The following is a 54,913-nucleotide window of genomic DNA, read 5'->3' as shown; positions in this document are numbered from 1 at the left end:
CTCGGTGAGCGCGTCCTTGTGCGCCACGAGGCGGTCACGGGCGGCGGCGAGCCGACTGTGGAGGGCGACGTCCTCCGGGCCCGTGTCCTCCTCCGGCCGCTCGAGGGCGGCCTTCAGCTGCTCGGCCACCAGACGCCGCGAGCCGTCCGCGGCGAACAGGTCCAGCAGCAGGTGGGAGAGCCCCACGTGGTCCAGGCGGTCCAGGACGGCGGTGATGGCGGCGCGCTTCTGCGCCACGAACAGCACGTGCTTCCCCGAGGCGATCAGGGCGGCGATCAGGTTGGCGATCGTCTGGCTCTTGCCCGTGCCGGGAGGGCCCTGCACCACCAGGTTCCGCCCGGCGAGGGCCGCGTTGACCACGTACGACTGGCTGGCGTCCGCGTCCAGCACGAGGTACTCGGAGTCCACGGGCGCGTAGTCCGGGGACGAGGGCTCCACGGGCACGCCCGTGGCGGCCGTGCGGGCGCCGCGCATGGCGTCCGGCTCGCCGGCGAGGGCCCGGACCAGCTCGGAGCCGGCCAGGGCGTCCAGGTCCGTGACGTCCGCGACCATGGGCTGCTTCTGGTACGAGAAGGCGGCGAGGACGGCCTCCTGCATCACGGCGAAGCCCTCGACGTCCGCGGCCAGCGCGTCCAGCCGGGCGAGGCTCACGCGCATCCCCTGCTCGGGGCCGAGGTCCTCGAGCGGGGCGAGGAGGTCCTCCTCGGCGATCTCGGCGCCCGCGTGCGCGAGCACGTGCAGCAGCACGGTGTTGACCTGCACGTCGTCCGTGAGGGTGAGCGTCCAGCCCTCCCCGGCGCCGCGAGTGCGCTCGATCTGCAGCGGGCGCAGCAGCACGGGCGCGTGGGGCCGGGGGGCGGCGTCGGACTCGCCGAGCCAGGTGGCGAAGCCGACCGCGAGGTGCGTGACCGGGACGCCGTACTCCTCCACGGCCTCGCGCTGCCGGCGGTGCAGCTGGGTGCAGGCGCGGTGCGCGGCGGCGTGGGCGTCCGCTCCCGGGAAGAGCTGGGAGAGGCGGACGGCGCCGCCCGCGAGCAGGGCCGTGTAGGCGTCCGGCGCGGCCTGGGCCAGGTCCACCGTGGCGGCCGTGCTGCGGAAGTGCAGCAGGCGGTTGGTGCCGCCGACGTCGATCAGCGCGTCACGCCACTCGTCCGCGGCGCGCTGCAGCAGCTCCCGGTCCGCCGGGGCGTGGGGGTCGCGCGTGTCCATGTCCATCCAGGCAGGCTACTGACGGGCCGGACACGTTAAGGCCCTGACGCGGCCGGGAGCTTCCCAGGTCAGACGGTGGATGTGATGACGAGCACAGGAAGCGGCGGTGTGCGCGAGGCAGCTGATCGGAGCCTGTGCGGCACCCCGGCTGTCGAATGGATATCCCTGGAGGGATCGGCTTGAATGCGAGATGTCGCCCCCGCCACACGACGGCATGAGGGACGGCACCCGCCACGATCTCGGAGGAATCCCGATGAAGAAGCTCGCCACCGGCGTCACCCTGACCGCCGCCCTCGGTGTGTCCCTGTTCGCCGCCGCCCCGGCCACGGCTGCGCCGTCCTATGCGAACTGCCAGGAGGTCTACGCCGCGAACCTCTCCCACATCACTCCGGACACCCCCGGCTTCCGCAAGGGCCTTGACGGCGACGGGGACAAGGTCGCGTGCGTGAACCCTCCCAAGGGATCCAGCACCCACAAGTGGACCCCTGCGACGAAGCCGTCCGCCAAGCCCGTTCCTGCCCCCACCGCCTCGCACGACCCGCGCGACCAGGCGAAGCCGGACGCCGCGTACACCTACGCCGACTGCGAGGACGCGTGGGCCGCCGGCAAGGGCAACATCAAGGAGTCCTCGGACCTCTACCACGACGACCTGGACTCCGATCAGGACGGCATCGGCTGCGAGATCGACGTGGCGAGCGGCATCAAGGTCGAGGGCCGAGAGAGGGCCGCCGCCGAGGAGATCGCCGCGATCAAGGCGTCCGCCGCCAAGGAGGCCGAGCCCACGAAGGAGGCCGAGGAGAAGCAGGTCACCAAGGTGCCCGTCGGCGCCGCAGACACCGGCATCGCCCCGGAGTCCGATCCCGCCGCCGCCCTGGCCGTGGGCGCGCTGGGCCTGGCCGCCGTCGTCGGCGCCGGTGTGGCGACCCGCCGTCGTGCGCAGGCCTGACACCGGCACCCCTCCCGGCGGATCCCCTACGCTTCGCGCATGACCGGATCCCCTGACCGCCGCCGCGGGCGCCTGTGGGCGTCCGCGGCGGCCGTGTCTCTCCTCGTCACGGGCTGCTCGACGCCGTCGGCCACGCCGACCCAGCCCGTGCCGGCGACGAGCGCACCCAGCCCGTCCACCTCGTCGTCCTCCCCGCACTTCGCCGACGTCCGTGAGAGCGCGTATCGCCGTTCCCTCTCGTCCTCCGGCGACGCGCCGTCCCCGAGCGCGACGCCCGTGTCCACCCCGCCTGCCTCGGCCTCGGCGAGCTCCCCCGCGTCGGCACCCAGCGCGTCCGCCTCGACTGGCTCCGCGCCGCCGCCGACGGCCGCCGCGGAGGAGGGCGCACCCGACGTGCTGCCCGCGTCCGAGCCCGTCTCCGTCTCCGCCCCCGAGATCGGCCTGGACTCAGAGCTGCTGCATCTCGGCCTGCGCGACGACGGCGCCCTCGAGGTCCCCTCCGGCGACCCGGGGACGCCCGCCGCGTGGTACATCCATTCGCCCACGCCCGGAGAGCGCGGTCCGGCCGTGCTGCTCGGCCACGTGAGCGCGTACGGCAACAACGACGGCGTGTTCCGCCGCCTCTCGGAGCTCGAGCCGGGGGGCGTCGTCTCGGTGGAGCGCGAGGACGGCACCACGGCCGTCTTCGAGGTGGACCGCGTCGAGGAGTACGGCAAGGATGACTTCCCCACGGACGAGGTCTACGGGAACACCGAGCGCCCGGAGCTGCGCATGATCACGTGCGACGGCTACAACCCGTGGACACGGACGTTCGAGGACAACCGCGTGGTCTATGCCCACCTGGTCGAGGCGCGCTGACCATGGCTGCCCCGACGACGCTGGGCGACGTCCACGTGCTCCTCTGGCGGGGCATCAACGTGGGCGCCCACCGCCGCATCCCCAAGGTGGACCTCATCCGCTGGGCCGAGCAGGCCGGCGGCACGGACGTCCGCACGGTCCAGGCCAGCGGCAACGTGATCCTGACGCTCCCCGCCGGCGCGGACCCAGCCGCCGTCGCCGCCTCCGTGGCCGCCGCGGCGCGGGCTGAGCGGGACATCGACGTGCCGGTGATGGCGACGTCGCCGGCCGAGCTCCGGGAGGCCCTCGCCGTGCTCGAGGCGCAGGGCTGGCCGGAGCAGGAGCCGAAGGCGGTGCAGCTCACCCTGCTGGACGCGGTCCCGGACCCGAGCCGGGCGGTGGCCCTCGCGGCCTTGGACCCGGGGGAGGACCGCGCGGTGCTCGTGGGCCGGTTCCTCTGGATCCGCCACGCCACGACCGTGCGAGACTCGCCGCTCACGCTGACTCGGATCGAGCGGACCCTCGGCGTCGTGGGCACGGCCCGGAACCTGGCGACGGTGCGGATGCTGGCGTCCTGACGCCGCGGTGTCATACGCTCTCTTCCTCCACCGTCAGCACTGCAAGGAGAGACTGGCATGGCACATGAGACCCCCGAGGCCCTGGCCGCCGGAGAGACCTACCTGCTCCACGTCCTGGAGACGTCCACGCCCCCCGGCAACCCGGAGGAGTACAGCGTCACGGACGCGGTCGAGGACCACTACAAGGCGACCGGCTCCTATGATCTTGAGGCCGCCGGCCTGGAGAAGGCCAAGGAGCTGCTCCAGCGCCACGCCAAGTGAGCTGACTCCATGGGTGAGCCCCCGCCGTTGAGGTGGGGGCTCACCCATGTCCTTCCGAGGGCCGTCCCCGCCGATCTTCTCCGTCACCCGCCGGGACGCCGTGTTCTCCGGGTGGATGTCCGCGACGAGCTCGGCACTGCGCTGCGCGTTCCGCGCGGGGTCCCGGCGGGCTGCCGCGGCCTCGGCCGCGCAGCCGCGCCCCTGGAGGTCGGCCCGCACGTGAGAGCCGACCTCGAGCCGCTGTCTCCCGTCGACCTCCTGCCAGGTCAGGTCGCTCGTCGAGACTCGCCCAGGATCCGGGGACCCTCCGCGGGTCGCCCCGGCGGGGTCACGGTCAACGCAGGTGTGCGAGCGCCTCGGCGGCCTCCCCGTGGGTCGGCGAGGATGCCGGTCAGGTCCACGCCGGTGCGGTCTCGGACGAGGGCGACGGCGTCGCCACGGGTCAGCATGCGCTCCGGGTGCGCCACGGGGGTCGGCTCGACGGGGGCCGGATCCACGGGCGTCGTGGTCTCCGCGCGGGAGGTGAGCCACTGGTTCTGGGCGAGCGGGCGGTCCACCATGCGGGTCTCGCCGAGGCAGCCGAGGAAGCCGGACTGACGCTGGCCGTCGTAGGAGCCGGCGCCGAACACCCAGCGCTGCGCCTCGTCGTGGGCGATGCCCACGGTCTCCGTGGCGTTGCGCTGCACCGGCACACCGTCCACGTACATGGTGGTGGTCTTCGTGGTCGGGTCGTTCACGGCGGCCAGGTGGTGCCACTGCCCGCTGCCCACGGTCTCGCTGGACCAGGCGGACGTCTCCGTGGCGACCGGGGCCTGGGAGTCCACCACGGAGAGCTGGACCTCGCGGAGGTTGGAGAAGGCCCAGGCGAAGGGGGGCTCATCGCCCTCGGTGTCCACATAGCCGGGGAGGTTCTCCCGCTGCCCGTCGCGTGTCAGCCACCGCATCCAGGCGTTCTCCTCGGGCGTGAAGTCCGGGTCGATCTTGATGAACGCCTCGAGGGTGAAGCCGTTCGGGAAGGTCTCGTCGTCCACGTCCGCGCCGTCGGCGGTGGTGAAGTAGCTGGCCGTGTTGCCGGTGCGGCCGGCGTCGTCGAAGCACACCTGCTCGGTGGCACCGTGGTGATGGCCGTTGAGGGTCAGGAACACCTGGTCGTTGGGCGCGATGACGTCGTTCCACAGGCGCTCGCCGTACGCCGAGGACAGCTGCTCGCCGGTGGCCTCGTCCACGTTGAGGATCTGGTGACTCGTCAGGATCGTGGGGACGCCCGGGTGGGCGGCGATCACGCGGTTCGCCCAGTCCAGAGTCTCCTGCTGGGACTGCCACGAGATGGCCAGCACCAGGAAGGTCGTCCCGTCCTGCGCCACCAGGTGAGCCTCCGAGGCGCCTGAGGGGTCGCGCTCCAGGAAGGTGGACTGCTGCGCCGCGCGCTCGGCGGAGAAGTGCGAGACGTAGGTCTCGTCGGAGACGGCGTCAGTGTCCGAGGCGCCGGCGCCGACGTCGTGATTGCCGGCCAGCACCGAGTACGGGGCGCCGGCCTGCTCCAGCACGGACATGGCCTCGTCCGCCACCGCCCACTCCTCGGGCGGGTTCGCGCGGTCCACCACGTCACCGAGGTGCATCGTGAAGGCGACGTCGTAGGCCTGGTCGTTGTCGGCGATCCACTGCGTCTGGGCCAGGAAGGGCTCCGAGCCGTAGTGGGTCATGTACGGGTCTCCGGTCCCGGCGGTGGCATAGCGCGAGTAGAACTGCGGGTCGGGGAGGACGCTGAACGAGATGCGATCGGCGGGCGACGCCAGCGAGGAGTCGGTCGTGGCGGGCGCGTCGACGCGTCCCGAGTGGTCACGACACGCCATCTGCGGGAACGGGATGCGGCGTGTCGTGACCACCCTGAGGGCTGGGCTGGGCTGGGCTGGGCTGGGCGGGGGCGGGGGTCAGCGGGTGAGGAACGCCTCGAGGCCCGCCAGACGCCCGGGGAAGCGGCCGTGCACGCCGCCAGGGCCCCGTTCGCTCTCGGGTTCTGGGCGCCGTGCTCACCGGTCACACGGTGGTGGGCGAGTCGCTCGTCGAGACTCGCCCAGAATCCGGAGGAGACTTCTGCCCATGGGACTCGACGCCGGCACGCTCACCATGGCCCTCGTCGTGCTGCTGGCCATCACGGTCGGCGGCGCGCTGCAGCGGATCAGCGGCATGGGCGTGGGCATGATCGCCGCGCCGACCCTCTCGATCCTGCTCGGCCCCGTGGCCGGCGTGACGATCTCCAACGTGGCGGCCGTGATGTCCGCGGCCATCCTCTTCGCACTCCTCCACAGGCACGTGGACTGGGCGCGCTTCGTCCGCCTGGCCCCCCTGCTGGTCTGCGGCTCGTTCCTCGGTGCCTGGGCGGTGCGCTCCCTCGAGCCGCACGCCCTGGAGATCCTGCTGGGTGCGTCCGTGCTGGTCGCGATCGCCGCCGCCCTCGGCCTCCAGAAGCGTTTCACCCTCACCGGCAACGGCGCGGTCTTCGCGTCGGGGGCGGTGGCCGGCTTCATGAACACGACGGCGGGCGTCGCCGGTCCCGCGCTCGCGGTCTACGCGGTGGCGGCCAAGTGGGATCAGAAGTCCTGGGCGGCCACCCTGCAGCCGATCTTCCTGCTGGCCAACCTCACCTCCCTCGCCACGAAGTCGCTGTTCGGCACGGCGGTACCCCCCGACGTCGACGTGCCCGGACTCGTCTGGGCGGTCGCTGTCGTCGCCGGTCCCGTGGGGATCCTCCTCGGCTCCCGCGTCGCGCGGAGCGTGGACGCCTCGAAGGCGCGGACCCTGGCCGTCTGCCTGGCCGGCGTCGGGGGCACGGTGGCTCTGGTGCGGGGCCTTTCAGGGATCTGATCGGCGGCGCCGACGGTCGCCGCCGCTCCCACCTCCGGCTCGTTCCAGGGCCCGCTCCGCGCGTCAGGGCGAAGCGGTCGACGACGGTGCGGCCGACGTCGGGCCCTCCCCGGGGGCGACGGCGCTGCCGGCGCCGAACGCGAGGAGCGCGCTGACCAGGATCACGAGCGCGAGCATGGCGCCGAGGGCGGCCAGTGCAGCGGCCGCCGGGGAGGGCCGGCGCACGGACGAGGGGCTCACGCCGTCAGTGTGGCATGAGCCCCTCGGCCCGGGGGCCTGCAGGGTCAGCGCACGGTGGCGAAGCCGCCGGTCCAGCCGATCCTCTCGGCGGCGGCGAGTGTGAGCTGCAGGAAGCCGACGGCCTCGAGCTCGCGGGCGCGCTTCAGGGCGCCCGCGTCGATCGCGTTCAGGCCGCCCGAGGTCACGACGTCGGCCAGCGCGGACTTGGCGTCCGCGTCGTCACCGGCGATCAGCACGGTGGTGGTCTGGTCGCCGATCCTCCCGGAGGAGAGGGCGGCGGCGAAGGTGGTGTTGAAGGCCTTGAGGACGCGTGCGTTCGGCAGGGCGTCGGCCACCTCGGCGGCGGCGGAGGAGTCCGCGGGCACCTGCAGGGAGTCGAAGGTGTCGAAGTCCAGCGGGTTGGTGATGTCCACGACGACCTTGCCCTCGAGGGCGGGGGCGTACGTCGTGATGACGTCGGAGAGGGCCGGGTAGGGCAGGGCCAGCACGACGATCTCGCCGGTGATGTCCGCGGCGGTGCCGTCGCGGCCGATGAGGGTGACGTCGTGACCGCCGCGGCGGGCGACCTCCGCGATCGCGGTGCCCATGGTGCCGTCGCCGATGATGCTCAGGGTGGTCATGAGGGGGTACCTCTTCCTTTCGGGGGGGGTGAAGCGCTCCGGGTCAGTCGACCTGGAACGAGCGGATGTGGTTGCTGAACACGAACCGGTCGAACACGGTCCGGGCGCTCGAGGGGTCGTTCGCGGCGCCCATGGTGAGCAGCAGCGGCACGTAGTGGTCCGCCGTCGGGTGGGCGATGCGGGCGCCGGGCGCCTTGTCCAGGTAGCCCATGAGCGCGTCGACGTCGCCGGCGTGGGTCATCTCGGCGGCCCACGTGTCGAAGGCGTCCACGTGGCCGAAGAGGCGCGGGTCGCGCATGGCGGCGAACGAGTGCGTCATGAAGCCCGAGCCGATCACGAGCACGCCCTCCTCGCGCAGCCCCCTGAGCCTCTCGCCGAGCTGCAGCAGGGCCTTCGGGTCCTGCGAGGGCATGGACACCTGCACCACGGGCACGTCCGCGGCCGGGTACATGGCCATGAGCGGGATGTACGCGCCGTGGTCCAGGCCGCGGCCGGTCTGGTGCACGGAGCCGGGGCGGCCCTGGCCGAGCACGCCGGCCACGCGGGCGGCCACATCCGTGGCGTCCGGGGTGGCGTACCGCAGCTCGTAGTAGCGCGGGTGGAAGCCGCCGAAGTCGTAGACCAGCGGGGTGCCTGCCGTCGCCGAGGAGATCGCCACGGGTGCGTCCTCCCAGTGGGCGGAGACGATCACCACGGCCCGCGGCTTGGGCATGGACTGTGCCCAGTCGAACAGGTCCGCGAGCCACTGCGGCTCGTCGAGGGTGGGCGGCGCACCGTGGCTGACGAACAGCGTGGGCATGCGCCCGTCGCTGGGCTCCCAACGCCGCTGGGCGCGGGTCATCGGCAGGGCGCGGGCGAGCAGGTCGTCGTAGGCGCCGGCGGGGGTGGGCTGGGCCCAGGGATCCTGGATGGTGGCGGTCATGGTTACCTCCTGGACGACGACGGGGCGTGGTGCTTCATCCGTTAATGAACTGTAGGCCGCAGGCACTTCATAGTGCAAGTGATTGGTCCGTCGGCCGCGGGTACGATGGGCTGCATGGCGGATGACACGACACCCTGGCTGGACGACGAGGAACGGCGCGCGTTCCTCGCCCTGATGAGCGTGGTGCTGCGCCTGGACCCCACGCTGGACGCGCAGCTGCGCCGCGACGCCGGCCTCAGCCACTTCGAGTACTCGGTGCTCTCCCACCTCTCCGAGGCGCCCGAGGGGACACGGCGCATGGGGGAGCTGGCGCACCTCTCCGCCGGCTCCCTCCCACGGCTCTCCCAGGTGGTGACGCGTCTCGAGAAGCGCGGCCTCGTGCGCCGCAGCCCCGACCCTCGGGACGGGCGCGTCACGCTGGCGACCCTCACCGCCGAGGGGCGCGAGGTGGTGGTCGGCGCGGCGCCCGGCCACGTGGCGGAGGTCCGCCGCACCGTGCTGGACCCGCTCACCCGTGCGCAGGTGCGTCAGCTCGCCGTGATCGGGCGTCGCATCATGGGCGCGATCGACCCCGAGGACCGCTGCCTCGAGGAATGAGCCCGGCGTCTCGCCAGGGCCTCAGCCCAGCGCCTCGGGTACCGTCCCCCGCATGACCGCCGACCCCGATCCGACGCCCGAGCCGACCGTCCGCGCGTCCCCCGCTCCCGTGACCGTCCGCCCGGCCGTCCCCGGCGACGCCGCGGCCGTCGCGCGCGTGGCCGCCGCGACGTTCCCGGACGCGTGCCCGCCGACCACCACGCGGGAGGCGATGGAGGAGCACATCGCCGCGCAGCTGAACGCGGACGTGATCGGTGGCTGGATCGCCTCGGCCGACCACGCGGTGGCCGTGGCCGAGGACACGGCCGGCCGCGTCGTGGGCTACGTGATGACGGAGCTCGCCCCGGCCGCCGAGCCGGCCGTGGCCGCCGTCGTCGGGGACGCGCCCGTCGGCTGCCTCTCCAAGCTGTACGTGCTCGCGGAGGCACGCGGCACGGGCGCGGCGGGCGCCCTCATGGCCGCCGGGCTGGACGCGATGCGGGCCCGCGGCCTGGCCTACGGCTGGCTCGGCACGAACGTGCACAACCACCGGGCCAACGCGTTCTACGAACGGATCGGCTTCCGGATCGTGGGGGAGCGCACCTTCCGCGTGGCCGGCCACGCCGAGACGGACTTCACCCGGCTCATCGCGCTCTGACCCGCTCCCGACGCCGCCTCCCCGACGTCGACCCACGACGTCCCGTCCCCGTCGCCCGCGCCGGGACGCGCGCCCGGGGTCCCGGGCGCGCGCCTCTCACTTCTCGAGCGCGGGGTGCAGGTCCTTCATGCGGAACCGCTGGCGTCTCCGGATCACGAGCACGTCCAGCACGACCAGCACCGCGCCGAGGGCCAGGAGCACGGCCATCGGGCCCCAGTAGTGGGAGTCCAGGCCGCCGGAGATCGCGTGCCGGAACGCCTCGATCGAGTAGCTCATCGGCATGAACGGGTGCAGCCAGCGGAAGAACCCGGGCAGCACCTGGGCCGGGTACGTGCCGCCCGTGGAGGCCAGCTGCAGGACCAGCAGGACCAGCAGGACCGCGGAACCGGGCGTGCCGAGGGCGGTCTGCACGAGGTGGGCGAACAGCGAGAACACCACCGCCACCACCGTGACCAGCAGGACCAGCCGCCACGGATGCACCGGGGCCATGCCCATCGGCAGAGTCGCCAGCAGCATGATCATCCCGCCCGCGGTGGCCACCAGCCCCACCGGCAGCCAGGCCGAGAGGGCGAGGGCGAGGGGATTGCGGCGGCCCGCGAGCATGCGTCCGCTGATGGGGCGCATGATGTTGAAGGCCGCGATGCCGAAGACCCAGAGGGCGATCGAGAAGAACATCGGCGCCATGCCGCGGCCGTAGACGTCGGCCGGGTTCTGCACGTCCATCGTCACGTCCACGGGGCGGGACATGACCAGGGCGGCGTCCTCGCCCTCGTCCTCGGAGAGCGCCGGGACCCGGTCTGCGCCGTCCTGGAGCTCCGTGGCGAGCGTGTGCGCGCCGTCGTCGAGGGATCCCAGGCCGTCCCGCAGCTGGCTCGAGCCGTCCTTGAGCTGGCCCAGGCCGGCGTCCAGGTCGCTGGCTCCGGTTCCGAGCTGGCCCAGTCCGTCGTCGAGGCTGCCGGCCCCGTCGGCCAGCTGGCCGACGCCGTCCGCGAGGCTCGCGGCACCCGGGCTCAGCTGCGCCAGGCCGTCGTGCAGCGCGGTGGCGCCGTCCTGCGCCTGGCCGAGCCCGTCGTCGAGCGCGGTGGCGCCGTCGGAGAGCTGGGTGAGCCCGTCGGAGAACTTCCCGACGCCGTCGGCGAGGCTGTTCGCGCCATCATGGGCCGTGCCGAGTCCGTCGCTGAGCGTGCCCGCGCCGTCCTGCAGCTGTCCGATGCCGCCGTCGAGGGCGGTGGCGCCGTCGGAGAGCTGGGTGAGGCCGTCGGAGAACCTCCCGACGCCGTCGGCGAGGGTGTTCGCGCCCTCGCCGGCCTGCCCGATCCCCTCCTGCAGGGAGCCGGCACCGTCGGCGACGGCGTGGGCGCCGTCGTTGAGCCGGGTGATCTTGTCCTTCGCGTCGCCGGCCACGTCCTCCTGCACGGCGGACTGCACCCGATCGTTCGCCGCCGCCGACGTCTCGGCGATCTCGGCGGACCGGGCCTCGATGCGCGCGGAGCGCTCGGCGGCCGCGGCCAGGGTCTCGGCCAGCGCGGTGTAGCCGGGCTGGTCGGCGATCTCCGGGTTCTCCTCGGCGAGGGCGGCCAGCTGCTCCTGGGCCGTGCCGACGGCGCCCGAGACGCGGGTCTCCGCGGCCCCGGCAATCTCGTTCAGCCCTTGCACGTCCTGGTTCACGGCGGCCACGTCGGCCGCCACCGCGTCCTGGTTCTCGATCACGGTGTCGAGGCGGGGCGCCACGGTGTCGTAGAGCTCCTGGGTGCCCCCGGCCACCTGCCGCGCGCCGTCCGTGAGCTCGGCCGAGCCGGCGCCCAGCTCGTCGAGCCCGCCGGCCAGACTCTGCGCGCCCTCCCGGAGGGTGGGCACGTTGGCGTTCAGCTGGTCCGCGCCGTCCGCGAGCGCCGCGGAGCCCTCGCGGGCGGAGGCGAGGCCGTCCACGAGCCGGCTCGAGCCGTCGTCGAGCTGCGCCAGCCCGCCGGCCAGGCTCTGGGCGCCCTCGCGCAGGGCGGGAACGTTGGCGTTGAGCTGGCCGGCGCCGTCGGCGAGGGCGGCCGAGCCGTCCTTGGCCTGGGCCACGCCCTCGGCGAGCCGCGCGGAGCCCTCCTCGGCGGAGGCGGCCCCGCTGGCGACGCGGTCGGCGCCGTCCTTCGCGCTCCGGGCGCCGTCGGCGAGTTGGGCCGAGCCCTCCTTGGCCTGGGCGACGCCCTCCACGAGCCGGCCCGAGCCGTCCTTGGCCTGGGCGAGCCCGTCGTCGATGGACGTGGCCCCGTCGCGGGCCTGCTGGGCGCCGTCCGCCAGCTGGGCGGCTCCGTCGGCGGCCTGCACCATCCCGTCGCGCAGGGTGGCGATGTTGGAGAAGACGGCCTTGAAGTAGGCCTCGACGGCGGCCTGGTCCACCGAGTTCTCGATCTTGGACTGGCTCGAGGCGGTCACGGACCCGATCACGAAGCCGTTGGAGTCGTCCCGGCGCAGGGTGATCTGCGCCTGCTCCGGCGATCCGACGTCGTCGCTGGGGCTCACGAGGTCGGCGCTGAGGTCCTCCGGGATCTCGAGCACGAGGTAGTAGCGGCCCTCCCGCAGGCCCTCCTCGGCCTCTGCGCGCGTGGTCTCGTGCCAGTCGAACGCGCGGTCCTCCACGAGCTCGCGGGTGACGTCGGCGCCCGTGGTGAGGGTGCGGCCGTCGTACTCCACGGGCTGGTCCTCGTTCACGATCGCCACGGGGAGGCGGTCCATCCGGCCGTAGGGGTCCCAGTTGGCGGAGAGGTAGAGGGCACCGTAGATCGCGGGCACCAGGAGCACGAAGATCAGGGCGAGCAGGGGCAGCCCGGCGCGGAACCGGCGCAGCTCATAGCGGAACAGCATTCAGTCCTCCAGGGAGGGGGTCAGGGGGAGCACCACGGCGCCGCAGGGGACCGCGGAGGAGGTGAGGGCGCTGACGGCGAAGGGGTGTCCGAAGTCCCCGAGGGTCTCGAGGGCGGTGTAGACGCGGGCGAGCTGCGCGTCCGTGAGCGTGGCGTCGACGTCGTCGTAGGCCACGAGCCGGGCGGGGCGCAGGCACGCGAGCAGCGCGGTGAGGACCGTGCGCTCCGGTGCCGGGAGGTGCCCGACGGGGGTGCCGGGGTCGGCCTCGAAGCCGACGGCCTCGCTGAGCCGGGCGAACCGCGCGCGGCCGTCCCGGCGGCGGATGCCGTCCGTGAGGATCCGCTCCTCGAGCGACTCGCGGACGGTGAGGGTGGACTCGAGCTCGACGAGGTCGCTGACGTGGGCCACGGCCGTGGCCTCGCGCAGGCGGTGCGCGTGGCGGACGCCGTCGATGCGGCCCAGGGTCAGCTCCCCGTCCACGCCCTGGAGCCGGCCCGTGAGGGCGAGGAGCAGGGCCGAGCGGCCCGAGCCCTGGGTGCCCAGGACGGCGAGCGGCGTGTGGGCGGGGAGGTCCAGGTCCACGGGCGCGAAGACGGTCCCGTTCCGGGTGCGCAGGGTCAGGCCGCGGGCCACGAGGTGGTGCTGGGCGGCGCGGGCGGCGACCCGCCGTGCCGGCGGGTCGAGGGGGGTGGGGGTCGCGGGGATCAGGGCGGGCTCCTTCGAGGGTGCTTTGCCGTGCTGCGCGGGCATCAGTACCATCGGTACTGGATTCATGCAGTATTCAATACCATCGGTACCGAAAGGGCAACATGGCCGTTCGACCCCGCAGCGCCGACGTGCGCGCCGACCTCCTGCACCACGCCGCCCGGGCGTTCGAGCACGAGGGGTACGTGAAGGCGTCGCTCGCCCGGATCGCGGCCGACGCCGGCTACACCAAGGGCGCGGTGTACTCGGGCTTCGGCGGCAAGCCGCAGCTGTTCGCGGAGGTGTGCGCCACCGAGTTCGAGCGGATCACCACGGAGGCGATGCGCGGCGTGGCGGCGGCGCTGGTCGAGGAGGGGGTGGGCCGGGAGGAGCTGACGCGCCGGCTCGCCGAGGCCCTGGGGTCCACGGTCCTGAACGCCTCGGGCCAGTGGCCGGTGCTGGTCCACGAGTTCCAGGCCGTGGCCCTGCGCGACGACGTGGTGGGCGCCGAGTACGCGGCCTTCAGCGAGCGCCGGCGCGCCTTCCTCGTGGAGCTGCTCGAGAACCACGAGCGGTTCGCGAGCGCGGACCACGCGGAGCTGACGCGGATGGCCGCGCTCCTGCTGATGCTCGTCCACACCGTCGCGGTGGAACGCCACCTCCGCCCGGACGAGGTGGACCGCGAGACGGTGCTCACGAGCATCGAGACCGTCATCGAGGCCCTGCTGCCCTGAGGGCGGCCCCTCAGCCCAGGCGCTTGCCCCCTCCACGGTGGCGGCGCTGCGCAGCGCGCGCCGGAATGGGGGATCATGTTCCCGGCGCGGACACGCCGTCCGCGTCGCACCGACCCTCAGGAGACCCCATGGCCACCACCGAGACCGAAGCCCGCTGGGACGCCGCCGCCGCCCCGTTCACCGCCCTCGTGCAGGCCGTGGCGGACTGGGACGCGCCCACCCCCTGTGACGGCTGGACTGCCGCGGACCTCCTGGACCACGTCGTCACCGCGGAGCGCGACTTCGCCGCCCGTCAGGGGCGCGAGGTCCCCGTGTTCGACGGCTCGCGCTCCCCGAGGCACCTCCAGTGGATCAAGCACGAGGTCGCCATGTCCGCCCTCGCGGGCGATCCGGAGTTCACGCAGCGGGCCATGGACACCGCGGTGGGCGCCATGACCGTGGGCGAGGCGCTGCTGCACTTCCACGTGTTCGAACTGATCGTGCACCGCTGGGACCTCGCCCGCTCGCAGGGCGTGGACGAGCGGTTCACGGACGCGGAGATGGACCACGTGGAGGCCGCCCTCGAGAGCTTCGGCGAGCGGGCCTACACCCCGGGGATCCTCGGGGCCGCGATCCCCGTGGCCGACGGCGCCCCGCGCCAGGAGCGCCTGCTCGCCCGCCTCGGCCGCCGGGCCTGAGGCCGCGCGGGGGACGCGGGAGCCGGCGGTTCAGCGCGGCAGGGTCGCCTGGATCTCGGCCCAGAGCTCGGCCACGCGCCGCTCGATGTCCGCCACGATCTCCTGGAGGCGGTCCCAGTCGGCCTCGGCGGGGTCGCCCACCGGCCAGTCCCGGTGCACGGTGTGCGGGTGGACCTCGCACTCGTCGCCGCAGCCCATGGTGATGACGTAGTCGGCCGTCCGGAGGATCTCCTCGGTGACGGGCTTGGGGAACGTCTCCTCCGGGTCCGCGCCGTGCTCGGCCAGCAGCGGGGCCACGGTGCCGTGGACGTGCGCGGCGGGGCGGGACCCCGCGGAGTGCACCCGAACGGCGTCGCCGGCGTGCTCGGCCAGCAGGGCGGCGGCCAGCTGGGAGCGGCCGGCGTTCTGCACGCACACGAAGAGCACGCGCGGGGCCTGTGGGTCCACGAGCCCCTCCGCCTCGGCCAGGGCGTCCAGCCGGGAGGCCGCGAAGCGCACGGCCATCTTCTCCAGGTGCGGCCCCGTGGTGCCGGCACGCGCCAGGTCGGCCAGGGCGTCCTGCACGTGGCGCTCCACCGTCTCGGCGCCGAGCGCCTCCGCATAGCGGCGGCGCAGCTCGCCGAGGCCCGCGGTGAGCGGGTCGACGGCATCCGGGCCGCTGGGGGCGCCGCGTCCGGGGTCGGGGGCGGCAGGGCCGGGATCAGCGATCCGCATGGGGTGGCCTCCTCGTGTCCTGGGGGCGGGGAGAGGGTGCGTTCGCGGCCAGGGTATCGCGTCTGACCTGCGGGGCCATCAGCCGTCCTGCAGGTCGGAGACGGTCACGAGGGTGTAGCCCTGGGACTGGAGCCAGGTCACCACGGGGTCCACGGCCTCGATGGTCGTGGCGTGGATGTCGTGCATCAGGATGATCCCGCCGGGGGCGGCCTCCTTCTTCACGATCGCGAGCGTCTTGGCGGGGTCGTGGTGCTTCCAGTCGAGCGTGTCGACCGTCCACATGGCCTTGCGCATGCCGTGGGCCCCGATCGCCGTGGTGACCGTGGCGTTGTAGGCGCCGTAGGGCGGACGCATGACCGCCGGCCGCACCCCGGTCGCGTGCTCGATGGCCGTGCTGGCCTTCGAGAGCTCGGCGTCCAGGGCTGCCCGGCCCAGCGGCTTCAGGAGGGCGTGCGTGTACGTGTGGTTGCCCACCTCGTGGCCCGCGGCGCTGATCTTCTTCGCGGTGCCCGGGAACGCATCGACGGAGGAGCCGATCATGAAGAAGGACGCCCGGACGTCGTGACGGGCCAAGATCTCCAGCAGCCGGGCGTCGGTCGCGGGCTTGGGGCCGTCGTCGAACGTCAGGGCGATGCAGCGCTTGACCGAGCAGTCCGTCCTGCCCCTGCCCGCGGCCGGGGTGGAGGAGGACTTCTTCGTCGCGCTGGGGGTGGAGGGTGCCGTGGGCGTCGCACGGGGCGCGGCCTCGGAGCTGGACGCCGGTGCGGGGGTGACGGGGGGTGTCAGAGCCGGGGCGGACGACGTCGGCCCGGCCGTGACGGGGGCATGCGCCGCGTTCCACGCCTCCACGTCGGGCCGGGTCACGGCCGTGCGGACCGCCCGCCCGGCGTCGGAGAGCCACGGCTCGACGTCGGACACCGGAAGCGTGATCGCGGGCGTGCCCGCGCTGCCTGCCAGGATCGTGTGCTCCGAGAAGCCGATCGCAAGGTCGCCCTCCGGCGTGAACCACGTGCGGACGTCCCCGTCGCGGAGCTGCTCCCACGCGGTGTCCGCGCTGGAGGGGCTCATCTCCCGCTCGGCGCCGGGGAGGGCGTCCACGGCCGCGCGCACGCGCTGCACCAGGAGGCCGCGGCTGTCCGAGGACACCAGGTCCAGGGGCTCGACCACCGTGCCGGCGGCGGCGTCGAACCACGTGGTCCGCTCCTCGATGGAGTGGCCCGCACCCGCGAACTCCGTCACCGACGTCAGCACGCCCACGATGTCCCGGGACCCGCCCACCGCCTGCCACGAGCCGGAGAGCGAGGGGGGTCCCACGGAGACCTCGCTGCCCTCCGAGTCGGACCAGAACTGCTCGGCGCGCCGCTGCGCCTGATGGCGCAGGCGCGAGTTCAGGGGCTCGGCACCCGCGAGCTGCGGGACCACGAGGTGGGTGGCGCGGTGGTTGTCCGAGATCGTGCTCACGTCGAGGCCGGCGAACGGCATGCGGTCCAGGGTGGGGGTGCGGGGCCACTCCGGGGAGCCCTCCGTCGCGGTCGCGCCGGCCTCGGCCGCCGAGGGCGAGGAGGCAGGAGCGGAGGAGGCCGGCGCCGACGATGCGCCGGACGACGGCGCGGAGGACGCGGCCGGGCCGTCCGGGGACCCGCTCGAGCAGCCGGTCAGTGCCATCGCCGCGACGAGCGCGGCGGCGGCGAGCGGACGGAGACGGCGGGCGGGGCGGGACGAGAGCACCGGTCCAGGCTAAGCCTGAGACCGCGTCGCTCCTGCGGTCTTTCGGTCACGATCTGGCCACAGCTGTGCCACCGTTCCGCGGGATCGCCCGTCCGCGATGGTGCAGGTCACACGCGCGGGAGCAGCTCCCTGACGAGCGTCTCCACGCGCGCGCGGATCTCGTCGCGGATCGGGCGCACGGCCTCGACGCCCTGGCCGGCCGGGTCCTCGACCGCCCAGTCCTCGTAGCGCTTGCCGGGGAAGACGGGGCAGGTGTCCCCGCAGCCCATGGTGATCACCACGTCGGAGTCCTTCACGGCGTCCGTGGTGAGGACCTTCGGGGTGTTCGCGGCGATGTCGATCCCCACCTCCGCCATGGCGGCGACCGCGGCCGGGTTGACCTCCTCCTTCGGGGCGGAGCCCGCGGAGCGCACCTCGACCCGGCCCTCGGCCAGGTGCTCGAGCCAGCCGGCAGCCATCTGCGAGCGGCCCGCGTTGTGCACGCACACGAAGAGCACGGAGGGACGGTCCTCGGAGTCCTCGTCGTCATCCGTCGGCGTCGCCTGCCCGGTCAGCTCCGCGAACAGGGCGTGCACGCGCGCGTCGATGTCGTCGCGCACGAGGCGCATGCGCTCGGCGCCCTCGACGCCTCGCTCGGAGGGCTCGTCGGTGCGCCACGTCTCGATGCTCCCGGCCATGCCCTCCGCCGGCTCGACCTTCGCCTCGTCGCCCAGCACCACCACACGGTCCACGCGGGCCACGAGCGCGGGGTCGACGGGCTTGGGCGTGCCGTGGGACATGTCCGCGCCGACCTCGGCCACCGACTCGGCGGCGAGGGCGTTGACCTCCTCACCGGGGTGGGTGCCGGCGGAGTGCACCTCCACGGCGTCGCCGGCGAGGCGCTCCATGAGGGCGGCGGCCATCTGGGACTTGCCGCCGTTCTTCCTGCAGACGAACAGGACGGAGGGGCGGGCGGCGGCGGTCTGCTGATCGTTCACGGGGTTCTCCTGGAGAGGGTGGGAGGGAGGTGGGCGTCAGGGGCGGGCGGCGGCGTCGCGCTCGGTCGGCTCGGAGGCACTGCCGGACACGACGGGGCCGGGCACAGTGGGATCGTTCGGGAACAGGCGGCGGCCGAGCCACATCGAGACGTAGACGAGGGCCACGAGCACCGGCACCTCGATCAGCGGCCCGACGACGCCGGCGAGGGCCTGTCCGGAGGTGACGCCGAACGTGCCGATCGCCACGGCGATGGCCAGCTCGAAGTTGTTGCCGGAGGCCGTGAAGGCCACCGTGGTGGCGCGGGCGTAGTCGAGGCCCACGGCGCGGGCCAGCAGCAGGGAGCCCAGGAACATGATCACGAAGTAGGCCAGCAGCGGCAGCGCGATCCGCGCGACGTCGAGGGGGCTCTCGACGATGGCCTGGCCCTGGAGGGCGAAGAGCAGCACGATCGTGAAGAGCAGGCCGTAGAGCGCCCACGGGCCGAGCTTCGGCAGGAACCGGTTCTCGTACCAGTCGCGCCCCTTGGCCCGCTCGCCCACCGTGCGGGTCAGGAAGCCGGCGAGCAGCGGGATGCCGAGGAAGACGAGCACGGAGAGGACGATCGCCCCGACGGAGAACTCGGCCGACGTCGTCGGGAGCCCGAGCCAGGCGGGGAGGACCTGGAGGTAGAACCAGCCGAGGACGCCGAAGGCGAGCACCTGGAAGACCGAGTTGATCGCCACGAGGACGGCGGCGGCCTCGCGGTCGCCGCACGCGAGGTCGTTCCAGATGAGCACCATGGCGATGCACCGGGCCAGGCCCACGATGATCAGGCCCGTGCGGTACTCGGGCAGGTCCGCCAGGAAGAGCCATGCGAGGCCGAACATGAGCGCGGGGCCCACGATCCAGTTGAGGAGCAGCGAGGTGGCCATGAGCCGGCGGTCCGCGGTGATGCGCCGCGTCTCGTCGTAGCGGACCTTGGCCAGCACGGGGTACATCATCACGAGCAGGCCGACGGCGATCGGCACGGAGACGTTGGCGATCGTGACCGACTCGAGGGCGTGGTCGAGGCCGGGGATGAGGTTGCCCAGCAGCAGGCCCAGGCCCATGGCCAGCAGGATCCACAGGGGGAGCCAGCGGTCCAGGAAGGACATCTCCTTGAGGACGGGATGGTGGTCGGCGGACGGGGTGCGGGCGGCGGGGGCGACGACGGGAGGGGTCATGTCAGCCTGTTCGGGTCGGTCCGGCGGGGGAGGGGAGCGGTGACGCGACGCGAGGGGTCGCGTCGACGCAGGGCATGTGGACGTGACGATCACAGATCGATGGACGTCAATGTGAGTAGCATGCTCGCATGAGCACCCCCCTGTCCACGCGTGAACCCCCGGGGTCTGGGCCCGACGCGGGCGCCCTGCCCGCCGACTGCTGCTCCCTCACCGCGGCGCCCCTCTCGGCCGACGCGGCGTCACGGACCGCCGTCGTGTTCAAGGCGCTCGCGGACCCCATGCGCCTGCGCCTGCTCTCCCACGTGGCGGCGCAGGGCTGCGAGAACGTGTGCGCGTGCGACCTCACGGCGGAGCTCGGGATCGCGCAGTCCACGGTGAGCCATCACATGAGGCGCCTCGTGGACGCGGGGCTGCTCACGCGCGAGCAGCGCGGTCGCTGGGCGCACTACACCGTGGTCCCGGAGGCCTTCGAGCAGCTCCGGGGGGTGCTCGGCCTTGACTGAGGTGACGTCCTCGGACCACCGCCGCGCGGTCTGCGGCACCCTCGCGCCGGGCCGCTCGAACGCGCACGTCCTCCTCGAGGACGGCCGGACGGTGCGGGCCTGGATCTACGCGCTCGCCCCGGACGCGGTGCCGCCGGCGGGCTGACCCGCGTCGTCAGGGCCCTCGGCGACCTGCCGGTGCAGGTGCTCCATCCGGCAGTCCAGGTCCGCCGCCACGCGGGCGGCGGCCACGAGCTCCGTGGCGATGTCGGCGGGCACGTCCCCCTGGAACTTGTAGTTGATCTTGTGCTCGAGCGACGCCCAGAAGTCCATGGCGATCGTGCGGAACTGCATCTCCACGGTGACGTGGCGCGTGCCCGTGGAGAAGTGCACCGGCACCTCCACGAGGCAGTGCAGGCTGCGGTAGCCGCTGGGCTTGGGGGAGGCGATGTAGTCCTCCACCTCCACGAGGCGGATGTCCGGCTGCGAGGTGAAGTGGCGGAACACGCGGTAGACGTCCTCGGTGAAGCTGAGGATCACGCGCGCCCCCGCGATGTCCGTGACCGTGCGGCGCATGGCGTCCAGGTCCAGGGAGAGCCCGCGGTCGGCGGCCTTGCGCAGGATGGACTCGGGCGACTTGACCCGGGTGACGATGTGCTCGATCGGGTTGTGGTCGTGCGCCAGGGCGAACTCGTCCTGCAGGGTCTCCAGGCGCGTCTCCACCTGCACCAGGGCGGAGCGGTACTCGAGGTCGAACCGCTCGAAGTCCTCCCGCAGGGCGCCGAGGGCCCGCGTCATGGCCGGCGGCATCTGCGTCAGCTGCGCGACGGGGGTGCGGCGCAGGGTCTCCAGGGCCGTCGCCGCTGAGGGCGCGCGCTCGGACGGCGACGGCGGGCGCTCCGGCGACGGCGGAGGCGTGCGGGGCTGCTCCTCGGGCATGCCCCCGAGCGTAGAGCCGTTGCCTTGGAGGGCCCTGGGATCTCCACAGCCGCCGCCCGGGCCCCGTCAGGCCGCGTCCGGCGTGAACATCTTGCCCGGGTTGAGGATCCCGTGCGGGTCGAAGACGGCCTTGATCCGCTCCTGCAGCGCGTGCTGGGCCTCCCCGAGCTCGTCCTTCAGGAACGCCCGCTTGAGCAGGCCCACGCCGTGCTCTCCGGTCAGGGTGCCGCCTAGCTCCAGTCCGGCGGCGAACAGCTCGCCCGCCGCCTCCCACACGGCCTCCGGGATCGCGGTGCCGGCCTCGCCGCCCACCTCGCCCGCCGAGCCGAACACCAGCACCGGGTGCAGGTTTCCGTCCCCGGCGTGGGCCGACGTCGGGATGGCGACGCCCGTGCGCGCCTCGATCTCCCGGATCCGCGCGAACATCTCCGCCATGCGGCTGCGCGGCACCGCGACGTCCTCCACGAGCGGGGTGCCGAGCGCCTCGAGGGCGGGGAACGCGCTGCGGCGCAGGGCCATGAGCGCCTCCGCCTCCCTGGGGTCCGCGGTGGCGGTCACCGCGCCGCCGGCCGCCTCCATCAGGGCCGCCATCGCGGCGCCGTCCTCGGCCGCCCCCGCGCCGTCGGCCTGCACCAGCAGGAACGCGCCGCGCTCGGGCAGCGCCGCGCCCAGCTCCGGGCCGACGTACGCGCGCACCGCCGCGAGCGTGGCCTCGTCCATGAGCTCCATCAGGGCCGGCACGTGGCCCGCGCCCGTGACGGACTGGGCGGCGGCCGCGGCGGCGACGACGTCGGAGAAGAACCCGCCCAGGGTCACCTGGGCGCCCCGGACGAGCGGGCGCAGCGCGAGCGTGGCGCCCACGATCACGCCGAGGGTGCCCTCCGAGCCGATCAGCAGGGCGGTGAGGTCGTAGCCCGTGACGCCCTTGACCGTGCGGTGGCCGAGGCGCAGGAGCGTGCCGTCGGCGAGCACCACGTCCAGCCCCAGCACCGCCTCACGCGTGACGCCGTACTTGGCGCACAGCAGCCCGCCCGCGTTCATCGCGATGTTGCCGCCCACGGTGGAGATGTCCTTCGAGGCCGGGTCGGGCGCCCACCACAGCCCGTGCTCGGCCAGGCGCGCGTTGAGCGCGCCGTTGAGGATCCCGGGCTCGACGACGGCGACGCGGTCCGCGGGGGAGACCTCGAGGATCCGGTCCATCGCCCTGACGTCCAGCACGATCTCGCCCGCCCCGGCGACGGCGCCCCCGGCCAGCCCCGTGCCTGCCCCGCGGGTCACGAGCGGGGTCCGCGTGGCGTGGGCGATCCGGCACGCGGCCTGCACGTCCTCCACGCGGCCGGCGCGCACCACGGCGAGTGGGGCGGCGGGGGAGCGGTGGCCGGAGCGGTCGGTGCGGGCGGCCTCGAGGGTCTCCGCCGCGGTGTCCACGCGGCCGGGCAGCTCCCGCTCGAGCAGGGCGAGCACGTCGGGGGTCGTCGTCATGGCCCCCAGTGTCCCCGATCACGTCGGCCCCCGCGCGCCGGTGACGCCGGGCCGCGACGGTGCCGCGGTCCCTAGACTGGCGGCCATGACCTCCCCGGACCCCTCCCCGGCCCTCGACCGCGCCCGCGTGCAGGTGGTGACCCTGCGGCCGGACGCGCTGCGCGGGAGCACCGTGCGCCGGGTGGCGTCCGTCCTCGCCGAGTCCTTCCTCACCGACCCCTACACGGTCTCCTTCCTCCCCGCGGACCGGAGGGTCGAGCGGCTGACCCGCAAGTTCTCCGGTGGGGTGCGGGACGCCCTGTCTCCCGGGCCCGACGGGCGGGTGCCCGGCGCGGTCGACGTCGCCGTGGACCCCGCGGACGGCACGGTCCTCGCCGCCGCCCTGTGGGGGGCGCCGGACGCGCCGCGCGGCACCACCGTGCCGGCCGCCGTCGCCTCCGTGCCCGGCCTGCTGCGCGTGCACGGCGCCCACGCGCTGGACATGGCGCTCACCGTGGCCGCGTGCGAGCGCGCCCGCCCGACGGTCCCGCACTGGTACCTCGCGGACCTCGGGACCCTTCCCGCGGCCCGCGGCCGGGGCGCGGCGAGCGCCCTCGTGCGCCACCGGCAGCGGCGCGCGGACGGCACCGGGATCTACCTCGAGTCCTCCACCCGGGCCAACGTGCCGTTCTACGCGCGCCTCGGGTTCGCCGAGATCGGGCCCGTGCGGGCGTTCGGCACCGAGGACCTCACCGGCATGTGGTGGGAGGCCCGCTGATGCGTCACCCGATCCAGGACTACCTGCACTCCCTCCACGACTCCCTCCGGGACTCCAACGAGGGCGAGCTCGCGCAGTACATCCCCACGCTGGCCTCCGCGGACCCGGACCGGCTGGGCATCGCCCTCGCCACCGTCACCGGGCACCTCTACTCCGCCGGAGACGACGAGACGGAGTTCACCATCCAGTCCGTCTCCAAGCCGTTCGGGTACGCGGCCGCCCTCATGGACCGCGGCCGCGCCGAGGTGGACGCCCGCGTGGCCCTGAACCCCTCCGGGGAGGCGTTCAACGAGCTCTCCCTCGAGGCGGAGTCCCACCGCCCGGACAACGCCATGATCAACGCCGGCGCCATCGCCGTGCACCAGCTCCTCGTGGGGCCGGACGCGCGCCCGCAGGAGCGGATCGACCGGCTCGTCTCCCTGCTCTCCGCGCTCGCCGGCCGGCCGCTGCGGGTGGACCAGGAGTCCTACGAGGCCGAGCTGGCCACCGCGGACCGCAACCTCTCCCTCGGCCACATGATGCGCAGCCACGGCATCATCCAGGACCGTGCCGAGGACGTGGTCGCCGGGTACATCGCGCAGTGCTCCGTCCTCGTGACCGCCCGCGACCTCGCCCTCATGGGCGCGTGCCTCGCCGCGGGCGGCCTCCACCCGCTCACCGGCGAGCGGGTCATCGCGGCGCGCGTGGCCCGCCAGGTCCTCTCCGTCATGAGCTCCTCCGGGATGTACGACGACGCCGGGCAGTGGCTCGTGGACGTGGGGATCCCGGCGAAGTCCGGCGTGGCCGGGGGCGTGCTCGGCGCCCTGCCCGGACAGGTGGGGATCGGCGTGTTCTCCCCCCGCCTGGACGCCCACGGCAGCTCGCTGCGCGGCGTGCGGGTGTGCCGACGCATGTCCGAGGACCTGAACCTGCACATCATGGAGGCCGACGCCCTGGGCGGCACCGTGGTGCGCCACGTCAGCCGCGAGGGCGCCACCGTGCGCCTGCACCTGCAGGGCGTCATCCGCTTCGGCGGCGCGGACGCCGTGGTCTCGGCGCTCGCGGACCTCGGCACGGGCGAGCGCCGGCAGCGGGGCTGGTCCTGGGACGGGGATGAGCACCCGGATGTGGCGGCGTGCACCGCCGTCGGCCGGGGCGCCCTGGAGGACGCGGTGGCGGCCGGCGAGGAGGACGGGGCCATCGAGGAGGTCGTGCTGAACCTCGAGCGGGTGGACCGGGTGACCGAGGTGGGGCGGCGGCTCATGGCGGAGGGCGTGCACCGCCTCGAGGCCGACGGCGTCCGCGTGCGGATCGACGATCCGGACGGGGTCCTCGCCGAGGTCTGAGGGCGGGGTGCGCGCGGGGGCGGGCGCCCCCGCGCGTGCGTTCTTCCTCTCGACGACTTCCGTTCATCTTCCGTTCATGCAATACTGGGGGATTCCTCCGTCCCGCCACCGCGTTCTCGTGCGAGGTCCCCCATGCCCCTTCCCACCCCCCGCGTCAGCCTGCCCTCCTCCCTGCACCGCCTGCGTCGTCATCGCCGCACGGCGGCCGTCGAGCCGCGCCCGGTCGCGCGTCTGGCGTGGTGGAGCGCCGGCGTGCTGCCCGCCGTCGGGTGCCTCACCTCGTTCTCCATCGGGGCCAGGAAGGCGACCGTGGTCATCCCGGGCGTGGGCTACCAGGGCGGCTTCTCCGCCGGGTGGGCGCACGCCCTGAACCAGCCGGCCTACTTCACGTGGCTGTCCAACGCGCTCGTGGCCGGCACCTCCCTGACGCTCGCGGCGCGGGACACGGCGCCGACGTCGGACGCGTTCTGGGCCCTGCGCACCGCGGGGCTGGGCTCCGTGATGGTCACGGGCATCGTGTACAACGCCGTGCTGCGCGGCCACGAGGAGGACACCGCGCTCTACCGCGTCAACGACACGCTGCAGCACGTGGTGAACCCCGTGCTCGCCCCCGCCGTGTGGGCGCTCTTCGACCCCCGTGGGCAGATCACGCACCGCCGGGCCGGCCTCGCCTCCGTGATCCCCCTGCTGTGGGCCGCCATGACCATGACGCGCGGGCGGCGGATCGACTGGTACCCCTATCCGTTCCTGGACGTGCCGCGCCTCGGCTCCCGCACCGTCGGGCTCGTGCTGGTGGGGATCCTCACCGGCTTCACCGGCTTCATGGGGATGCTCGGCGACCTCGACCGGCGCCTCACGCCGGCCTGAGCGGTGCGTCACGCCCTCCGTGCCGCAGCCCACTCGTGGTGCAGGAGCCCCATGACGTGGCAGTCCACCCAGCGCCCGTCCAGCAGCAGGGCCTCGCGGAGCGTCCCCTCGAGCACGAAGCCCAGCTTCCTGTAGACGTGGACCCCGCGCGGGTTGTGGGCGTACACCTCGAGGCCCACCCGGTGCAGTCCCACGGTACCGAACGCGTGGTCCAGGACGAGGCGCAGCGCCCGCGTCCCGATCCCGCGGTCCCGCTCCCGGGCGAGCCACAGGCGCATCCCGCACGCCCGGTTCTCCGCGTCCAGGTCCAGCAGGAGGACCTCGCCCACCACCGCGCCGTCCACCTCGATGGCCCAGACCGCGCGGTCCTCAGCCCCCGCCCAGCGGTCATAGACCGCCCTCAGCTGGGCGGGGCTCAGGTCCGGCTCGGCCTCGCCGCGGGCCAGCGCCTCGGCCTCGGCCGTGGAGGAGACGGAGCCGGTGAGCACCTGCACCTCGACGTCCCGCATGAGCGCGCCGAGGCTGCGCGCGTGGCGGCCGTCGGCGGCGCGGAGGGCGAGTTCGCCATCGGTCAGCTCGGGGACCTCGCAGAGCGAGGGCCCGCCCTCCGGAGCGCCCTCGCGCACCGGCGTCAGCCCTGGAGGCGGCGCAGCTCCACGGGCTGCCCGCACGCGAAGGAGGCCTCGGCGGCGTAGGTGCGGGCACCGGCGTCGTCCGGGGCCTCGACGATCCAGAACCCGCCCATCTGCAGGTCTCCGCGGGCGAGGGTGCCGCCGCGCACCTCGGCGGCGGTGCTCGCCTTCTCCGGCCCCTCCGCGGCGGTGGCGTCGACCACGAGCGCCTCCTCCGGGGGCATCAGGCCGCCCGCGCCCACGAAGGCGCCGGCGTTCTGGAGCATCGCGTTGTAGGCGCTGACGCGCTCGTGCGCGATCTGCATCTCCTCGGGGGACTGGTACGCGGCGCCGGTGGCGTGGATGCCCGGCGCGTGCCACACGGTGATCAGGTACTGGCTCATGCGCCCATTCGGGCATACGGGGCGGGGCGCGTCAAGGGCCTCAGGCCGCCTCGACCGCCTCGGTGATCGGGGTGTCGCCGTCCACGAACTCGATCCGCGTGCGCACCGTGGACGGGTCCTCGAGCACGGCCGCGATCACGCGGGCCACGTTCCCGCGGGAGACCTCGCCCCTCGGGGCGTCCGGGGCGTCGAGGTCCGGGTCCACCGTGATGCGGCCGGTGGGCTCCACGAGGGTGAGCGCGGCGGGGCCCAGGATGGTCCAGTCCAGGTCGGTCGCCTGCAGCGCGGCGTCCGCCTCGGCCTTCGCCTGGGCGTAGGGGAAGAAGTCGTCGTCCTCGGGCAGGCCGTGCTCCAGCGAGGCGCCGAGGTAGGAGACCATCACGTAGCGCCGCACGCCCGCGGCCTCGGCGGCGCGCATGCTCGCGACGGCGGCGTCGTGGTCCACGGCGCGGGTGCGCTCGGGGGAGCCGCCGCCGGCGCCGGCGGAGAAGACGATCGCGTCCTGCCCCCGGAAGGCCTCGGTGAGCTCGTCCACGCCCGCGTGCTCGATGTCCAGCACGAGGGGAATGGCCCCGGCCTGCTTGACGTCGGCGCTCTGGGCGGCGTCGCGGATGGCTGAGGTGACGGTGTGGCCGGCGGCGGCGAGCAGCGGGGCGGCCAGCAGGGCCACCTTGCCGTGGCCGCCGAGGATGAGCACGTTCGACATGAGGTTCTCCTTCGTTCCTGCATCGGATGGGTCTGGAGCCCACGCTAGGCCTGGCGGGTGCGGCCGCGGCAAGGATTCAGCCCTCGGCCGGACTGCGGTGTGCGGGGTGCCCTGCCGTCGTCGCATCCCACGCGCCCAGCCATGCGCCACCGCCCGGCGCCGCGCCCCGGTGTCCGCCCCGCGCGCTACCGTGGTGGGGTGAGCGATCCCACCACCCCCGCCCCGCGCCCTGCCGACGGCCGCACCCCGGACCACGGGGAGCGCGTCTCCTCGATGTTCGACTCGATCGCCGGGCGCTACGACCTCATGAACACCGTGATGACGTGGGGCCAGGAGCCCCGCCTCGTGAGGCGCACCGTGGCCCGGGCCAACGTGCCCCAGGGTGGACGCGTGCTGGACCTGGCCACGGGCACGGGCGACATCGCCCTGGAGGTCCTGCGCCAGCATCCGGACGCCACCGTGGTGGGCGCGGACTTCGCCCCCGAGATGATGGAGGTCGGCCGGGCCCGCCCGGGCGGCGGCCGCGTGGAGTGGGTCGAGGCCGACGCGATGGACCTCCCCTTCGAGGACGACTCCTTCGACTCCCTCACCCACGGCTACCTGCTGCGCAATGTGGCGGACATCCCCGCCACCCTGGCCGAGCAGTTCCGTGTGCTGCGGCCCGGCGGCTGGATGGCGGCCCTGGAGACCTCACCGGCGCCGGAGAACATCGTCAAGCCGTTCTCCTCCCTCTACATCCACCGGGTCATGCCCCTGGTGGCGCGCGCGATCACCAAGACCCCGGAGGCCTACCAGTACCTCTCCAGCTCCACCGCCGCGTTCAAGACCCCCGAGCAGCTCGCGGACCTGTTCGCCGAGGCGGGATTCGTGAACATCGGCCACCGGCTGCACATGTTCGGCACGCTCGCCATCCACTGGGCCATGAAGCCGTCGGCCTGACCTCGTCCTGGGCCTCACCTCGGCCCTCCCGGCCGCCCGCCCCGGGGCGGGCTGTGCCAAGGGCCACGGTGTGCCCGGCGGTCTGGATCCGCGACCCGGCCGTAGGATTAACACAGAAACCTTTCGGCCGCCGTCGCCGTCCGCTCGACCACCCACCCGTCCGCCCCTCCCTGATCACCCGTGAGGACCGCCCCGTGAGCTCCGCCCAGAACCCCGCCGCACCCATGTCGATGGCCGCGCTGCGTGAGGTGCTCCCCCAGCTGTCCCACCCGGACGGCGCCCCCGTGCGCGTCCTCGTCGTCGACGACGAGCCGATGATCGCGGACCTCCTCGCCATGGGCTTCGGGCTGTGCGGCTGGGAGGTGAAGACGGCCCACGACGGCGAGACCGCCGTCGAGCTGGGCGTCCACCACCAGCCGGACCTGGTGATGCTCGACGTGATGCTCCCCGACATGGACGGCCTGGAGGTGCTGCGCCGCCTGCGCGCGCACTGGGCCGAGGTGCCCGCCATGTTCCTCACCGCCAAGGACGCCCCCGAGGACAGGATCTCCGGCCTCGCCGCGGGCGGCGACGACTACGTGACCAAGCCCTTCTCCATGGAGGAGGTGCTGATCCGCGCCCACCGCCTCGTGCAGCGCGCAGGGCTCGTGGAGGCCGGCGCCGAAGTCCTCGTGGTGGGCGATCTGGTGATGAACACCCGCACCCACGAGGTGACCCGCGGCGGCGACCTCATCGAGCTGACCGCCACGCAGTACAACCTGCTGCGGCACCTGATGTCCAACGTGCGCACCGTGCTCTCCAAGGAGCGGCTGCTCCAGGAGGTCTGGGGCTACGACTTCGGCGGCCGCGCGAACATCGTGGAGCTGTACATCTCCTACCTGCGCAAGAAGATCGACGCCGGCCGCGAGCCCATGATCCACACCGTCCGCGGCGCCGGGTATGTCATCCGCCCTGCCGCCTGAGGCGGCGGTCCCCTCGGACCAGGGGAGCGGCCCGAGGGGCGGGCGCTCGATGCTCCGGGGTCGCCGCCGCTCCGTCGCGACGCGCCTCCTCCTGGGGCTGCTGGCCATCCTGCTCGTCACCATGAGCATCTGGACCGCGTACATCATGCTCGCCGCCCAGGGCATGGTGGACCGCCAGCTGGCCACCTCCCTCTCCGCCGCGTGGGAGCGCGCGGCCACCCAGGTCTACGCCGCCGAGCCGGTCCCGCCGGTGGTCGGCGCCCCGGCGTCATCAGGGGCGAACGGCGCCGACGGCCCAGGGCGACACCGGCCGGGCAGCCTCGCCCAGCCGGTGGGGACCCTGGTGGGCACCGTCTCCCGCGCGGAGCTGGCGGATCACGCCGGCTCGGCTCTCGAGGCCGCCGTGCTCGAGCCCTCGGGCCACCCGCGCACGCTCACGAGCGAGGAGCGCCACGACGTGGTGCACGCGGTGCAGGGCCTCGCCCAGGGGGAGCAGGTGTCCGCGGACGTCGGAGGGGTCGCCTACGAGCTCCAGGCCGGCGGCCTGGAGCCTACGGCCCCCTGGCTGGCAGGCGACAAGGTGCTGGTGGTGGGCCTGCCCACCCAGGAGCTGGTGGAGGGACGGCGCGACGGCGTGGCGCTGACGCTGGCAGGCGCCGCCCTGATGGTGGCGGCCACCGGCGCGCTCGCCTCGTGGTGGATCCGGCGCACCCTGCGCCCGCTGGGCGAGGTGGCGCAGGTGGCCGCCGACGTCGCCCGCATGGACCTGGCCGGCGGCGGCGTGGACCTCGCGCGCGCCCGCCTCCCGCGCCGCGCCCTCGAGGGCGCGGACGAGGTGGCCGTGGTGGGCCGGGCGATGGACCGGCTCGTCGGCGCCGTGGACTCCGCCCTGGAGCGGCGGCTCCGCGAGGAGCAGGAGCTGCGCCGGTTCGTGGCGGACGCCTCCCATGAGCTGCGCACCCCGCTCGCCTCGGTGCGCGGGTACGCGGAGATGCTCGCGCTCACGGAGGACCTCTCGGAGGGCGGGCGGCGATCCCTGGCCCGCGTGCTCGACCAGGCCGACCGCATGACAGACCTCGTGGACGGCATGCTCGTGCTCGCGCGCCTGGAGGCCGCACACCGCGGCCGTGCACTCGGACTGGATGCTTTCGACGGCGACGGCGACGACTGCGCCGTGGACGTCTGCGAGGTGGTGCTGGACGCCGTGATGGATGCGCGCGCCGCGTGGCCGGACCACCGGTGGGAGGTCGAGGTGCCCGACCTGGACGGGTCCCCCTGCGGGGTGCCCGGCGACCGGGACCGACTGAGCTGGATCGTGGGGAACCTCCTCTCCAACGCCGGCCGGCACACCCCTGCGGGCACCACCGTCGCGGTCTCCCTGGCCCCCGCAGCCCTCCCCGTGAGCGGCGCGCCCGCCATGCGCGTCCGGGTGGAGGATGACGGCGGGGGCATCCCCCCGGAGATCCGTCCGGGGCTCTTCGACCGCTTCGTGCGCGGCGGGGGCCCCCTCGCGGGCGGGGAGCACTCCAGCGGCCTCGGCCTGCCCATCGTGCGGGCCGCCGCCCGTGGCCTCGGCGGGGATGTGACCGCCGGATCCGGGGAGGGCCGGACCCGGTTCGACGTGGTCCTTCCCCGCGTGTCGACGGGGGATTCCGGGGGTCCCTGTGACGGGAATCGCCTTTGACGGCAGGGGATGAGGAGTTGACGGACCCCCCTGATCGCCTGTTTATGGTGTGTTCATAGTGATCGAAACGGGGTCACATCCGGGGGACCGCCCCGGGTCTGGACCCCACGTGCTGGAGCGGCGAACGACCGCCTCCGGTGAGAGGAGATTCACCATGGAGTTCCGTAAGACCGCCACCGCCCTGACCCTCAGCGCCGCCGTCCTGACCGGTGCCGCCGCTCCGGCCGCCATGGCCAGCAGCACCGCCCCCGCCTCGGCCTCCACGTCGGCCCCCGCCTCTTCCTCGGCTCCCGCCGAGCAGGAGGAGAAGAAGGACGACAACGGCAACATGGGCCTCTGGGGCCTCGCCGGTCTCCTGGGTCTCGCCGGTCTGCTCGGCCGCAACAAGAAGCACACCGAGACCGTGCGCCCCGCGCACACCGAGACGGTGCGTCCGGCCCACACCGAGACCCACCGCGTCGACACCGACGACGTGCGTCACACCGCCGGCAACGCCAACACCACGCTGAACACCAAGCGTCCCGGTTCGGACGACCTCCGCTGATCCTCGGATCCGCTGACGCTCCGAGGCCTTAGGCCTCGAGCACACTAGGCCGCCGGGGCCGCGCGCGACACCGTCTCAGAGAGACGGTCGAGCGCCGCGGTTCCGGCGGCCCATCTGTGCCAGTAGAGGGGCACCTCGGCCGTGCCCAGCTCGGGGATGCTCTCCAGCTCCGGGTGCGTCCCCGCCAGCACGCTCGCCGGGACCTGCGCCGCCGGCAGCATGCCCCACCCCAGCCCGCTCTCCACCGCGCCCAGGTAGGCCTGTACCGAGGGCAGCAGATGGTGCGGCGGCGTGGGGGTCGGTCCGCCGCCCCGCACGGCCCGGTGCAGCACCGTGCGCTGCAGTCCGTCGCGCGGCCCGAAGTCCAGGAGCGGCAGGCTCCCCACGTCCACCCGACCCCGCGCGTCCCGATGCCGGTCCAGCAGCACCGAGGCCGCCACCGCGTGGTAGCGCATCGCGCCGATCCGGGTCACCGTGCAGCCCGAGACCGGCTCCGGCCGGTCCGTCACCGCCGCCACGGCCGTCCCGTCCCGCAGCAGCTCCACCGTGTGCTGCTGGTCCTCGCTGTAGAGGTGGAGCACCACGTCGTCCCAGGTGGCCGCCTCCCGGATGATCGGACGCCACCACGTGTCGAGCGAGTCCGCGTTGACCGCCACCGCCAGCGTCGTGCGGCCGCCGGGCGCGTGCCCGAGCGCGGCGAGGGCCTCGTCCTCGAGGGCCAGGGTCTGCCGCGCGAGCCGCAGCATCCGCTCCCCGGCCGCCGTCGGACGCACCGGGACCGTGCGCGTGAGCAGCACCTGCCCCACCCGTCGCTCGAGGGTCTTCACGCGCTGGGAGAAAGCCGAGCCGGAGATGCGCAGGTCGTCGGCGGCGGCGTCGAAGGTGCCGTGGTCGACGGCGGCGGCGAGGGCGCGCAGGTGCTCGGAGTTCACCCTCCCGAGGGTACGCGCTGCGATGAAGGAAGGCTTCAGATCATGAAGAACATTGCGCTGGAACGGACGGGCGCCGCCGTCTAGCGTCACCACCCGTGACCATCTTCACCACCGGCCTCCTCACCATCCTCGCCCTCGTCGTCGCCATCGGCGCCCAGACGCTCTTCCTGCTGCGTCAGGTGGTGCGCCGGGACCGGGCGTGGACGGCGCTCGCCGTGTGCTTCGTCTCCGACGCGGCCCTGCTCATCGCCGGCACCGCCGGCATCGGCGTGGTGGCCGAGCGCCATCCGTGGATCGTCACCTCCCTCACCGTGGGCGGGGTCGCGTACCTCCTCTTCTTCGCCGCCTCGTCGTTCCGCTCTGCCCTGCGTGGGGCGCGGACCCTCACCTCCGCGGCCGCCGAGGCCGACGGGCCGATCCCGGACGCGGTGGACCTCGCCACGCTCACCGGTGAGCTGCCCCTGATCGACCCGCGCACCGGCCGGGTGGCCGGGGGCGCGGGCGGTGCGGGATCCGGCGGTGGGCGCGTCGACGTCGCCGCGCTCCCCACCGGCGGCGCCGTGGCCGTGAAGACGCGCGTGACCCCGCGCCGCGCGGCCCACGGCCCGGTGCAGAGCCCCCTGCGACGCGTCGTCCTGCTCGCCCTCTCCGTCTCCCTGCTCAACCCGCACGCGATCCTCGACACCGTGGTGATGATGGGCACCTTCGCGCAGACCTACGGCGAGGCGAAGTGGGTGTATGCCGCCGGCGCGGTCACCGGTTCGGCCCTGTGGTTCCTCGTGCTCGGCTGGGGCGGCACGCGGCTGGCTCCGTACATGGACTCCCCGCGCACGTGGCGGATCGTGGACGCCGTGGTCGGCGTGGTCATGCTGGGAATCGCCGCGAAGATCGCGCTGACGCTCTTCTGACGGGCGACCAGGCATGATGGGGGCATGAGCGACCCCTCCTCCGCCGTCCCCGCGGCGGCCGAGCAGATCCGCGTGGCCGCCGTCGTGATGGCCCGCCCGGACCGCCGGGTGCTCACCGTGCGCAAGGCCGGCACCGCCATGTTCATGTTCCCCGGCGGCAAGCACTTCCCCGGCGAGGCGGCCGTGGACACCGCGGTGCGCGAGGTGGCCGAGGAGACCGGTCTCCGCCTGGGCCGCGAGGAGCTCACCCACCTCGGCGCGTGGGACACCGCCGCCGCCAACGAGCCCGACGCGCGCCTGCACTCCGAGGTCTTCGCCCTCTGGCGGCCCATCGCCCGGCACGAGGTCCCCGCCCCCACGGACGAGATCGTCCAGCTCCACTGGATGGACCCCGCCGCGCCCGCCGCCCCTGCGGGGTACGCCGTGGCCCCGCTGCTGGTGCCGGTGCTGGCCGCCGTCGCCGCGGCGCCAATGTTCTGAGCGGGACGGTCGGAGTTCGGCACGGACGACGTCCGGCCGTACCTCGGACCGCGCGACGGTGTCCGGGGGCGCCACTACCCTGAACGGGTGACATCCCTGCTGCGCATCCTGCGCTTCGCGCCCCAGCTGAACCCGCTCTACCTCGGCATCGCCGTCAGCTCCGTGCTGGCCGCGCTGCTCAGCCTCGCCACCCCGTTCCTCATCGGCGCGGCCACGGACCGGATCGTGGACGCCGTGGCCGGGCGGACCTCCGTGGAGGAGGCCGTGACCGCCGTGACCTGGCTGGCGCTGGCGTTCCTCGGCGTCGAGGTGGCCACCACCGCGGTGGTGAGCGTGGGCGGCTACTGGGGAGACGTGATGGCCGCGCGCATGCGAACCGTCCTCTCCACGCGGTACTTCGAGCACCTGCTGCACCTGCCGCAGCGGTACTTCGACACCGCGCTCACCGGCCGCATCACCAACCGGCTGAACCGCTCCATCACGGAGCTCACCCAGTTCCTGCAGTTCTTCGCGAACAACGCGTTCACCATGCTCATCACCACCGCCGCGGTCCTGGTGATCACGGGGTTCTACTGGTGGCCCCTCGCGGTCCTGCTGGCCGTGGTGTTCCCCGTGTACATGTGGCTCACCGCCAAGACCTCGACGAAGTGGCAGGTGTGGGAGGGGGAGAAGAACACCGAGGTGGACGTCGCCTCGGGACGCTTCGCCGAGGTGGTCTCCCAGATGGCCGTGGTGCGCGCCTACAACCGGCAGGAGCACGAGCTCGCCGGGTTCCGCGAGCGGTTCACCAAGACCGTGGGGCTCACCCGCACGCAGTCCCGGTTCTGGCACGGCATGGACGCGTGGCGCCGGCTCGCCATGAACGTGGTCTTCGGGCTGATGTACCTCATCGTGTTCGTGCGGACGGCGCAGGGGCTGTTCTCGGTGGGGGACATGGTGATCCTCCTGCAGCTGATGAACATGGCCCGCCAGCCGATCTTCTCCATGAGCTACCTCGTGGACTCCGCGCAGCGCGCCGTGGCCGGGTCGAAGGACTACTTCGCCGTGCTCGAGGAGGAGCGGGAGCGCGCGGGCGGACGGGCGCTCGAGGCGGGGGAGGTGCGTGCTGTCCCGAACGGGCCGGCGGAGGCGCGCGCCGACGTCGTCGAGGGCGAGACAGTGCCGCTTCCCGCGGACGTCCCCGCCGTCCGCTTCACGGACGTGACGTTCGCCTACGACGACGACGCCGCCCGCCCCGTGCTCGACCGCGTCACCTTCGAGGCGGGCGTGGGCGAGAAGATCGCATTCGTGGGGGAGTCCGGCGGCGGCAAGTCCACGATCACGAACCTGCTCATGGGGCTCTATCCCGTGGGAGACGGGCGGATCGAGGTGTTCGGGAACGACGTCGCGGGGCTGGACCTGGCCGCGGTGCGCGGCTCGATCGCCACCGTGTTCCAGGAGCCGTTCCTGTTCTCCGGGACCGTGCGGGAGAACATCGCCTACGCCGACCCGGACGCCACCGACGAGCGGGTGCGCGCCGCGGCGAAGGCGGCGTACGCGGACTCGTTCGTGGAGGGCTTCGACCACGGCTACGAGCAGATCATCGGCGAGCGCGGCCTGCGGCTCTCCGGCGGGCAGAAGCAGCGCATCGCGGTGGCGCGGGCGGTGCTCAAGGACGCGCCGATCCTGGTGCTGGACGAGGCCACGTCCGCCCTCGACACCCGTTCCGAGCGCCTCGTGCAGGCCGCGCTCGAGGAGCTCATGGTGGGCCGGACGAGCCTGATCGTGGCGCACCGCCTGAGCACGATCGCCTCCGTGGACCGGATCGTCACGCTGCGCGCCGGTCGCGTGGAGGAGATCGGGACGCCCGCGGAGCTCTCGCGCAGCGGAGGCATCTACGCCCAGCTGCTCCAGCTGCAGCAGGCCGGCACCAAGGAGGCCAAGAGGATGCTCAAGGAGTACGGCATCCACGGCTGAGCCCGAGGCGGCGCCCCGCGCTCCGCGCCTCGCGCCTGACCGCTCCGGACGACGTCGTGGTGCGCGGCGACCTCACCCCGCGCGTCAGCCCCGCAGCGCCTTCCGCCACGTCAGCGCCTTGCCGGTCCGCAGGATGGACCTCTCGTAGATCGCTGCCGCGAGCCAGATGGCCAGGGCGGTCGCCGCCACGAGGATCCCGAGCGAGAGCACGTGCTCCCACCTCTGCCCCTGCCCCAGGAAGATCCGCAGCGGCACGGCCACCGGCGCCGAGAACGGGATCCAGCTCATGATCCGCAGCGCGTCCGGGTTGTCGTTGAACATGATCACCCCGACGTACGGGAGCATGATCATCAGCATCACGGGCATGGACGTGGAGCCGATGTCCTCCTGCCGCGACACCATGGACGCCGCCGCCGCGTACAGCGCCGCGAGCATCACGAAGCCGATGCTGAACAGCACCACGAACCACAGGATCGGCACGCCCAGGCCGTCCAGCGGCAGCACGTCGCCGTTGATCTGCATCCCCAGCAGCAGGGCCCCGGCCACGAGCGCGACCTGCAGGATCGCCATCGCCGCGTTGCCCAGCACCTTGCCGGCCATCATGGCGCGCGCGGGCACGGCGGCCAGGAGGATCTCCACGATCCGCGACTGCTTCTCCTCGATCACGGACACCGCGATCTGCTGGCCGAACGTCACCGCGGCCATGAAGAACACCAGCCCGAAGCCCAGGGCGATGAAGGAGCGCAGCAGCGGGCTCGGCGCGGTCGGGTCCAGCAGCGCCACCGACGGGCTGGTGGACAGCGCCTGCACCAGGTCGGTGGGCACGTCGGTCATCGCCAGCACGCCCAGTCCGGACGGGCTCTGCGGGTCCGGCACGACGGCGGCGCTCACCTCCCCGCTCTCCACCGCGGCCCGCGCCGCGGCCACGTCGCCCACGGTCCGCGTCTCGTAGCCCTCGCCGAGGGCGCCCACCGCCGGGGCGGTCTGCTCGACGGCGGCCACGCGCGTCGCGTCGCCGGCGAGCAGCTCGCCCAGTCGCGGGGCGAGCAGGGTCGCGGCCAGCGCCGCCGCGATCACGATGAGCGTCGTGATCACGAACGCCTTGGAAGCGGCCTTGACCCGCATCTCGCGGGCGGCCACGGTGCCGACGGCGGCCCAGAACGGGGTGCGGCGGGATCGGCGGAGCCGCGGCGCGGGCGTCGGGGTGACTCCGGCGACCTGGTGCGACGGGCCCGTGGCCGGCATCGGTGCGGGGTGGGCGGCGCTCATCGGGTGACCTCCGTGAAGATCTCGTGCAGGGTGCGGGGGACGGGGCCGAAGCGGCGGACGCCGCCCCGGGTGACGGCCTCGCCGAGGACGGACTGCGCGGCGGCCTCGTCGACGGCGCGGAAGCGGGCGCGGCCGCCGTCGAAGGCGAGGACCTCCACCCCCTGCATCCCGCGCACCCAGCCGGTGTCGGTGTCGGCGACGAGCTCCCATTCGGGCTCGGCGTGGGCGGCGAGCAGCTGTGCGCGGGTGCCGGCGGCGCGGACGCGGCCGTCCGCCAGGATCACCAGCTCGTCGCACAGGCGCTCCACCACGTCGAGCTGGTGGGAGGAGAACAGCACCGGCACGCCGGTGTCCGCGGTCTCGCGCAGCACCTGCAGGGTGGTGGCGACGGCGTTCGGGTCGAGGCCGGAGAACGGCTCGTCGAGCACGAGGGCCACGGGCTCGTGCACGAGCGCCGCCGCGATCTGGGCGCGCTGCTGGTTGCCGAGGGAGAGCTCCTCCAGCCGGCTCCCGGCGCGCTCGGCGAGGCCGAGCCGCTCGAGCATCTCCAGCCCGCGGGCCTTCGCCGCCGCCCCGCCCATCCCGTGCAGCCGCCCCAGGTAGACGAGCTGGTCCAGCACCGCCATCTTGGGGTACAGCCCACGCTCCTCCGGCATGTAGCCGATGCCCGCACGGTAGTCCGCGGTGATGGGCGCGCCGTCCACGTCGATGCTCCCCGAGTCCGGCGTGAGCACGCCGAGCAGGATGCGCATGGTGGTGGTCTTGCCCGCGCCGTTGCCGCCCACGAATCCCGTCATGAGGCCCGGGCGGATGTCGAAGGAGAGGTCCTTGAGCACGTGGGCCGCGCCGAAGGACTTGTTCACGCCTGTCACGCTGATCATGGCATCAGGCTAGGGAGACGACGTCGGCCGGCGCCTCCGCCGCCGGGGTGAACTTCGGCCGGGGACGCCTCTCCCCCGGGCGGGGGAGGGGGCCGCCGGACGGGAGCCGCCCGTCCGCATCGGGGGAGGCGTCGGGGGGCGCGCCCGTCAGCCCGCCATCCCGCGCTGGAACGCCCAGATCACCGCGTGCACGCGGTCCCGGGCGCCGGTCTTCAGGAGCACGTTGGACACGTGGGTCTTCACGGTCGCCTCCCCCACGAACAGCTCGCGCGCGATCTCCCCGTTGGAGAGCCCGCGGGCCATCGCGCGCAGCACCTCGGCCTCCCGGGCCGTCAGCCCGACGCCGTCCCCAGCCCCGGCTCCGGACCCGACGCCGCGCGCAGGCCCGGCGGGCAGGGGGTCCGCGCGTGCCGGGTCCGCGGGTGCCGGGTCCGCGGGAGCCGCGTCCGCCGGGGGCGGCGCCGCCCCGGCCCCGGCGGTCATGCGCTGCAGCACCCGGCGCGTGACCTGGGGGTCCAGCAGGGCGTCGCCGCGGCCGAGCACGCGCACGGCCTCGATCAGCTCCTCCGGCCCGGCCGACTTCAGCAGGAAGCCCGCGGCCCCGGCCGTCAGGGCGGCGAAGAGCGCCTCGTCCGTGTCGAAGGTCGTGAGGATGAGCACGGCGGCCCGCGTGCCGCCCGCCACCAGCCGACGCGTGGCCTCCACGCCGTCCAGCCGCGGCATCTGCACGTCCATGCAGACCACGTCGGGGTCCGTCTCGGCGGCCAGGCGAAGCGCGTCCTCCCCGTCCCCGGCCTCGCCCACCACCTCCAGGTCGGGCTGGGAGCGCAGGATCGCGGTGAAGCCCACGCGGATCAGGGGCTGGTCGTCCACCAGCAGGACGCGCAGGGTCATGGGGTCTCCTCCTCGATCACGGCGGGCACCTCGGCCCGCACGAGCCATCCGCCGGAGTCCTTCGGTCCGGCCTGCACCGCGCCGCCCACCGACGCGACGCGCTCCTGCATGCCCACCAGGCCCAGCCCGGCACCGGAGGCGAGGCCGGCCGAGCGGGCGCCCCGTCCGTCGTCGCTGACCTCGAGCTCCACGCGGTCCGGCTCTGTGCGCAGCCGCACCTCGACGGCGGCGCGCGGCCCCGCGTGCTTGCGCGCGTTGGTGAGGCCCTCCTGCGCCACCCGGTACAGGGCGAGCTCGGCGGGCGGGGTGAGCGAGGGCGGGGGGCCGATCCGCGTGAGGCGCACGTCCTGGCCCGCCGACCGTGCCTCCTCCACGAGGCCCTCGAGGTCCTCGAGGGTGGGGAGGGCGGAGTGTGCGCCGGCGTCGTCGCGCAGGGTGTGGACCATGGTCTTGAGCTCGGCGACCGCCTCGCGGGCGGAGGACTCGACGCCGTGCAGGTGGCGCGCGGCGGCGTCGGGGTCCGCGGCCAGGGTGAGCCGTGCCGCGCCGGCCTGCACGCCCATGGCGGTGACGTGGTGTGCGACGACGTCGTGCAGCTCGCGGGCGATCCGCAGCCGCTCGAGGGACACGGCCTGCTCGGCGAGCCGCTCCTGCTGGGCGTGGATCTCCGCATGGGCGGCCTCGAGGTCCTGGCGGGCGAGCGCCTGGCGCCACGCGCGGTCCCCGAAGAGCCACGCCGCGCCGAAGTAGGCGAGGTTGACGAGGGTCTGGATGCCGGCCATGGCGAAGTACGCGTTCACGCCGCGCTCGCCGACCTCGGGGTCGCTGAAGCCGTCCACCATGACCCACGCGAGCCACACGGCCATGACCGCCGCGATCCCGGTGCGTGCCCAGAACGCGCGCCGCCGGTCCGGGCACCACGCCCCCACCGTGTAGAAGGCGAGGAACAGCACCACCTGCGAGGCGTAGAGCTCGACGCCCACCCACGTGGAGACCGCGAAGTACGTCAGCGAGACGACCGCGGCGACGGCCACCGGGAAGCGCCGGCGCCACGCGAGGGGGAGGGCCAGGGCGACGGCGCCGAGGGCGACCCAGCCGACGTCCTGCCTCCACGGCATCGAGCCCAGGAAGTCGGAGAGGTAGGCCAGCTCGACGCCGGCCACCACGAGCACCGCGGCGAGGATCGCGTCTGCGCGCCGCCAGCGGGGGGACAGCGCGCGCACGAGGGGGTGCCCGCCGCCGGAGGCGGCGCCGCCGACGGCCACGTCCGGGGGGCTCGGGACGACGTCGACGGCAGGGGTGGCGGGCATGCGCCCCACCCTAGCGACGGGTGCGGCGGGGGCACCTCCCCCGCGCGGGGGAGATCCGACGCCGCGCGCATGCCGCCGACGCGGCGGGTCACCACGAGGGGCTGGAGTGGGCGCGTCGTGGAGGAGCGGCGGGCAGCGCCGCCCTCATCCGCGCGGCGGCTGGTTCAGCTGGAACGTCGCGCCGGCCGGGTCCAGCACCGAGGCGACGACGCCGAACGGCGAGTCCATCGGCCCGTCCACGACGCGGCCGCCGTGCTCCGCCACGACGCGCACGGCCTCCTCCATGTCCGTGACCTGGAAGTAGGGGCGCCAGTAGCTCGGGGTGCCCTCGGGCAGCCACGGGGTCGCGTCGCACAGGCCAGCGGTGGAGTCCTCGTAGGCGAAGTTCGTGGCGTACGCGGGGCCCTCGCCGGCGGCACCGGGGTCGACGTCGCCCGCCGCGCCGTCGTCGTCCGGGGCGTCCCCGCGCATCGGGACCACGTCCCAGCCGGCCACGTTCCGGTAGAACGCGGCGTCCGCGGCGACGTCCGTGGACATCACCTCGAACCACACGGAGGTGCCGGGGGTCAGCGGCAGGTCGTGGCCGGGGAACTCGCCCGGCTCCCAGAAGCCCAGTGCCTCGCCGCCGGCGCTCTCCACGATCGCCATGCGGCCGAGCGGGCCCACGTCCATCGGCTCATTGACCACGGTCCCGCCGTGCTCGGCCACGAGCTCCATCGTCCGGTCGATGTCCTCGGTCTTGAGGTACACCGTCCACACGGCCGGCGGCATGCCCTCGGGTGCGGGCGGCAGGTCGGCCGCGTCCATCGCGCCGCCCACGGTGGCGTCGTCCTTGCGGATCATCATGTAGTGGCCGTACTCCTCGCCCTGGTCCTCGAAGGTCCAGCCGAACAGCGCCTCGTAGAAGGCGCGCTGTGCGGGGAAGTCGACGGCGGTGTAGTCGATCCACACGGGGGAGCCGACGGTGACGGCGGGCTGATCGGGGGTGGCGGAGAGGTTCGTGACGGAGGTCTCGCTCATGGGGCCCACGCTAGACGGCGGCGCCGAGCTTGTCTGCAGTCGGCGGCGCGCCGCCGGGGAGCCCTGGGCGTCTCTCGCGGGCCACCCGGCCGCCGGGCCCGGAGCGCCCGGCGGCCGGGCCCGCATCACACGGCCGCCAGGCCCTCCACGGGGCTCAGGTTCGCCGCCCGACGAGCGGGCAGCAGCGCCGCCGCCAGTCCGGCGAGGGCGGCCACCAGCACGATGAGGGCCAGCTCGAGCCACGGAACGGTGGGACGCACCACGGAGGATCCGCCCGAGTTCGCGAGCAGGTCGCCCAGGATGAGCTGGGAGCCGGCCCATCCGTAGAACACGCCGAGCGCGCAGCCCAGCAGGGCGGCCACTCCGGCGATCAGCACGGACTCGATCGCGATCATCCCGCGCAGCCCGCCCCGCGTCAGGCCCAGGGCCCGCAGCAGCGCGTTCTCGCGCGTCCGCTCGATCACGGAGAGGCTCAGCGTGTTGGCCACGCCGACCAGCGCGATCAGCACGGACACGGCCAGCAGCGCCACCACGATCCACAGCATCGCGTCGATGATCTGGGCGTACACGGCGCGCGTCGGGGCGCCGCCGTCCATGATGACGGCGCCGGAGCCGGCCGCCTCGGTGACGTCGTCGGCGAGGGCCTGCAGCTCGTTCACGGGCACGTTGCCCGACAGGGCCACGAGCAGCTGGCTGGGCACGGTGACCCCGCCGTCGAAGGCCACGGGCGCCCCGTCCCACCCGGCGGCGCGCGCGGTCTCCTCGGCGACGTACACGCCCGAGCCGAGCGAGCCGCTGCGCACGGGGGCGAGGGTCCGCTCGGCGCCGGCCACGGTGGCCGGGACGTCGCCCTCCACCCACTCGGGGACGAACACGGTGCCCGGCTGGCCGAGGCGCGCCTCCTCGTCCGGGGGCAGGTCGGCGACGGCGCCACGCAGGGCGGCGCTCGGCGCGGCGAGCACGGTGGAGCCGTTCTCCGTGGTCCCGACCGGCACGGCCAGGGCCACGGCGCCGACGTCGTCCACCCCGCGCACGCGCTCGGCGGCGGCTGCGGCGTCCGCGCCGGCGGGCACCGAGACGACGAGGTCCACGGGGTAGGCGGCGTCCAGGGCCAGGTTGGTCGTGACCTGCGCGGTGCGCCCGCCCGTCAGGAAGAGCGCCACGAGGGTGGTGCCCACCAGGAGGGCGGCGGCCGTGGCCGCGGTGCGCGAGCGGTGCCGCGTGGCGTTCAGGCCCGCGAGGCGGCCGGGCACGCCGGCCGGGCGGGCCAGCACGGACGCGCCGCGCACGGCGGCCGGCACGAACAGCGAGGCCAGCAGGAACACGCCGAGGAAGGAGAGCGCTCCGCCGCCGATCGCGGACAGCGGCTCGGGGGCGAACGCACCGAACAGCATGAGGGCGGTGCCGCCCACGGCCAGCACGGTGCCGATCACGGTGCGCACCACGCCGCCGCGGGAGGCCGCGCGGACCTCCTCCGCGGGCCGCAGGGCCTGCAGCGGGGAGACGCGGGTGGCGGCGAGGGCCGGGGCGATCGCGGCGGCGAGCGTCACGAGGACGCCGACCAGGACGGTGACCAGCAGGGTCACCGGATCGGCGGCGAAGGTGAGGGTGTTCATCTCGAACATCGCGCGGACGGCGGCCACGAGGCCCGCGGTCGCGGCGACGGCGAGGACGACGCCGAGCACGGAGCCGATCAGGCCCACCACGAGCGCCTCCACGAGCACGGAGGTGCGGACCTGCCCCGCCGTGGAGCCGAGGGTGCGCAGCAGCGCGAGGTCACGCGTGCGCTGGGCGACGAGCACCTGGAAGGTGTTGGCGATGACGAGGGCCGTGACCAGCAGGGCCAGGGCGGCGAAGCCGCCGAGGATCCAGCCGAAGACGTCCGTGCCGCCGCTGGCGTCGGCCAGGGTGGCGCGTGCGGCGTCGTCCGGGGTGCGGACCTCGGCGGACACGCCGCGCTCCGTGAGGACGCCGGTGACGGCCGAGGCGACAGCGTCCCGGTCCGCGCCGTCGGTCAGGCGCAGCAGCACGTGGGGGCTGTAGGCGTCCACGGCGCCGGCATCGCCGACCTGCGGCTCCTGCACGGCCGCCACCGTGGGCCCTCCCGCCCAGATCTGCCCGCCCGAGGAGAGGGTGGGATCGGGGGAGGGCGTGGTCAGGCCGGTCACGGTGGCCTCGGTGGTGCCGCCCACCGGATCGCCGGAGAGGGTCACGACGTCGCCGACGGCCACGCCCTCCCGCTCGGCGGTGGAGGTGTCCAGGGCGATGCCGCGCGGATCGGCGGGGGCGGGGTAGGAGCCCTCCGTGAGGGAGACGGCGATCAGGGAGGAGTCGCGGGGCACCGGCTGGACGATCGCGCCGAAGTCCGCGTCCCCCGTGGTCGCGGTCGCCCACGTCAGCTGCGTGGAGTAGGCCTCCTCGACGCCCTCGATCCGCCCGAGCGGGCCGGGCTGCCCCACCGTGCCGGCCAGGCCGGGGAAGGCGGCCGTGGGGTCCTCGGCGGAGGAGTCGGAGGCCTTCGGCAGGACCACGAGGTCGCCGGCGGCGTACGTGTTGCCGAGCGTGGTGCGCAGGGTGGCCTGGCCGCTCGAGGAGACGAGGAAGGAGGCGGCCAGGAACATCGTGCCGATGAGGATGGCCAGGATGACGGAGATGTAGCGGCGCGGCTGCGTCCGCAGCTGGGAGAGGGCGACGGTCCACATGCTCAGCGCACCCCGCCCCGCACGGAGGCCGAGGCGCCCTGCGCCGCACCCGTGGACAGCGCCGTCATGGCCTCGGTGACGGACTCCACCGTGGGGCCGATCAGCTCGCCGGCCAGCACGCCGTCGGCGAGCAGCACCACGCGGTCCGCGGCGGAGGCCGCCACGGGGTCATGCGTGACCATGATGATGGTCTGGCCCATCTCCCGCGTGGAGCGGCGCAGCAGGCCCATGACCTCCGCGGAGGCGGCGGTGTCCAGGTTGCCGGTGGGCTCGTCGCCGAACACCACGTCCGGGCGGGTGAGCAGGGCGCGGGCGACGGCGACGCGCTGCTGCTGGCCGCCCGAGAGCTCGTGCGGGCGGTGCTTCAGGCGGTCCGTGAGGCCGAGCGTCGCGGTGATCTCCTCGAGCCACGCGCGGTCCGGCTTCCTCGACGCCAGCTCGAGCGGCAGCACGATGTTCTGCTCCGCGGTGAGGGTGGGGACGAGGTTGAAGGACTGGAACACGAAGCCGACCCGGTCCCGGCGCAGGCGGGTCAGCGCGGTGTCGTCCAGGCCCGTGATCTCGGTGCCGCCCAGCATCACGGACCCGGAGGTCGGGGTGTCGAGGCCCGCGAGGCAGTGCATGAGCGTGGACTTGCCCGAGCCGGACGGGCCCATGATCGCGGTGAAGCGGCCGGTCTCGAAGTCCACGTCCACGCCCCGCAGGGCGTGCACCTGCGCGTCGCCCTTCCCGTAGGAGCGGGTGAGGGCGCGCGCCGAGACGGCGTGCGCCGTCGTCGTGGTGGCGGCGGGTCCGGGCGCACCGGTGGCGAGCGGGGAGGACGCGACGGCGTGGCCGGCGGTGGGGGAGGTGTGGTCGCGGGGCGAGGCGGCTGCGGTGCTCATGGGCCCACCCTCCCGCGGGCACCGCCCGCACGGGATCGGAGCACGGGATGGACTGCGGCGCGCCTCGGGTCATACCGGGGGTGGACCGACACCTGACCTGAGGAGGATGGGAGGATAGGGGCATGAGAGCCGACGCCCGCGCCAACCGCCAGGACCTGCTGGCCGCGGCCGCACACCTGCTCCAGGAGCAGGGCGCCGGGATGTCCCTGCGCGCCGTGGCGCAGGAGGCCGGTCTCGGCGTGGGGACGCTGTACCGGCACTTCCCCACCCGGCGCGACCTGCTCACGGCCGTCCTCGAGCAGGTGGTGGTGCGCATCCGCCGCATCCTCACCCGCTTCATCGCGGGCGTGGGGGACCCGGAGGAGCGGTGGCGCCGGCTCGCGAGCGAGCTGGCCGAGGTGAACCTGACGTCCATGCTGGCCGCGCTGGACTCGGTCACGGCCCGCGACCTCCCGCAGCACGACCTCTTCGACGAGGCCGAGGAGGAGATCCTCGACCTCGCCGACCGGGCGGTGGCGATGGCGGCCGAGGCGGGCCTCGTGGGGGAGGACCTGACGGCCCGGCACTACTTCATGGGGCTGCTCACGCTCACGAGGCCGCTCACCTCGGACGTGCTGGACCGCTTCCCCGAGCAGAACGACTGGCTGCTCGACGTGTACCTGCGCGGGCTGCGGCCCACGGCGGGCTGAGCGCGGCTCAGTCCTCCGTGCGGCAGAGCACGGAGACGCTCACCCCGGCCAGCGTGGTGATGGCCCCGGTGAGCAGGAGGCGCGGCAGGCCCTCGAGGTCGGTGAGCAGGGCGAGGCCGAGCATGGCCAGCGCGCCGGTGACGAGGCAGACGAAGAACACGAGGCAGTCGCCGTCGCGCTCGTCCCTGACCGTGGAGGTGCTCCCGCGGCCGGCGGGGCCGGTGGGACGGGTGGGTGCCGCGGCGCTGGTCGGTGCCGACTCGTGCGGTGCCGTCGGCTGGGGCTCGGTGTGCATCGTGGTCATGGCGGTCACTCCCCGGGTACGAGACAGGCCCATCGGGGCGCTGTGACTCCATCATCCGGGGCGCGGCGCGCGGGCGGGACCGCCGTCCGGATGACTTCCCCTCGGGCGGGTGTCATACCCGGGTATGAACGGTGAGGGCCGTCCGCTGCGGCGGCTCGGCCGGGCGCCGGCGCCGGTCCGACGCGGCGGCCTCAGTACTGCACGAGGCCTGCGCGGAGCGCCGTGAGCACCGCGTGCACGCGGTCCCGCGCGCCGAGCTTGGCGAGCACGCGGCCCACGTGGGTCTTCACCGTGGCCTCGGAGAGCACGAGCTGCGCGGCGATCTCCAGGTTGGACGAGCCCTGGGCCATGAGCACGAGCACCTCGCGCTCGCGCGGGGTGAGCGAGTCGACGGCGGTCTGCTCCGCGGCGCACTCGGAGGTGCGGGCCTGGTCCGTGCGCAGGCGGGGCGCCATGTGCTGCAGCAGACGGCGTGTGGTGGACGGGGCGATCACGGCGTCGCCGCGGTGCACGGTGCGGATCGCGGAGAGCAGCTGCTCGGGCGGGGCGTCCTTGAGGAGGAAGCCGCTCGCCCCGGCCTCGATCGCTTCGAGCGCGTACTCGTCGAGGTCGAAGGTGGTCAGCACGACGACGCGCGGCGCGTGGGGGAGGCGCAGGAGGGCGCGCGTGGCCTCGATCCCGTCCATCTCCGGCATGCGCACGTCCATGAGCACGACGTCGGCGCTCGCCACGGCGACCGAGCCAGCGGCCTCGCGCCCGCTGCCGGCCTCGGCCACGACCGTGAGGTCCGGCTGGGAGTCCACGAGCATGGCCAGCCCTCCGCGGATCAGGGCCTGATCGTCCACGAGGGCCACGCGGATGGGGGCGTCGGACGGGTCGGTGCGCTCGGGGGCAGTGCTCATGCTCGGATCCTCTCAGACGGACGGCTCTCATGCCGCCGGGCGCAGTACTGCCAGGTGACCCCCGTGGTTGCTTGGCAATACTGCGCCCGGCAGAGACGCGGGCGGGTGTTCGACGGCGGGTGTTCGACGGCGGGTGTCCGGGGGCGGGTGTCCGGGGGCGGGTGTTCGGCGGCGGCCTCTCGGCGGCGGGCTCTAGACCGCGGAGTAGGGCAGGTGCGCGCTCACGCGGAACCCGGCCCCGACGCGCGGGCCGGTCTCCACGGTGCCCCCGAACAGGGTCACGCGCTCGGCGAGCCCGCGCAGCCCCTGGCCCGAGCCTGCCGTGGCGGGGTCGGCGCCGGCGCCCCGCCCGTCGTCGTCGGCCTGGATGTCCAGCCCGCGGGCGGTCCACGCGAGGGTCACGAAGGCGCGCGCCCGCGGGCCGCCGTGCCGCAGCGTGTTGGTGAGCGCCTCCTGCACGATCCGGTACGCCGTGAGCTCACCGCCCGCCGGGAGCGCACGGCGTGGGGTGCCCGTCTCCAGGAGCGAGATCTCGAGGCCGGAGAGGCGCATGGTGTCGACGAGCGAGGGCACGTCCGCCAGTCGGGGCTGCGGGCGGTGCTCCACGGGACGGGAGCCGAGGCCGCCGGGCGAGGCGGCGGGGCCGGGGGCGCGGGGCGTCGACGGCGCGGAGGGCTCCACGGTCCCCGCGCCCGTCCCGGACTCCGCGATGCCGGGCACCCCGGCCACGGTCTGGCCGGTCTCCCGGAGCACGCCGAGCAGCTGGCGCATGTCCGCCAGCGCCGCGCGGCCCGTCTGCCCGATGGTGCCGAGCGCCTGCACGGCGATCTCGGGCCTGGCGGCCGCGGCGTACCGGGCGCCGTCGGACTGGGAGATGATCACCTGCAACGAGTGGGCCACGATGTCGTGCATCTCCCGGGCGATGTGGTTGCGCTCGTCCGCGGCGGCCAGCTGGCGCTCCTGGCGCGCCTGCGTCTCGAGCCGGCGGGCGCGGTCCTCGAGAGCGCGCAGGGCCAGCCGCCGGTGGCGCACGGTGTCCCCGAACGCCCACGCCGTCAGCACCACGGAGCCGCAGCCGATCGTCATGATGACGAACGCCTCGAGCGTGGGCGGGGACTGCACGCCCTCGGCGCCGGTGAACGCCGCGGGGAACAGCCATACGCGCAGGCCGTTGAGCAGGCCGCCCGCGAGCGCGGTCAGCAGGCCCGCGAACGAGACCCACCGCGGGGCGTTGGCCGCGAGGTTGTAGACCGTCATCGGCACGAGCACGAGCACCGCGCTGAACTCCGGGCCGAACAGCAGGTGGAGCACGGCGAACACCACGACGACGACGGCCGAGGCGACCGGCCGCGTGCGGCGGGCCGCCCACGGGAGGACCATCCCTGCGGAGAGCACGATGGCGATCGCGGCCTCGACCGGAGCCGGGCCCGCGAGCGTGCCCAGCATGACCCACGGCCCCGCGCCGAACACCAGGAGCAGCAGGACCGTGGCGATCACGTCGGTGCGCACCGGGTGGGCGCGCATCCACTGGTCGATCCGGTGCAGGGGGTTCACGCGGGCCAGCCTAGGGGCGTGGCCGCTCGCCGCGCGTCAGACCGGGGGATGACGCCCCCGGCACGACGGGTCTCGGAGCGGGCCTCGGGGGCGCTCAGCGGGGGTCGAGGGAGGCCAGCACGGCGGCGGCGTCCGCCTCCCGCACGCGGCCCGCGCCGGTGCCGGCCCACAGGTGCACGCGGCCCAGGTCCCCGCGCTGGGCGGCCGCGGCGCGCAGCCCCGTCGTGAGCACGTTGACCTCCGGGTACGCAGCCGGCGCGTCCGGGAACGCCGCCATGAAGGGGGTCCGCAGGGACCGTGCCCAGCGCCCCGTGTAGGCGCGGGTCACGGCGGTGTCGGCCGCGCCGTCGTCGCCGGTGAAGGCCACGCCCGCCGCGGCCTGCCGCAGGCCCTCGCGGTGCGCCGCCGAGGTGCCCGCCTCGGGCGTGAGCAGGAACGCGGTGCCCGCGGCCACGGCGGTGGCGCCCGTGCCGAGGAGGGTGCGGACCGGCGCCGCGGAGGCGACGCCGCCCGCCGCCACGAGCGGCATGCCCGGCCCGACGGCGGCGGACACCTCCGCCACAAGGGCGACGGCTCCCGTGGTCCCCGGGTCCGCGGCCGGGTCCAGCGTGCCGCGGTGGCCTCCCGCCTCCGGGCCCTGCACCACGAGGAACGCCGCCCCGTTCCGCACGGCCGCGCGCGCCTCGGCCGTGCTCGTCACGGTGACCCCGGCCACGATGCCCGCGGCGGCGAGCCGGCCGAAGACCTCTGCGGCGGGCAGTCCGAACGTGAAGGTCACCATCGGCCAGGCCTGCTCCTCGGCCGCGGCCAGCATCGCCTCGAAGGCGTCCCGCTCGGCGTCCGGGTCCGGGGTGGCGTCCTCGATCGTGGGCAGGGCCGCGCCGAGCTCCTCCGCCACCGGCGCGAGGCGCTCGCGGTAGGCGGCGACGTCGTCGCGCCGACGGGCGCGCGCGGCGGCGGTGCGCGCCCCCGCCGGGACGGCGGTGTTGACCGCGTCCGGGACGAAGAGGTTCACGCCCCAGTGCTCCTCCCCCCGGGATCCGGCGGTCAGGAGACGCCGCAGCTCGTCCACCTGCGCGCGGACCTCCTCCGGGGCTCGCATCCCGCCGGCCAGGACGCCGCCCCCGCCCGCGCGCAGCACGGCGGCGACGAGCGCGGGCGTCGAGGGCCCGCCGGCCATCGGGGCGGCGAACACGGGCACCGCGGGGGAGAGGACGTCATGCGGGGAGACGGGGGTCATGGCCATGCCGCCATCCTAGGAGGAGGGGCCTACAGTGGGTGGGTCCGAGGCCCGGGAGAGGGGGTGCGTGTGCAGGTCCTGTGGTCGCTGGCCCCCATCCTCCTCACCCTCGCCCTGCTGCTGACGAAGGTGCCCGCGTGGGTGGCCCCGGCCGCCGGCGCGCTGCTGGCCGCCGTCCTGGCTCCCACCGTGTTCGGCGTGGACCCGGGGGCGCTCGGCGTCGCGGTCGCCGGCGGCGTGCCCACGGTCCTGGAGATCCTCGCGATCATCGCCGGCGGCATCACGCTCTCCCGCGTCATGGAGCACACCGGTGCGCACCAGCGCCTCGGGCAGTGGCTCTCCGCGGGGGCGGGTCCCTCGATCGCCACGGGCCTGCTCATGGTGCACGGCGTGATCCCGTTCCTGGAGACGGTCACGGGCTTCGGGGTCTCGCTGATCGTCGGCGTGCCGCTGCTGATCGGCCTGGGGTACACGGCGTTCCGGTCCGCGGTGATGGCCGTGCTCGCCCTCACCATCGGGCCGTGGGGGTCCATGGCGCCGGGAACCCTGCTGGGCGCCCGGCTGGGGCACCTGGACTTCCAGCAGCTCGGCGTCACCACGGCGGTGTTCAACCTCCCTGCCTCGCTGCTCGCGGGCGTGGTCACGGTCCTGCTGCTCCGGGGGTCACGGGGCACGCGGTTCGACGCCGGCCCGGCCCGTCTCGCCCCGTGGATCGGGGTCGCCCTGCTCTCGGGCGTGGCCCAGTGGGCGCTCATCCTGGGGGCGAACCTGCTGGTCGGCACGGCGCCGGCGGGCGCCCTCGGCACGTTCGTGCTCACCGCGGCCTGGCTGCTCGTGGTCCGTCGGGGCCGGCTCACGCCCGGACCGGGGCGCGACGTCGTCCCGTACCTCACGCTCATGGTGGGCACCGTCATCGGCACCACGGCGGAGTCCGCGCTCGCGCTGAGCGGGCCGCTGTCCGTCGTCGGGACCCCGGCGCTGTGGGCGTTCGTGGCGGTCGGCGTGGGGGTGCGCCTGCTGCACCTGGACGCCGCGGGGCGGCGCGCCGTGCCCGGGGAGGCCGCGCGCCTGTGGGTGGGCACCGCCATTCCCAACGCGCTGTACGTGGCGTTCGGCCTGACGCTCTCGGCGGGCGGGGTCTCCGGCGCGCTGGCGGGCGCGCTCAGCGGCATGGGGGAGTCCTACCTGGTGGCCGTCCCCGTCATCGCGGCCCTGGGCGGGTTCATCACGGCGTCCAACACGGGCGCGATGGCGCTCTTCGGCCCGCTCCAGATGGACACGGGGGCCGCGTTGGGCGTGCCGCCCGTATGGACCAACGGCCTCCACAACGCCGCCGCAGGCTGGGGCATCATCCCGGGCCCGGCACGCATCCAGGTGGCCCACGGCATGGCCGCCGGCTCCCAGACCTCGGAGATGCCCGGCTGGGCCGTGAGCCGCGGCGCCCTGTTCGCGGTGCTGTTCCCCACCATGCTGGCCGGCATCGTTCTCATGTCCGTGATGGGCTGGTTCCTGCTGCCGCGGTGAGCGGCAGGCGGGCCCACATCCCGACCTTCGGCGGAGGCGCCCGCCCCGCTCGCGCGCCTAGGCTGAACGGCATGATCCGTGTAGTCGTGGCCGACGACCAGACCCTCATGCGCACCGCCCTGGAGCACTTCGTGGCGCAGGCCGACGACATGGAGGTGGTCGGCTCCGCCGAGGACGGCCTCCAGGCCCTGGACCTGGCCCGCGCCCGGACCCCCGACGTCGTCGCGCACGGCCTCACCGTGATCACCATGCAGGCGGCCATGCTGCCCACCCAGACCGACCCCGCAGCGCGCGCCGCCTCGGAGACGGCGATCGAGGAGGCCGCTCGCCAGTCCCTCGTGGACCTGCGGCGCATGCTCACGGCCCTGCGCGGCTCGGACCGCAACGCGCAGACCGCCGAGGGCGACATCGCCGTGGACCTGCCGGCCCGCTTCGACGAGTTCGAGTCGCGCCTGCACGCGGCCGGCTTCGCCGTGGAGCGCACCCTCGCGGACCTCGACCGTCTGCCCCGCTCCATGGAGCTCACGGTGCTGCGCGTGGTGCAGGAGTCCGTGACCAACATCCTCAAGCACACTCCGCGCCGCGGCACGGTGCACCTGTGCTCCCGGTTCGACGACGACGGCCACCTCGTCCTCGAGGTGACCAGCCCGCTCACCACGGGCGAGCCGCGGGCCAGCCGGGTGGTCTCGGCCATCCCCTCCGGCTTCGGCCTGGCGGGCATGCGCGAGCGCGTGGCCGTGTTCGGCGGCGCGCTCACCGCCGGCCCGATGGGCGACGGCTGGACCGTGCGGGCCGTCCTGCCGACCCGCTGACCTGCACCCCGCCCCGCCCCCCTGCGGCCCTGCGTTTTCGCTAGGGAAATCGTCGTCTCCCTCCCAGCGGATCGGGATGGAGACGACGATTTCCCTCGCGAAAGTCCTGGCGCCCGGGGGAGGAGGACTCAGCCCAGCGGGACCGTGATCTCCTGGCCCGGGCAGAGCGTGTGCTCCTGGCCCGCGATGACCATGGGGACCTCATGCCACATGCCGTCGCCGGCCCGCACGGTCACCTCCGTCTGCGCCATGTGGATCTCCACCGGCTGCTGGTGCCACCGGATCGTGAAGCGCGCGCCGGGCAGCTGGGAGGGCAGGCGCGGGGAGAGGCGCACGACGCCGTCGCGCGTCTCCAGGCCCGCGTAGCAGCGGATGACGGTGTCCACGGTGCCGGCCATGAGGCCGAGGTGGATGCCCTCCTTCGTGGTGCCGCCCTGGGTGTCGGAGAGGTCCGACTCGAGCGCCTCCGTGAAGAGGTCCCACGAGCGGTCCGGGTCCGTGCGGGCCGCCACCCACGCGTGCACCAGACGGGAGAGCGTGGAGCCGTGCGTGGAGCGGGCCTCGTAGTAGGCCACCATCCGCTGGTAGGCCTCCTCCGGGAGCTCGTAGCCCATGCGGCGCAGGATCTCGTCGAGCTCCTCGGCAGAGAACAGGTAGCCGAGCATGAGGGTGTCGGCCTGCTTGGAGAGCTTGTACCGGTTGGTGGCGTCGCCCTCCGCCTGCAGGATCAGGTCCATGCGACCGATGTTGCCGTACGTGGCGCGGTAGGCGTCCCAGTCGAACTCCTCCAGGTCCTGGTAGCCCTCGAACTGCGCCAGGATGCCGGCCTCCTCGCCCTCGGTGAAGAACGGGACCGTGAGCCTCGCGCTGATCTCCTCCCAGCGCTCGATCTCCTCCTCGGTGACCTCCATGACCTCGGTGAGGCCGTCGTCGAGGGTGTCCAGCCAGCGGACCAGGCGTGCGGTCTCGGCCAGGACCCATGAGGTCAGCACGTTGGTGTACGCGTTGTTGCGCAGGCCCGAGCCGGGGGTCTCCGGGTAGCCGTCGTGGAACTCGTCCGGGCCCATGACGCCGTGGATCTCGTAGCGGTCCGTCTCCGCGTTGTGCAGGGTCATGGACACGAAGAAGCGGGAGATCTCCACGAGCATCTCGGCGGCGTAGTCCGAGATGAACGCGGCGTCCTTGGTGATCTCGATGTACCGCAGCACCGAGTACGCGATGTCCAGGGAGACGTGGCGCTGGTTGTGGGAGTTGTCCGGCATCCACATGCGCGAGCGCGGGTTCCACAGCTCGGTCGGGGTCTCCTCGCCGCCGTCCGCGCCGGACTGCCACGGGAACATGGCGCCGGCCCAGCCCTCGGCCTGCGCGTTGGCGCGGGCCTCGCCGAGGCGGCGGAACCGGTACATCAGCAGGCCGCGGGTGATCTCCGGGCGGCGCAGCGTGAGCATCGGGTAGACGTAGATCTCGTCCCAGAAGATGTGCCCGCGGTAGCCCTCGCCGTGCAGGCCGCGGGCGCCCAGGGAGGCGTCCAGGTCCCGACGCCGGCCATAGGCCGTCTGCAGCACGTGGAAGGTGTGCAGGTTCAGGGCCAGCTGCTGGCGCAGGGATGCACCGTCCTTGCCCACGGTGACGGCCGAGCCCACGGAGGCGGAACGGCCGGCCTCGAACACCGGGGTCTCGTACTCGGCGCCCTCGGCGAGCTGCGCCGTGGAGCGGCGCTGGTTGCGGTGCGCGTTCGCGAGGTCGATCCGCACGGCGAAGCGGTCCCAGTTCATCCCCCAGCGCTGCTCGTGCAGGGTCAGCAGGTTGCGGAAGTTCTGCGCGCGCTGCACGGTCTTGACCGCCGACTCCCACACGGAGGCGTTGGCGTGGTCGTGCGTGGTGGCCACGGCCGCGGTCTTCTCCAGCACGAGCGGCACGCCCTCCTCCACGTGGAGGCGGATGTCCTGGCCCGCGACGAGGGGCGAGTCGTCCACGGGGCGGCGGATCGGCTGGTGGTGGCCCACGGGGGCCACCTGCCGGGTGCGGGCGGCCACGGCCACGTGGATGCGGGACTGGCTCGTGACCGTCTCCAGCAGGACGGTCTCGCCGTCGATCTCGCGGGCCTGCGAGGGCTCGAGGTGGTGGTTGGCCAGCGTGCGGTCGTCCGAGACGTTGAGGTTGGCCACGCGGCCCTCGATCAGCGAGCGCACGGTGAGGTCGCCGGACCAGTTCTCGGCCACCACGGTGAGCTCGATGGCCGCGATGTGGCGGTTGGCGAGCGACTGGAACTGGCGGGTGTGCAGGGTGGTGCGGCGGCCCTGCCCGTCCTCGAACGTCATGGTGCGGGAGAGGACGCCGCGGCGCAGGTCCATCTCCTGGATGAACTCCACGAGGTTCTCGTCGCTCGGCAGCAGGGGGCGGCCGCCGCGGGGGATGACCACCAGCGGCGTCCAGTCCTGGATGTTCACCATGTGCTCGGTGACGACCTCGCGGCCCTGGACCATGGAGGTCAGGCGGTTGAACACGCCGGCCATGTAGGTGCCGGGGTAGTGCACGTCCGTGATGACGGTGCCGGGGATGGCGCCGCGCGTGCCCCAGTACCCGTTGGCCATCGTGCAGAGCACCTCGCGCGTGCCCTCGGCGGCGGCGTCGAAGTCGGTCCAGCGCAGCACCCAGGCGGCGTCGAAGGGGGCGGCGGTGCGCTCGTCCAGCGCGAGCGTGCCGTAGTCCTCCACCACCAGGTGGGCGCCGGCGTCCTTGAGGCGGCCGCGGCCGAGGTCCGGCTCGCGGTCCACGCCGATCACCAGGCCGAAGCGGCCGTCCGCGGCGGCCTTGACGCCGGAGACGGCGTCCTCCAGCACCATCGCGTCCGCCACGTCCACGCCGAGCTCGCGCGCGGCCTCCCAGAACATGGCCGGGTCCGGCTTGCCGGGCAGGCCGCGCTCCACGGCGGTGTTGCCGTCCACGATCACGGGGAAGAAGTCCAGCACCCCGCCGGCACCGAGCACCGCGCGCGAGTTCTTGGAGCTGGTCACGAGGGCCACCGGAACGCCGCGGCGGCGCAGCTTCTCCAGCAGGTCGAGCGCCTCGGGGAAGACGCGCACGCCGTCGCGCTCGAGGACCGCCTCGAAGTAGCCCTGCTTGCGCTCGGCCAGGCCGAGGACGGTCAGCTCCGGGGCGGACTCGGCCTCGGGGGCGTCGGCCTCCGGCACGCGCAGGCCGCGGGAGGCGAAGAAGGCCCGCACGCCGTCCTCGCGGGGGCGCCCGTCCACGTGGTGCAGGTAGTCGCCCGCGGCGTCGAAGGGGCGCAGGCGCTCCGGGTCCGCGGCGACGGCGGCCTCGTTGGCCTCCAGGGCGCCGACGGCGGGCAGCGCCTCGTCGAAGAGCTCCTTCCACGCCGCGGCGTGGACGCCGGCCGTGTCGGTGATGACGCCGTCCATGTCGAAGATCACCGCGCGGTAGCGGCGCAGCCGGTGGCGGCGGGCGTTCAGGTCCTGCGAGGCAGCGGGCGTGAGGGTCTGCGTCATGAGCGGGAGGGGCCTTTGCGCTGGTCGGGGAGAGGCCGCGGGTGGCCTCGGGCACTGGGAGACAGCCTAGGTGTGATGTCCAGGGAGGTTGTTGAGCCTGGTGGCAGGCGCGGCGCCGATCGCGGAGTGGACGCGATGATGATTGTAGAAGTGCAGCCA

General features: G+C 74.2%; 53 protein-coding genes and 2 pseudogenes (1 of these 55 cut by a window edge). 24 read left to right on the top strand and 31 right to left on the bottom strand.

Annotated features, from left to right (window positions below; genetic code table 11):
- Positions 1–1,215, bottom strand: partial view of an AAA domain-containing protein gene (locus AB0302_RS09610; RefSeq protein WP_366371668.1) — the start only. It extends 2,538 nt beyond the left edge of the window; the window shows 1,215 of its 3,753 coding nt (coding positions 1–1,215); the start codon lies at positions 1,213–1,215; its stop codon lies beyond the left edge, outside the window.
- Between the two features lie 247 nt (positions 1,216–1,462).
- Here AB0302_RS09610 and AB0302_RS09605 point away from each other — a divergent pair, with 247 nt between their 5' ends.
- From AB0302_RS09605 to AB0302_RS09590, 4 genes are read left to right on the top strand one after another with little or no spacing between them, the layout of a single operon-like run.
- Entirely contained in the window at positions 1,463–2,155 is a 693-nt protein-coding gene (locus AB0302_RS09605) for an excalibur calcium-binding domain-containing protein (protein WP_366371666.1), read from the top strand.
- A 39-nt stretch (positions 2,156–2,194) separates the two neighbouring features.
- Positions 2,195–3,013: a class F sortase gene (locus AB0302_RS09600; RefSeq protein ID WP_366371664.1), complete on the top strand. Its 819-nt coding sequence runs from the start codon at positions 2,195–2,197 to the stop codon at positions 3,011–3,013.
- A gap of 2 nt (positions 3,014–3,015) precedes the next feature.
- On the top strand, positions 3,016–3,570 hold the full coding sequence (locus AB0302_RS09595; protein ID WP_366371662.1) for a DUF1697 domain-containing protein: 555 nt from the start codon (positions 3,016–3,018) through the stop codon (positions 3,568–3,570).
- Positions 3,571–3,627: 57 nt separating this feature from the next.
- A complete protein-coding gene (locus AB0302_RS09590; protein WP_366371660.1) occupies positions 3,628–3,831 on the top strand; it encodes a hypothetical protein in 204 nt (67 codons plus the stop codon).
- Positions 3,832–3,960: 129 nt separating this feature from the next.
- Here AB0302_RS09590 and AB0302_RS09585 read toward each other — a convergent pair.
- Together AB0302_RS09585 and AB0302_RS09580 are read right to left on the bottom strand one after the other, a co-directional pair.
- Positions 3,961–4,050, bottom strand: a pseudogene (locus tag AB0302_RS09585) (hypothetical protein); the annotation flags it as partial.
- A 47-nt stretch (positions 4,051–4,097) separates the two neighbouring features.
- Positions 4,098–5,684, bottom strand: coding sequence for a LamG-like jellyroll fold domain-containing protein (locus AB0302_RS09580; RefSeq protein ID WP_366371658.1), 1,587 nt, complete (start codon positions 5,682–5,684; stop codon positions 4,098–4,100).
- Positions 5,685–5,931: 247 nt separating this feature from the next.
- Between AB0302_RS09580 and AB0302_RS09575 the strand changes: the two genes are divergently transcribed.
- Positions 5,932–6,696 carry a sulfite exporter TauE/SafE family protein gene (locus tag AB0302_RS09575; RefSeq protein ID WP_248115798.1) on the top strand — a complete coding sequence of 255 codons (765 nt, stop codon included), beginning with the start codon at positions 5,932–5,934 and terminating at the stop codon, positions 6,694–6,696.
- 63 nt (positions 6,697–6,759) lie between these two features.
- On the opposite strand, the gene AB0302_RS09570 is transcribed toward AB0302_RS09575, so the two are convergent.
- Genes AB0302_RS09570 through AB0302_RS09560 form a run of 3 tightly spaced genes read right to left on the bottom strand, consistent with a single transcriptional unit; the run spans position 6,760 to position 8,478 of the window.
- Complete coding sequence (locus AB0302_RS09570) at positions 6,760–6,936, bottom strand: hypothetical protein (RefSeq protein ID WP_319076030.1); 177 nt, start codon at positions 6,934–6,936, stop codon at positions 6,760–6,762.
- A gap of 44 nt (positions 6,937–6,980) precedes the next feature.
- Complete coding sequence (locus AB0302_RS09565) at positions 6,981–7,556, bottom strand: NADPH-dependent F420 reductase (RefSeq protein WP_248115795.1); 576 nt, start codon at positions 7,554–7,556, stop codon at positions 6,981–6,983.
- Positions 7,557–7,599: 43 nt separating this feature from the next.
- The gene (locus tag AB0302_RS09560; protein ID WP_319076026.1) at positions 7,600–8,478 is read right to left on the bottom strand and encodes a class III extradiol ring-cleavage dioxygenase; all 879 of its coding nucleotides are present in this window, start codon (positions 8,476–8,478) and stop codon (positions 7,600–7,602) included.
- 114 nt (positions 8,479–8,592) lie between these two features.
- Between AB0302_RS09560 and AB0302_RS09555 the strand changes: the two genes are divergently transcribed.
- Together AB0302_RS09555 and AB0302_RS09550 are read left to right on the top strand one after the other, a co-directional pair.
- Positions 8,593–9,075, top strand: a complete 483-nt coding sequence (locus AB0302_RS09555; RefSeq protein ID WP_248115791.1) for a MarR family transcriptional regulator — start codon at positions 8,593–8,595, stop codon at positions 9,073–9,075.
- 52 nt (positions 9,076–9,127) lie between these two features.
- Positions 9,128–9,712, top strand: a complete 585-nt coding sequence (locus tag AB0302_RS09550; RefSeq protein ID WP_366371654.1) for a GNAT family N-acetyltransferase — start codon at positions 9,128–9,130, stop codon at positions 9,710–9,712.
- A 96-nt stretch (positions 9,713–9,808) separates the two neighbouring features.
- On the opposite strand, the gene AB0302_RS09545 is transcribed toward AB0302_RS09550, so the two are convergent.
- Both AB0302_RS09545 and AB0302_RS09540 read right to left on the bottom strand, forming a co-directional pair.
- Entirely contained in the window at positions 9,809–12,565 is a 2,757-nt protein-coding gene (locus tag AB0302_RS09545) for a YhgE/Pip domain-containing protein (RefSeq protein WP_366371652.1), read from the bottom strand.
- The gene (locus tag AB0302_RS09540; protein WP_366371650.1) at positions 12,566–13,315 is read right to left on the bottom strand and encodes an ATP-binding cassette domain-containing protein; all 750 of its coding nucleotides are present in this window, start codon (positions 13,313–13,315) and stop codon (positions 12,566–12,568) included.
- A 59-nt stretch (positions 13,316–13,374) separates the two neighbouring features.
- On the opposite strand from AB0302_RS09540, the gene AB0302_RS09535 reads away from it, so the two are divergent.
- Both AB0302_RS09535 and AB0302_RS09530 read left to right on the top strand, forming a co-directional pair.
- The gene (locus AB0302_RS09535; protein WP_248115785.1) at positions 13,375–13,983 is read left to right on the top strand and encodes a TetR family transcriptional regulator; all 609 of its coding nucleotides are present in this window, start codon (positions 13,375–13,377) and stop codon (positions 13,981–13,983) included.
- Between the two features lie 128 nt (positions 13,984–14,111).
- Positions 14,112–14,660, top strand: coding sequence for a TIGR03086 family metal-binding protein (locus tag AB0302_RS09530; RefSeq protein ID WP_366371647.1), 549 nt, complete (start codon positions 14,112–14,114; stop codon positions 14,658–14,660).
- Positions 14,661–14,690: 30 nt separating this feature from the next.
- Here the strand turns inward: AB0302_RS09530 and AB0302_RS09525 are convergent, their stop codons facing one another.
- From AB0302_RS09525 to arsB, 5 genes and pseudogenes are all read right to left on the bottom strand, one after another.
- A complete protein-coding gene (locus AB0302_RS09525) occupies positions 14,691–15,374 on the bottom strand; it encodes a low molecular weight phosphatase family protein (RefSeq protein ID WP_366371645.1) in 684 nt (227 codons plus the stop codon).
- 78 nt (positions 15,375–15,452) lie between these two features.
- Positions 15,453–17,102 carry a polysaccharide deacetylase family protein gene (locus AB0302_RS09520; protein ID WP_366371643.1) on the bottom strand — a complete coding sequence of 550 codons (1,650 nt, stop codon included), beginning with the start codon at positions 17,100–17,102 and terminating at the stop codon, positions 15,453–15,455.
- Between the two features lie 107 nt (positions 17,103–17,209).
- Entirely contained in the window at positions 17,210–17,656 is a 447-nt protein-coding gene (locus AB0302_RS09515; RefSeq protein WP_298987744.1) for an arsenate reductase ArsC, read from the bottom strand.
- A 21-nt stretch (positions 17,657–17,677) separates the two neighbouring features.
- Positions 17,678–18,079: pseudogene (locus tag AB0302_RS09510) on the bottom strand (low molecular weight phosphatase family protein); the annotation flags it as partial.
- A 36-nt stretch (positions 18,080–18,115) separates the two neighbouring features.
- Complete coding sequence (gene arsB, locus AB0302_RS09505; RefSeq protein ID WP_298714390.1) at positions 18,116–19,282, bottom strand: ACR3 family arsenite efflux transporter; 1,167 nt, start codon at positions 19,280–19,282, stop codon at positions 18,116–18,118.
- A 128-nt stretch (positions 19,283–19,410) separates the two neighbouring features.
- Between arsB and AB0302_RS09500 the strand changes: the two genes are divergently transcribed.
- Entirely contained in the window at positions 19,411–19,785 is a 375-nt protein-coding gene (locus AB0302_RS09500) for a metalloregulator ArsR/SmtB family transcription factor (RefSeq protein ID WP_366371641.1), read from the top strand.
- Complete coding sequence (locus tag AB0302_RS09495) at positions 19,778–19,930, top strand: hypothetical protein (RefSeq protein WP_248115779.1); 153 nt, start codon at positions 19,778–19,780, stop codon at positions 19,928–19,930. Before AB0302_RS09500 ends, AB0302_RS09495 begins: the two co-directional genes overlap by 8 nt.
- On the opposite strand, the gene AB0302_RS09490 is transcribed toward AB0302_RS09495, so the two are convergent.
- Positions 19,891–20,703, bottom strand: a complete 813-nt coding sequence (locus tag AB0302_RS09490; protein WP_366371639.1) for a GTP pyrophosphokinase family protein — start codon at positions 20,701–20,703, stop codon at positions 19,891–19,893. The two genes, AB0302_RS09495 and AB0302_RS09490, sit on opposite strands and share 40 nt — an antisense overlap.
- A gap of 66 nt (positions 20,704–20,769) precedes the next feature.
- The gene (locus tag AB0302_RS09485) at positions 20,770–22,185 is read right to left on the bottom strand and encodes an FAD-linked oxidase C-terminal domain-containing protein (RefSeq protein WP_366371637.1); all 1,416 of its coding nucleotides are present in this window, start codon (positions 22,183–22,185) and stop codon (positions 20,770–20,772) included.
- Positions 22,186–22,270: 85 nt separating this feature from the next.
- On the opposite strand from AB0302_RS09485, the gene AB0302_RS09480 reads away from it, so the two are divergent.
- The 3 genes from AB0302_RS09480 to AB0302_RS09470 all read left to right on the top strand — a co-directional run bounded on the left by AB0302_RS09480 (position 22,271) and on the right by AB0302_RS09470 (position 25,134).
- Positions 22,271–22,942, top strand: a complete 672-nt coding sequence (locus AB0302_RS09480; RefSeq protein WP_366371635.1) for a GNAT family N-acetyltransferase — start codon at positions 22,271–22,273, stop codon at positions 22,940–22,942.
- Entirely contained in the window at positions 22,942–24,267 is a 1,326-nt protein-coding gene (gene glsA, locus AB0302_RS09475) for a glutaminase A (RefSeq protein WP_366371633.1), read from the top strand. Before AB0302_RS09480 ends, glsA begins: the two co-directional genes overlap by 1 nt.
- Before the next feature lie 132 nt (positions 24,268–24,399).
- Positions 24,400–25,134, top strand: coding sequence for a Pr6Pr family membrane protein (locus AB0302_RS09470; RefSeq protein ID WP_366371631.1), 735 nt, complete (start codon positions 24,400–24,402; stop codon positions 25,132–25,134).
- Between the two features lie 8 nt (positions 25,135–25,142).
- Here the strand turns inward: AB0302_RS09470 and AB0302_RS09465 are convergent, their stop codons facing one another.
- The 3 genes from AB0302_RS09465 to AB0302_RS09455 are packed head-to-tail and all read right to left on the bottom strand — an operon-like array spanning position 25,143 to position 26,855.
- Positions 25,143–25,760, bottom strand: coding sequence for a GNAT family protein (locus AB0302_RS09465; RefSeq protein WP_366371629.1), 618 nt, complete (start codon positions 25,758–25,760; stop codon positions 25,143–25,145).
- 5 nt (positions 25,761–25,765) lie between these two features.
- Positions 25,766–26,149, bottom strand: a complete 384-nt coding sequence (locus AB0302_RS09460; RefSeq protein WP_366371627.1) for a hypothetical protein — start codon at positions 26,147–26,149, stop codon at positions 25,766–25,768.
- Between the two features lie 40 nt (positions 26,150–26,189).
- Positions 26,190–26,855 carry an NAD(P)H-binding protein gene (locus AB0302_RS09455; RefSeq protein ID WP_366371625.1) on the bottom strand — a complete coding sequence of 222 codons (666 nt, stop codon included), beginning with the start codon at positions 26,853–26,855 and terminating at the stop codon, positions 26,190–26,192.
- A 198-nt stretch (positions 26,856–27,053) separates the two neighbouring features.
- On the opposite strand from AB0302_RS09455, the gene AB0302_RS09450 reads away from it, so the two are divergent.
- From AB0302_RS09450 to AB0302_RS09435, 4 genes are all read left to right on the top strand, one after another.
- On the top strand, positions 27,054–27,794 hold the full coding sequence (locus AB0302_RS09450) for a ubiquinone/menaquinone biosynthesis methyltransferase (RefSeq protein WP_319075996.1): 741 nt from the start codon (positions 27,054–27,056) through the stop codon (positions 27,792–27,794).
- 230 nt (positions 27,795–28,024) lie between these two features.
- Positions 28,025–28,756, top strand: coding sequence for a response regulator transcription factor (locus AB0302_RS09445; RefSeq protein WP_248115866.1), 732 nt, complete (start codon positions 28,025–28,027; stop codon positions 28,754–28,756).
- Between the two features lie 49 nt (positions 28,757–28,805).
- Complete coding sequence (locus tag AB0302_RS09440; RefSeq protein ID WP_366371623.1) at positions 28,806–30,440, top strand: HAMP domain-containing sensor histidine kinase; 1,635 nt, start codon at positions 28,806–28,808, stop codon at positions 30,438–30,440.
- Positions 30,441–30,594: 154 nt separating this feature from the next.
- Positions 30,595–30,984, top strand: a complete 390-nt coding sequence (locus AB0302_RS09435; protein ID WP_319075992.1) for a WGxxGxxG family protein — start codon at positions 30,595–30,597, stop codon at positions 30,982–30,984.
- A gap of 44 nt (positions 30,985–31,028) precedes the next feature.
- On the opposite strand, the gene AB0302_RS09430 is transcribed toward AB0302_RS09435, so the two are convergent.
- Positions 31,029–31,916, bottom strand: a complete 888-nt coding sequence (locus AB0302_RS09430) for an ArgP/LysG family DNA-binding transcriptional regulator (RefSeq protein ID WP_319075991.1) — start codon at positions 31,914–31,916, stop codon at positions 31,029–31,031.
- Between the two features lie 95 nt (positions 31,917–32,011).
- On the opposite strand from AB0302_RS09430, the gene AB0302_RS09425 reads away from it, so the two are divergent.
- From AB0302_RS09425 to AB0302_RS09415, 3 genes are all read left to right on the top strand, one after another.
- Positions 32,012–32,824, top strand: coding sequence for a LysE family transporter (locus tag AB0302_RS09425; protein WP_319075989.1), 813 nt, complete (start codon positions 32,012–32,014; stop codon positions 32,822–32,824).
- Between the two features lie 24 nt (positions 32,825–32,848).
- Positions 32,849–33,304 carry an NUDIX domain-containing protein gene (locus AB0302_RS09420; protein WP_319075988.1) on the top strand — a complete coding sequence of 152 codons (456 nt, stop codon included), beginning with the start codon at positions 32,849–32,851 and terminating at the stop codon, positions 33,302–33,304.
- Positions 33,305–33,391: 87 nt separating this feature from the next.
- Positions 33,392–35,260, top strand: a complete 1,869-nt coding sequence (locus AB0302_RS09415) for an ABC transporter ATP-binding protein (protein WP_366371620.1) — start codon at positions 33,392–33,394, stop codon at positions 35,258–35,260.
- Positions 35,261–35,344: 84 nt separating this feature from the next.
- Here the strand turns inward: AB0302_RS09415 and AB0302_RS09410 are convergent, their stop codons facing one another.
- From AB0302_RS09410 to AB0302_RS09380, 7 genes are all read right to left on the bottom strand, one after another.
- Positions 35,345–36,529: an ABC transporter permease gene (locus AB0302_RS09410; protein WP_366371618.1), complete on the bottom strand. Its 1,185-nt coding sequence runs from the start codon at positions 36,527–36,529 to the stop codon at positions 35,345–35,347.
- Positions 36,526–37,410 carry an ATP-binding cassette domain-containing protein gene (locus AB0302_RS09405; protein WP_298985836.1) on the bottom strand — a complete coding sequence of 295 codons (885 nt, stop codon included), beginning with the start codon at positions 37,408–37,410 and terminating at the stop codon, positions 36,526–36,528. Before AB0302_RS09405 ends, AB0302_RS09410 begins: the two co-directional genes overlap by 4 nt.
- Positions 37,411–37,557: 147 nt before the next feature.
- Complete coding sequence (locus tag AB0302_RS09400) at positions 37,558–38,304, bottom strand: response regulator transcription factor (RefSeq protein WP_366371616.1); 747 nt, start codon at positions 38,302–38,304, stop codon at positions 37,558–37,560.
- Positions 38,301–39,614 carry a sensor histidine kinase gene (locus tag AB0302_RS09395; protein ID WP_366371614.1) on the bottom strand — a complete coding sequence of 438 codons (1,314 nt, stop codon included), beginning with the start codon at positions 39,612–39,614 and terminating at the stop codon, positions 38,301–38,303. The genes AB0302_RS09400 and AB0302_RS09395 overlap by 4 nt, the downstream gene beginning before the upstream one ends.
- A gap of 144 nt (positions 39,615–39,758) precedes the next feature.
- On the bottom strand, positions 39,759–40,634 hold the full coding sequence (locus AB0302_RS09390) for a VOC family protein (protein WP_366371612.1): 876 nt from the start codon (positions 40,632–40,634) through the stop codon (positions 39,759–39,761).
- A gap of 125 nt (positions 40,635–40,759) precedes the next feature.
- Positions 40,760–43,336 carry an FtsX-like permease family protein gene (locus AB0302_RS09385; RefSeq protein WP_366371610.1) on the bottom strand — a complete coding sequence of 859 codons (2,577 nt, stop codon included), beginning with the start codon at positions 43,334–43,336 and terminating at the stop codon, positions 40,760–40,762.
- A 2-nt stretch (positions 43,337–43,338) separates the two neighbouring features.
- Entirely contained in the window at positions 43,339–44,220 is an 882-nt protein-coding gene (locus AB0302_RS09380) for an ABC transporter ATP-binding protein (RefSeq protein WP_366371608.1), read from the bottom strand.
- 122 nt (positions 44,221–44,342) lie between these two features.
- Here AB0302_RS09380 and AB0302_RS09375 point away from each other — a divergent pair, with 122 nt between their 5' ends.
- Positions 44,343–44,909, top strand: coding sequence for a helix-turn-helix domain-containing protein (locus tag AB0302_RS09375; protein ID WP_366371606.1), 567 nt, complete (start codon positions 44,343–44,345; stop codon positions 44,907–44,909).
- A 7-nt stretch (positions 44,910–44,916) separates the two neighbouring features.
- On the opposite strand, the gene AB0302_RS09370 is transcribed toward AB0302_RS09375, so the two are convergent.
- The 4 genes from AB0302_RS09370 to AB0302_RS09355 form a co-directional block, all read right to left on the bottom strand.
- On the bottom strand, positions 44,917–45,213 hold the full coding sequence (locus AB0302_RS09370; RefSeq protein ID WP_366371604.1) for a hypothetical protein: 297 nt from the start codon (positions 45,211–45,213) through the stop codon (positions 44,917–44,919).
- Between the two features lie 191 nt (positions 45,214–45,404).
- Positions 45,405–46,115, bottom strand: a complete 711-nt coding sequence (locus AB0302_RS09365; protein WP_366371602.1) for a response regulator transcription factor — start codon at positions 46,113–46,115, stop codon at positions 45,405–45,407.
- 192 nt (positions 46,116–46,307) lie between these two features.
- Positions 46,308–47,669: a histidine kinase gene (locus tag AB0302_RS09360; protein WP_366371600.1), complete on the bottom strand. Its 1,362-nt coding sequence runs from the start codon at positions 47,667–47,669 to the stop codon at positions 46,308–46,310.
- A gap of 94 nt (positions 47,670–47,763) precedes the next feature.
- Positions 47,764–48,915: a nitronate monooxygenase gene (locus AB0302_RS09355; protein WP_319075970.1), complete on the bottom strand. Its 1,152-nt coding sequence runs from the start codon at positions 48,913–48,915 to the stop codon at positions 47,764–47,766.
- Between the two features lie 57 nt (positions 48,916–48,972).
- Here AB0302_RS09355 and AB0302_RS09350 point away from each other — a divergent pair, with 57 nt between their 5' ends.
- Positions 48,973–50,433, top strand: a complete 1,461-nt coding sequence (locus AB0302_RS09350; RefSeq protein ID WP_366371598.1) for an L-lactate permease — start codon at positions 48,973–48,975, stop codon at positions 50,431–50,433.
- Between the two features lie 71 nt (positions 50,434–50,504).
- Complete coding sequence (locus tag AB0302_RS09345) at positions 50,505–51,245, top strand: histidine kinase (RefSeq protein WP_366371596.1); 741 nt, start codon at positions 50,505–50,507, stop codon at positions 51,243–51,245.
- Between the two features lie 128 nt (positions 51,246–51,373).
- On the opposite strand, the gene AB0302_RS09340 is transcribed toward AB0302_RS09345, so the two are convergent.
- On the bottom strand, positions 51,374–54,754 hold the full coding sequence (locus AB0302_RS09340; RefSeq protein WP_366371594.1) for an HAD-IA family hydrolase: 3,381 nt from the start codon (positions 54,752–54,754) through the stop codon (positions 51,374–51,376).
- Positions 54,755–54,913 lie beyond the last annotated feature (159 nt).

The organism is Micrococcus sp. NPDC078436 (assembly GCF_040702705.1).
Lineage (GTDB): Bacteria > Actinomycetota > Actinomycetes > Actinomycetales > Micrococcaceae > Micrococcus.
Note: the sequence above shows the minus strand (reverse complement) of the source record. Positions and strands in the feature narration are given on the sequence as shown.

Excerpts from the sequence above, each read along its gene's own strand:
- AB0302_RS09605 (WP_366371666.1), top strand. The coding sequence starts at position 1,463 with ATGAAGAAGCTCGCCACCGGCGTCACCCTGACCGCCGCCCTCGGTGTG.
- AB0302_RS09600 (WP_366371664.1), top strand. The coding sequence starts at position 2,195 with ATGACCGGATCCCCTGACCGCCGCCGCGGGCGCCTGTGGGCGTCCGCG.
- AB0302_RS09595 (WP_366371662.1), top strand. The coding sequence starts at position 3,016 with ATGGCTGCCCCGACGACGCTGGGCGACGTCCACGTGCTCCTCTGGCGG.
- AB0302_RS09590 (WP_366371660.1), top strand. The coding sequence starts at position 3,628 with ATGGCACATGAGACCCCCGAGGCCCTGGCCGCCGGAGAGACCTACCTG.
- AB0302_RS09580 (WP_366371658.1), bottom strand. The coding sequence starts at position 5,684 with ATGGCGTGTCGTGACCACTCGGGACGCGTCGACGCGCCCGCCACGACC.
- AB0302_RS09575 (WP_248115798.1), top strand. The coding sequence starts at position 5,932 with ATGGGACTCGACGCCGGCACGCTCACCATGGCCCTCGTCGTGCTGCTG.
- AB0302_RS09565 (WP_248115795.1), bottom strand. The coding sequence starts at position 7,556 with ATGACCACCCTGAGCATCATCGGCGACGGCACCATGGGCACCGCGATC.
- AB0302_RS09560 (WP_319076026.1), bottom strand. The coding sequence starts at position 8,478 with ATGACCGCCACCATCCAGGATCCCTGGGCCCAGCCCACCCCCGCCGGC.
- AB0302_RS09555 (WP_248115791.1), top strand. The coding sequence starts at position 8,593 with ATGGCGGATGACACGACACCCTGGCTGGACGACGAGGAACGGCGCGCG.
- AB0302_RS09550 (WP_366371654.1), top strand. The coding sequence starts at position 9,128 with ATGACCGCCGACCCCGATCCGACGCCCGAGCCGACCGTCCGCGCGTCC.
- AB0302_RS09545 (WP_366371652.1), bottom strand. The coding sequence starts at position 12,565 with ATGCTGTTCCGCTATGAGCTGCGCCGGTTCCGCGCCGGGCTGCCCCTG.
- AB0302_RS09540 (WP_366371650.1), bottom strand. The coding sequence starts at position 13,315 with ATGCCCGCGCAGCACGGCAAAGCACCCTCGAAGGAGCCCGCCCTGATC.
- AB0302_RS09535 (WP_248115785.1), top strand. The coding sequence starts at position 13,375 with ATGGCCGTTCGACCCCGCAGCGCCGACGTGCGCGCCGACCTCCTGCAC.
- AB0302_RS09530 (WP_366371647.1), top strand. The coding sequence starts at position 14,112 with ATGGCCACCACCGAGACCGAAGCCCGCTGGGACGCCGCCGCCGCCCCG.
- AB0302_RS09525 (WP_366371645.1), bottom strand. The coding sequence starts at position 15,374 with ATGCGGATCGCTGATCCCGGCCCTGCCGCCCCCGACCCCGGACGCGGC.
- arsB (WP_298714390.1), bottom strand. The coding sequence starts at position 19,282 with ATGACCCCTCCCGTCGTCGCCCCCGCCGCCCGCACCCCGTCCGCCGAC.
- AB0302_RS09500 (WP_366371641.1), top strand. The coding sequence starts at position 19,411 with ATGAGCACCCCCCTGTCCACGCGTGAACCCCCGGGGTCTGGGCCCGAC.
- AB0302_RS09490 (WP_366371639.1), bottom strand. The coding sequence starts at position 20,703 with ATGCCCGAGGAGCAGCCCCGCACGCCTCCGCCGTCGCCGGAGCGCCCG.
- AB0302_RS09485 (WP_366371637.1), bottom strand. The coding sequence starts at position 22,185 with ATGACGACGACCCCCGACGTGCTCGCCCTGCTCGAGCGGGAGCTGCCC.
- AB0302_RS09480 (WP_366371635.1), top strand. The coding sequence starts at position 22,271 with ATGACCTCCCCGGACCCCTCCCCGGCCCTCGACCGCGCCCGCGTGCAG.
- glsA (WP_366371633.1), top strand. The coding sequence starts at position 22,942 with ATGCGTCACCCGATCCAGGACTACCTGCACTCCCTCCACGACTCCCTC.
- AB0302_RS09470 (WP_366371631.1), top strand. The coding sequence starts at position 24,400 with ATGCCCCTTCCCACCCCCCGCGTCAGCCTGCCCTCCTCCCTGCACCGC.
- AB0302_RS09460 (WP_366371627.1), bottom strand. The coding sequence starts at position 26,149 with ATGAGCCAGTACCTGATCACCGTGTGGCACGCGCCGGGCATCCACGCC.
- AB0302_RS09455 (WP_366371625.1), bottom strand. The coding sequence starts at position 26,855 with ATGTCGAACGTGCTCATCCTCGGCGGCCACGGCAAGGTGGCCCTGCTG.
- AB0302_RS09445 (WP_248115866.1), top strand. The coding sequence starts at position 28,025 with ATGGCCGCGCTGCGTGAGGTGCTCCCCCAGCTGTCCCACCCGGACGGC.
- AB0302_RS09440 (WP_366371623.1), top strand. The coding sequence starts at position 28,806 with ATGCTCCGGGGTCGCCGCCGCTCCGTCGCGACGCGCCTCCTCCTGGGG.
- AB0302_RS09435 (WP_319075992.1), top strand. The coding sequence starts at position 30,595 with ATGGAGTTCCGTAAGACCGCCACCGCCCTGACCCTCAGCGCCGCCGTC.
- AB0302_RS09420 (WP_319075988.1), top strand. The coding sequence starts at position 32,849 with ATGAGCGACCCCTCCTCCGCCGTCCCCGCGGCGGCCGAGCAGATCCGC.
- AB0302_RS09410 (WP_366371618.1), bottom strand. The coding sequence starts at position 36,529 with ATGAGCGCCGCCCACCCCGCACCGATGCCGGCCACGGGCCCGTCGCAC.
- AB0302_RS09405 (WP_298985836.1), bottom strand. The coding sequence starts at position 37,410 with ATGATCAGCGTGACAGGCGTGAACAAGTCCTTCGGCGCGGCCCACGTG.
- AB0302_RS09400 (WP_366371616.1), bottom strand. The coding sequence starts at position 38,304 with ATGACCCTGCGCGTCCTGCTGGTGGACGACCAGCCCCTGATCCGCGTG.
- AB0302_RS09395 (WP_366371614.1), bottom strand. The coding sequence starts at position 39,614 with ATGCCCGCCACCCCTGCCGTCGACGTCGTCCCGAGCCCCCCGGACGTG.
- AB0302_RS09390 (WP_366371612.1), bottom strand. The coding sequence starts at position 40,634 with ATGAGCGAGACCTCCGTCACGAACCTCTCCGCCACCCCCGATCAGCCC.
- AB0302_RS09385 (WP_366371610.1), bottom strand. The coding sequence starts at position 43,336 with ATGTGGACCGTCGCCCTCTCCCAGCTGCGGACGCAGCCGCGCCGCTAC.
- AB0302_RS09380 (WP_366371608.1), bottom strand. The coding sequence starts at position 44,220 with ATGAGCACCGCAGCCGCCTCGCCCCGCGACCACACCTCCCCCACCGCC.
- AB0302_RS09375 (WP_366371606.1), top strand. The coding sequence starts at position 44,343 with ATGAGAGCCGACGCCCGCGCCAACCGCCAGGACCTGCTGGCCGCGGCC.
- AB0302_RS09370 (WP_366371604.1), bottom strand. The coding sequence starts at position 45,213 with ATGACCACGATGCACACCGAGCCCCAGCCGACGGCACCGCACGAGTCG.
- AB0302_RS09365 (WP_366371602.1), bottom strand. The coding sequence starts at position 46,115 with ATGAGCACTGCCCCCGAGCGCACCGACCCGTCCGACGCCCCCATCCGC.
- AB0302_RS09355 (WP_319075970.1), bottom strand. The coding sequence starts at position 48,915 with ATGGCCATGACCCCCGTCTCCCCGCATGACGTCCTCTCCCCCGCGGTG.
- AB0302_RS09345 (WP_366371596.1), top strand. The coding sequence starts at position 50,505 with ATGATCCGTGTAGTCGTGGCCGACGACCAGACCCTCATGCGCACCGCC.
- AB0302_RS09340 (WP_366371594.1), bottom strand. The coding sequence starts at position 54,754 with ATGACGCAGACCCTCACGCCCGCTGCCTCGCAGGACCTGAACGCCCGC.